The organism is Nocardioides marmoraquaticus (genome assembly GCF_054777915.1).
In genome coordinates this window covers 164859-209740 of sequence record NZ_BAAHAA010000005.1, presented here as the reverse complement: position 1 = coordinate 209740, position 44882 = coordinate 164859, and the positions used below count along the sequence as shown (strand labels likewise).

General features: G+C 73.7%; 28 protein-coding genes (1 of these 28 only partly in view). 13 read left to right on the top strand and 15 right to left on the bottom strand.

The window, feature by feature from the left end; translation table 11 throughout:
* Positions 1-158 (top strand): integrase core domain-containing protein (locus ACYU8I_RS05970; RefSeq protein ID WP_460838503.1); only part of this gene is annotated, 158 nt, incomplete at its 5' end.
* A gap of 4 nt (positions 159-162) precedes the next feature.
* On the opposite strand, the gene map is transcribed toward ACYU8I_RS05970, so the two are convergent.
* Positions 163-930 (bottom strand): type I methionyl aminopeptidase, encoded by a 768-nt coding sequence (gene map / locus ACYU8I_RS05965; RefSeq protein WP_460838490.1) that lies wholly within the window; start codon positions 928-930, stop codon positions 163-165.
* Between the two features lie 338 nt (positions 931-1268).
* On the opposite strand from map, the gene ACYU8I_RS05960 reads away from it, so the two are divergent.
* Positions 1269-2060 (top strand): hypothetical protein, encoded by a 792-nt coding sequence (locus tag ACYU8I_RS05960; RefSeq protein ID WP_460838489.1) that lies wholly within the window; start codon positions 1269-1271, stop codon positions 2058-2060.
* A gap of 154 nt (positions 2061-2214) precedes the next feature.
* Here the strand turns inward: ACYU8I_RS05960 and glgP are convergent, their stop codons facing one another.
* A complete protein-coding gene (glgP, locus tag ACYU8I_RS05955) occupies positions 2215-4842 on the bottom strand; it encodes an alpha-glucan family phosphorylase (protein WP_460838487.1) in 2628 nt (875 codons plus the stop codon).
* Positions 4843-4966: 124 nt separating this feature from the next.
* On the opposite strand from glgP, the gene ACYU8I_RS05950 reads away from it, so the two are divergent.
* Genes ACYU8I_RS05950 through ACYU8I_RS05925 form a run of 6 tightly spaced genes read left to right on the top strand, consistent with a single transcriptional unit; the run spans position 4967 to position 12452 of the window.
* The gene (locus tag ACYU8I_RS05950) at positions 4967-6958 is read left to right on the top strand and encodes an alpha-1,4-glucan--maltose-1-phosphate maltosyltransferase (RefSeq protein ID WP_460838485.1); all 1992 of its coding nucleotides are present in this window, start codon (positions 4967-4969) and stop codon (positions 6956-6958) included.
* Positions 6955-8340, top strand: a complete 1386-nt coding sequence (locus tag ACYU8I_RS05945) for a maltokinase N-terminal cap-like domain-containing protein (protein WP_460838483.1) — start codon at positions 6955-6957, stop codon at positions 8338-8340. Before ACYU8I_RS05950 ends, ACYU8I_RS05945 begins: the two co-directional genes overlap by 4 nt.
* Positions 8340-10229, top strand: a complete 1890-nt coding sequence (gene glgB, locus ACYU8I_RS05940) for a 1,4-alpha-glucan branching protein GlgB (RefSeq protein WP_460838482.1) — start codon at positions 8340-8342, stop codon at positions 10227-10229. Before ACYU8I_RS05945 ends, glgB begins: the two co-directional genes overlap by 1 nt.
* Positions 10230-10233: 4 nt before the next feature.
* On the top strand, positions 10234-11310 hold the full coding sequence (locus tag ACYU8I_RS05935; RefSeq protein WP_460838479.1) for an ArsB/NhaD family transporter: 1077 nt from the start codon (positions 10234-10236) through the stop codon (positions 11308-11310).
* A 21-nt stretch (positions 11311-11331) separates the two neighbouring features.
* Positions 11332-12117 (top strand): NUDIX domain-containing protein, encoded by a 786-nt coding sequence (locus ACYU8I_RS05930; protein ID WP_460838477.1) that lies wholly within the window; start codon positions 11332-11334, stop codon positions 12115-12117.
* Entirely contained in the window at positions 12114-12452 is a 339-nt protein-coding gene (locus tag ACYU8I_RS05925) for a hypothetical protein (RefSeq protein ID WP_460838475.1), read from the top strand. The genes ACYU8I_RS05930 and ACYU8I_RS05925 overlap by 4 nt, the downstream gene beginning before the upstream one ends.
* Before the next feature lie 7 nt (positions 12453-12459).
* Here the strand turns inward: ACYU8I_RS05925 and ACYU8I_RS05920 are convergent, their stop codons facing one another.
* Both ACYU8I_RS05920 and ACYU8I_RS05915 read right to left on the bottom strand, forming a co-directional pair.
* The gene (locus ACYU8I_RS05920) at positions 12460-12960 is read right to left on the bottom strand and encodes a universal stress protein (protein WP_460838473.1); all 501 of its coding nucleotides are present in this window, start codon (positions 12958-12960) and stop codon (positions 12460-12462) included.
* Between the two features lie 39 nt (positions 12961-12999).
* Positions 13000-13959, bottom strand: coding sequence for a co-chaperone YbbN (locus tag ACYU8I_RS05915; protein WP_460838469.1), 960 nt, complete (start codon positions 13957-13959; stop codon positions 13000-13002).
* A gap of 142 nt (positions 13960-14101) precedes the next feature.
* Between ACYU8I_RS05915 and ACYU8I_RS05910 the strand changes: the two genes are divergently transcribed.
* Positions 14102-14998 carry an alpha/beta hydrolase gene (locus ACYU8I_RS05910; protein ID WP_460838467.1) on the top strand — a complete coding sequence of 299 codons (897 nt, stop codon included), beginning with the start codon at positions 14102-14104 and terminating at the stop codon, positions 14996-14998.
* A gap of 4 nt (positions 14999-15002) precedes the next feature.
* Here the strand turns inward: ACYU8I_RS05910 and ACYU8I_RS05905 are convergent, their stop codons facing one another.
* Positions 15003-16727 (bottom strand): acyl-CoA mutase large subunit family protein, encoded by a 1725-nt coding sequence (locus ACYU8I_RS05905; protein WP_460838464.1) that lies wholly within the window; start codon positions 16725-16727, stop codon positions 15003-15005.
* Positions 16728-16828: 101 nt separating this feature from the next.
* Here ACYU8I_RS05905 and ACYU8I_RS05900 point away from each other — a divergent pair, with 101 nt between their 5' ends.
* The 4 genes from ACYU8I_RS05900 to acpS all read left to right on the top strand — a co-directional run bounded on the left by ACYU8I_RS05900 (position 16829) and on the right by acpS (position 31319).
* Positions 16829-18613 carry an acetyl/propionyl/methylcrotonyl-CoA carboxylase subunit alpha gene (locus ACYU8I_RS05900; RefSeq protein WP_460838460.1) on the top strand — a complete coding sequence of 595 codons (1785 nt, stop codon included), beginning with the start codon at positions 16829-16831 and terminating at the stop codon, positions 18611-18613.
* A 502-nt stretch (positions 18614-19115) separates the two neighbouring features.
* The gene (locus tag ACYU8I_RS05895) at positions 19116-21731 is read left to right on the top strand and encodes an FAD/NAD(P)-binding protein (protein ID WP_460838458.1); all 2616 of its coding nucleotides are present in this window, start codon (positions 19116-19118) and stop codon (positions 21729-21731) included.
* A gap of 134 nt (positions 21732-21865) precedes the next feature.
* Positions 21866-30907, top strand: coding sequence for a fatty acid synthase subunit beta domain-containing protein (locus ACYU8I_RS05890; protein ID WP_460838456.1), 9042 nt, complete (start codon positions 21866-21868; stop codon positions 30905-30907).
* Positions 30894-31319, top strand: a complete 426-nt coding sequence (gene acpS, locus ACYU8I_RS05885) for a holo-ACP synthase AcpS (RefSeq protein WP_460838454.1) — start codon at positions 30894-30896, stop codon at positions 31317-31319. Before ACYU8I_RS05890 ends, acpS begins: the two co-directional genes overlap by 14 nt.
* A gap of 170 nt (positions 31320-31489) precedes the next feature.
* Here the strand turns inward: acpS and ACYU8I_RS05880 are convergent, their stop codons facing one another.
* The 10 genes from ACYU8I_RS05880 to ACYU8I_RS05835 form a co-directional block, all read right to left on the bottom strand.
* The gene (locus ACYU8I_RS05880) at positions 31490-32431 is read right to left on the bottom strand and encodes a glycine betaine ABC transporter substrate-binding protein (protein WP_460838452.1); all 942 of its coding nucleotides are present in this window, start codon (positions 32429-32431) and stop codon (positions 31490-31492) included.
* Positions 32432-32593: 162 nt separating this feature from the next.
* On the bottom strand, positions 32594-33424 hold the full coding sequence (locus ACYU8I_RS05875) for an ABC transporter permease (RefSeq protein WP_460838450.1): 831 nt from the start codon (positions 33422-33424) through the stop codon (positions 32594-32596).
* The gene (locus tag ACYU8I_RS05870; RefSeq protein WP_460838448.1) at positions 33421-34572 is read right to left on the bottom strand and encodes an ABC transporter ATP-binding protein; all 1152 of its coding nucleotides are present in this window, start codon (positions 34570-34572) and stop codon (positions 33421-33423) included. Before ACYU8I_RS05870 ends, ACYU8I_RS05875 begins: the two co-directional genes overlap by 4 nt.
* A gap of 31 nt (positions 34573-34603) precedes the next feature.
* Positions 34604-35263, bottom strand: a complete 660-nt coding sequence (locus ACYU8I_RS05865; protein ID WP_460838447.1) for an ABC transporter permease — start codon at positions 35261-35263, stop codon at positions 34604-34606.
* 223 nt (positions 35264-35486) lie between these two features.
* Positions 35487-36626, bottom strand: coding sequence for a VOC family protein (locus ACYU8I_RS05860; RefSeq protein ID WP_460838445.1), 1140 nt, complete (start codon positions 36624-36626; stop codon positions 35487-35489).
* 39 nt (positions 36627-36665) lie between these two features.
* Positions 36666-37616: a class II glutamine amidotransferase gene (locus ACYU8I_RS05855; protein WP_460838443.1), complete on the bottom strand. Its 951-nt coding sequence runs from the start codon at positions 37614-37616 to the stop codon at positions 36666-36668.
* 59 nt (positions 37617-37675) lie between these two features.
* Entirely contained in the window at positions 37676-38230 is a 555-nt protein-coding gene (locus ACYU8I_RS05850) for a dihydrofolate reductase family protein (protein ID WP_460838442.1), read from the bottom strand.
* Between the two features lie 42 nt (positions 38231-38272).
* Positions 38273-43849 carry an ATP-binding protein gene (locus tag ACYU8I_RS05845; protein WP_460838440.1) on the bottom strand — a complete coding sequence of 1859 codons (5577 nt, stop codon included), beginning with the start codon at positions 43847-43849 and terminating at the stop codon, positions 38273-38275.
* 87 nt (positions 43850-43936) lie between these two features.
* Complete coding sequence (locus ACYU8I_RS05840; protein WP_460838501.1) at positions 43937-44584, bottom strand: TetR family transcriptional regulator; 648 nt, start codon at positions 44582-44584, stop codon at positions 43937-43939.
* 57 nt (positions 44585-44641) lie between these two features.
* Positions 44642-44882, bottom strand: the 3' portion of a protein-coding gene (locus ACYU8I_RS05835; protein ID WP_460838437.1) for a nucleoside deaminase. It continues 239 nt past the right edge of the window; the window shows 241 of its 480 coding nt (coding positions 240-480); its start codon lies beyond the right edge, outside the window — the gene reads right to left on this strand; it ends in the stop codon at positions 44642-44644.

The window sequence follows — 44882 nt, the reverse complement described above, 5'->3', positions numbered from 1 at the left end:
GCGAGTGGGCCTACGCCCAGATCTACCTGTCCGACCAGGCCCGATCAGCGACCTACGCCGACTGGGTCCACTTCTACAATCACCACCGACCCCACACTGGCATCGGAGGCCTCACCCCAGCCGACCGCGTTCACAACGTCACGAGGAACTACACCTAGCGCGTCACGGGCGGGCGGTCAGCACCACCGGGTCGCCGTCGGTGATGGCGATGGTGTGCTCGGAGTGCGCGCCCCGCGAGCCGTCGGCGCTGCGCAGCGTCCAGCCGTCGGGGTCGGTGCGCAGCTCGTCGGTCGTCTGCAGGAACCACGGCTCGATCGCGATCACCAGACCGGGCTGCAGCTTGAAGCCGCGCTTGGGGCGACCGTCGTTCGGCACGTGCGGCTCGCCGTGCATCGTGCGGCCGACCCCGTGGCCGCCGAACTGCAGGTTGATCGACAGGCCGTCGGCCCGGGCCACGTCGCCGATCGCGGCCCCGACGTCGCCCAGCCGCTGCCCCGGTCGGGCGACCTCGATCGCCGCGGCCAGCGCCCGCTCGGTGGTGTCGATCAGCGCCAGGTCGCGCGGGTCGGCGGTGCCGACGACGACGCTGCGGGCGGAGTCGGCCACCCACCCGTCGACGCTCGCCGCGAAGTCGACGCTGAGCAGGTCGCCGTCCTGGAGGGTGTAGTCGTGCGGCAGGCCGTGCAGCACCGCGTCGTTGACGCTGGTGCACAGCACCTTGCCGAACGGCATCGCCCCGAACGACGGGTGGTAGTCGATGTAGCACGACTCCGCCCCGCGCTCGGTGATCATGCGGTGCGCGAGCGCGTCGAGCTCGAGCAGGTTGACCCCCACGTCGGCGGCCTCGACCAGCGCCTGCAGGACGTCGGCGACGAACCGTCCCGCCGGCCGCATCTGCTCGATCTCCGCAGGACTCCTCAGCTCGATCACGCGGTCGAGCGTACGGATTACCCGCTCAGGCGGGTAATCCGCCGCTCGTCGTCAGGATCGGGTCGTCGACAGTGGGCGTCCACAGCCCGATCCTGACACCGAGTTGTCCACAGCCCACGCCGACGGAGGCCACGGACCCGCGATCCGCGCGAGGGTGCGCCATGCCCGAGCACTTCCGCCCCCGCGTCCCTCGCCCTGCCGGACTGGTGGTTCCCCTCGTGATCGACCCGGCCGGTGTCACAGGCCCCACGCCGGGACAGGCCCGCGGCCCTCGCTTCCGGCGTACGTCGCCCGGTCGCTGCGTCCCGGCGACGGTCGGGCACCGACCGCAGCAACGGGTGCTCGAACAGGCTCAGCGGCTGCCCCCCGGCGGCGCGGTCGGGGGCTGGGCCAGCCTGCTGATGCACGGCGCGGCGTACTTCGACGGACACGGGCTCGGCGGCGCCGACCTGCCCGTGCCGCTCGTGCTGCCGCCGGGACGCACGCTCCACCCCGCGACACAGGTGCGGGTCGTCCGGCCGGCGAGGGCCCCGGATGTCGTCGTCGTCCACGGCGTGCCGTGCGTCGAGCCGTACGCCGCGCTGCTCTGGGAGCTGAGCCGCGCGCCCGACGACGTCGCTGCGCTGGTGGCCGTCGACATGGCGCTCGCAGCCGGGGTCGTCGACCTCGCGCGCCTGCGGGCGCTCGACCGGCACGACCTCCCGCGGTGCGGCAGGACCCGCGTGACCGGCGCCCTGAGCGCGGCGGACGTCCGCAGCCTCTCCCCACGCGAGACGTGGCTGCGGCACGTCTGGACGGAGGTCGCCGGGCTGCAGGCTCCACGGTGCAACTGGATGGTGCTGGGTCCCGACGGACGACCGGTCGGGTCGCCGGACCTCCTCGACCCGGAGGCCGGGGTCGCCGCCGACTACGACGGCGCTGCTCATCGCAGCGCTGCTCGTCACCGTCGGGACGAGCGGCGACGCGAGGCGATGGCGCGGCTCGGCCTCGAGCACGTGGTCGTCGTGGGGCAGGGGCCGGGGGACGAGGACGAGGTGGCGTCGCGGCTGGTGGCGGCGTACGGCCGAGCCGGGCGCAACCACGACCCGCGACTGTGGACGGCCGAGCCCGGTCGGCTGCAGTCCTGGTGATCTCGATGTCAGGTCTGGGTCGTCACGAGGGGTCGCGAGCGACCCGGACCTGACATCGAGCTGCGGATTACCCGCTCAGGCGGGTAATCCGCAGCCGAGTCACAGGCACGGGTCGGCGGGAGCAACCACCGCCGACCCGTGCCGGTCAGGGGGGTCAGGCCAGGGCGACGAGGCCGAGCTCTGCGGGGGTGGCCAGGCCGGGGTGGGCCGGGAGGACGCGGACGGTGTAGCCGAAGGCGCCGGCGCGGTCGAGGGTGAGGTGGCCGTCGAAGCGGTGGCGACCGCCCTCGTAGGTCTCCCCCAGCGACAGCGCCTGCGCGCCGGTGTCGGTGAGCCGGTCGTCGGCGCCGACGCGGCCGTGCACGACCTCGACCACGACGTCGGCGGGGTCGAGCCCGCCGAGCGAGACGTAGGCGTGGACGTCGAGGCCCACCCCGATCTCGGGCACGTCGGGCAGGCCCTCGCTCTCGACGTGCTCGACGCGGACGTCGGACCAGCCGTCGGTGACCCGCGACCGGAAGGCGGCGAGCTCACGGGCGCCGTCGTAGGAGTCGTTCATCGACCGGGAGGCCACGGCCGCCGGCGAGTAGAGCTCCGCGACGTAGTCCTTGAGCATCCGGGTCGAGAGGACCTTGGGGCCGAGCGACTTCAGCGTGTGCCGCACCATCTCGATCCAGCGCACCGGCAGGCCGTCGGCGTCGAGGTCGTAGAAGCGCTGCGTGACGTCCTTCTCGAGCAGGTCGTAGAGCGCGCCGGCCTCGATGTCGTCACGCCGGCCGTTGTCGAGCTCGGCACCGGCACCGCTGCCGTCGTCGGCCGACGGGATCGCCCAGCCGTTGCTGCCGTCGTACCACTCGTCCCACCAGCCGTCGAGGATGGAGAGGTTGAGGCCGCCGTTGAGCGCGGCCTTCATGCCGGAGGTGCCGCAGGCCTCGTAGGGGCGCAGCGGGTTGTTGAGCCAGACGTCGCAGCCGGGGTAGAGCGGCTGGGCCATCGCGATGTCGTAGTTGGGCAGGAACGCGATCCGGTGACGCACCTCCGGGTCGTCGGCGAAGCGCACGATCTGCTGGATCAGCTGCTTGCCGCCGTCGTCGGCGGGGTGGCTCTTGCCGGCGATGATGAGCTGCACCGGGCGCTCGGGGTCGAGCAGGAGGCGCTTGAGGCGCTCGGGGTCGCGCAGCATCAGCGTGAGCCGCTTGTACGACGGCACCCGTCGCGCGAAGCCGATGGTGAGCACGTCGGGGTCGAGCGCGGAGTCGATCCAGCCGAGCTCGGCCGGGGCGGCACCCCGCTGCTCCCACGACTTGCGGAGCCGGCGCCGGGCGTCCTCGATGAGCTTGGCGCGCAGCGCCCGCTTGGTCGACCACAGGTCCTTGCCGGGCACCTGGTCGACGACGTCCCACAGCTCGTCGCCGGCGGCGTCGACGTCGACGCCCTGCGCCGCGGCGAGCTCGAAGACCTCGCGGCCGACCCAGGTGGGGGCGTGGACGCCGTTGGTGATCGAGCTGATCGGCACCTCGGCCTCGTCGAAGGCGGGCCACAGGCCGTTGAACATGCCGCGGCTGACCTCGCCGTGCAGCTCGGAGACGCCGTTGGCGCGCTGGGCGAGGCGGAATCCCATCACGGCCATGTTGAAGACCCCGCCGTCACCACCGGCGTAGTCCTCGGCGCCCAGCGCCAGGATCCGGTCGACGGGCACGCCGGGCACGGGGCTCTGCGGGCCGAAGTACTGCTCGACCAGCGAGCGCGGGAAGCGGTCGATGCCGGCCGGCACCGGGGTGTGGGTCGTGAAGACGGTGCCGGCGCGGGTGACGGCGAGGGCGGTGTCGAAGTCGAGCTGCGGGCCCGCCTCGGTGACCGTGAGCTCGCGGATCCGCTCGACGCCGAGGAAGCCGGCGTGGCCCTCGTTGCAGTGGAAGACCTCGGGGGCGGGGTGGCCGGTGATGCGGCAGTAGGCCCGCACCGCGCGCACGCCGCCGATGCCGAGGAGCAGCTCCTGGCGCAGCCGGTGCTCGGCGGTGCCGCCGTAGAGCCGGTCGGTGACCTCGCGCAGGTGCTGCGGGTTGTCCTCGACGTCGGTGTCGAGCAGCAGCAGCGGCACGCGGCCGACCTGCGCGACGAAGACGCGGGCGACCAGCTCGTGGTCGCCGGGCACGGCGAGGCGCACCACGCACTGGGTGCCGTCGGCCTCGCGCAGCGCGGTGATGGGCAGCCCGTCGGGGTCGAGCACGGGGTAGCTCTCCTGCTGCCAGCCCTCGCGCGAGAGCGACTGGCGGAAGTAGCCCATCTGGTAGAGCAGGCCGACGCCGATCAGCGGGATGCCGAGGTCGCTGGCGGTCTTGAGGTGGTCGCCGGCGAGGATGCCGAGGCCGCCGGAGTACTGCGGGAGCACCGAGGTGATGCCGTACTCGGAGCTGAAGTAGGCGATCGCGCGCGGCAGGTCGGTGCGGCCCTCCCGGCCACCCCTGCCCTTCGTGCCGGCGACCTGCTTCTGGAACCAGCGGTCGGAGGTCAGGTAGTCCTGCAGCCCCGCGTGCGCCGCGGCGAGCTGCTTGCCGAAGGCCTTGTCCTTGGCCAGCTCCTCGAGCCGCGAGGTCGGCAGGGCGCCGAGCGTCTTGACGGGGTCGTGCCCGCTGGAGCGCCACAGCTCGGGGTCGAGGGCGGCGAAGACGTCCTGCGTCTCGGGGCTCCACGACCAGCGCAGGTTGGTGGCCAGGTCGGAGAGGGCCGAGAGCTTCTCGGGCAGGACCGGGCGGACGGTGAATCGACGGATGGCTCGCACGGGAGGGACTGTAGGCGAGAATCCTTGGAACGATCCAACAACGGTCGGAAACCGGTCCGGAACCCGCCTCCTGGTCTAGCGGCACCCGTTTGCGTCGCGGGCCCGCGGCCGGTTGAGTGGACGCATGGTCGGACGCATCCCCGTCATGGACGTCACCCCGGTCGTCGAGCACGGCCGCAACCCCGCCAAGGCCACCGAGGGCGAGAGCTTCGAGGTGACCGCGCTGGTCTTCCGCGAGGGGCACGACCAGCTCGGCGCCGAGGTGGTCCTCACCGACCCGAGCGGCGTACGGCGCGACCCGGTCACGATGGCGCCGGTCGAGGGCGAGGTCTCGCGGATGGCCGCGACCGTGCGTCCCGACACCGTGGGGCCGTGGACCTTCGAGGTGCAGGCGTGGGGCGACCCGCTCGGCACCTGGCTGCACGACGGCCCGATCAAGATCCGCGCGGGGGTCGACGTCGAGGTGATGTTCACCGAGCTCGGGCTGCTGCTGAGGCGCGTCGAGGCAGACCACGACCTCTCCCCCGCCGAGACCGAGCTGCTCACGACGACCCTGAGCACGACCGCCGACGCCGCGCGACCGGTCGAGGTGCGCCTGGCCGCCGCCGAGGACCCCCGGCTGGCCGAGCTGCTCGCCGCCCACCCGCTGCGCGAGCTGCTGACCACCGAGGGCCCCTACCCGTTCTTCGCCGACCGCGAGCGGGCGCTCTACTCCAGCTGGTACGAGTTCTTCCCGCGCTCCGAGGGCGCCCACGTCGACGAGGCCACCGGGAAGACCGTCAGCGGCACCTTCCGCACGGCGCTGCGACGGCTGCGGGCCGTGGCCGACATGGGCTTCCACGTGATCTACCTGCCGCCCATCCACCCGATCGGCGAGGTCAACCGCAAGGGCGCCAACAACACGCTGACCCCCACGCCCGACGACGTGGGCTCGCCGTGGGCGATCGGCAGCAGGCACGGCGGCCACGACGCGGTGCACCCCGATCTCGGCACCCTCGACGACTTCGACGCCTTCGTCGCCGAGGCCCGCCGCCTCGGCCTCGAGGTCGCGCTCGACTACGCCCTGCAGGCCGCCCCCGACCACCCGTGGGCGCAGGAGCACCCCGAGTGGTTCACCGTGCGCTCCGACGGCACCATCGCCTACGCCGAGAACCCGCCCAAGAAGTACCAGGACATCTACCCGATCAACTTCGACCGCGACCGCGACGGCATCTACGCCGAGTGCGAGCGGGTGCTGCGGTTCTGGATGGACCGAGGCGTGCGGATCTTCCGCGTCGACAACCCGCACACCAAGCCGGTCGACTTCTGGGAGTGGCTGCTCGGCCGGGTCCGGGCGACCGACCCCGACGTGCTGTTCCTGTCCGAGGCCTTCACCAAGCCGCCGATGATGCGCGGCCTGGCGACCGTCGGCTTCCACCAGAGCTACACCTACTTCACCTGGCGCAACGCCCGCTGGGAGATCGCGGAGTACCTCCGCGAGGTCTCGCACGAGACCTCCGAGGTGCTGCGCCCCAACTTCTTCGTCAACACCCCCGACATCCTCCCGGCCTTCCTGCAGTACGGCGGCCCGCCGGCCTACAAGATCCGGGCGACGCTCGCGGCCACGAGCTCGCCGAGCTGGGGCGTGTACGCCGGCTTCGAGCTCTACGAGCACGTGGCGCTGCGGCCCGGCACCGAGGACTACCTCGACTCCGAGAAGTTCCAGCTCAGGGTCCGTGACTGGGACGGCGCGGCCGAGCGCGGCGAGACGCTGGCGCCGTACCTGACCCGGCTCAACGAGGTCCGCGAGGCGCACCCCGCCCTGCAGCGGCTGCGCAACGTCACGATCCACTCGGCCGACGACGACGCGGTGCTGGTCTTCAGCAAGACCGAGGGCGAGGGCCCGGAGCAGGACACGGTGATCGTGGTGCTCAACGTCGACCCGTACGCCGCCCACACCACGACGGTGCACCTCGACATGCCCGCACTGGGCATGGACTGGCACGACCGGTTCACCGTCACCGACGAGATCACCGGCCAGGTCTGGGAGTGGGGCGAGCACGACTACGTGCACCTCGACCCGTTCGTCGAGCCGGCGCACGTGCTGTCCGTGCGTCGTGCGGGGGGCGCCGCGTGAGGCACCCGCAGATGACGGCCTACCTCGACCGCTCGCGGTGGTTCGCCGGCAAGGGCCGCGGCCACGAGGTCGTCGACGTCGACCGCATCGCGACGCTGCCGGGCGAGGGCGCCGGTGCGGCGCTGGTGACGCTCGAGCTGCTCACCGTGCAGTACGACGACGGTGGCGAGCCCGAGGTCTACCAGATGCCGCTGGTGCACCACCGCGAGGAGCAGCCCGGCCTGACCGGCTCGCTGCTGGGCCGCCACGAGGGCGCCTGGACCTACGACGCGGTGCACGACGCCGACGCCATGGCGCGGTTCCTGCGGCTCTTCGCCGACACCGAGCCCGGCGGTGCCACGCCGGTCGGCGGGGCGTCGTTCCACCGGGTCGAGCCCTCCGAGGCCGTCGGCCCGGTGCTCGACCCCGGGCTGCCGGCCACCGTGCTCACCGGCGAGCAGAGCAACACCTCGGTGCGCTTCGGCACCGAGGTCCTGCTCAAGCTCTTCCGCAAGGTGACGCCGGGCCGCAACCCCGACATCGAGGTGCACGACGCGCTCACCCGCGCCGGCACGCCGTACGTCGCCCCGCTGCACGGCTGGGCGCAGGCCGGCACCGGTGACGACCTGGTCGACCTCGCCATGCTCCAGACGTTCCTCCCCGGCGCCTCTGACGGCTGGGAGCTGGCGCTGGCCAGCGCGGCCACCGGGTCGCCCGACGGCTTCGTCGACGACGCGCACGCCCTGGGCGTCGCGGTCGCCGACGTGCACGCCGCGCTGCGCGAGCAGTTCGGCACCGGCACCGTCGAGGGCGCCTCCGTGGCCGCGCGCATGCGCACCCGCCTCGAGGCCGCCCTGGTCGGCCTCCCCGACCTCGCACCCAGCGCCGCCGGGCTGCACCGCGTGCTCGACGCCCTGGCCGACCTCGACGCCCAGCAGGTGCAGCGCGTCCACGGCGACCTGCACCTCGGCCAGACGCTGCGGCAGGCGGCCGAGGGCGGCGCCGTCTGGCGCATCGTCGACTTCGAGGGCGAGCCCGCCAAGGAGCTCGAGGAGCGGCGCCTGCCCGACTCGCCGTGGCGCGACGTCGCGGGCATGCTGCGCTCCTTCGACTACGCCGCCCGCTCGGTGGTCAAGGAGCGCGCGATGGACCCGGCGGTCGCCGACGCCTGGCTCGCACGCTCCCGTGCGGCCTTCCTCGAGGGCTACCTCGCCCGCCGGGCCCAGGAGAGGTCCGCGGGCTCGGCCGACCTCGGCGAGGTCGAGCGCTCGCTCGTCGACGCCTACGAGGCCGACAAGGCCGTCTACGAGGTGGGCTACGAGGCACGCAACCGCCCTGGTTGGGTAGACATCCCCCTGACGGCGGTACGCCGCATCGCAGCAAATCCCGGAGGAACACCCTGATGAGCCACCCGATCGGCGAGATCGACCTGCACCTGATCAACGAGGGGCGCCACGAGCGGCTGTGGGAGGCGCTCGGTGCCCACGTGGTCGACGGGGGCACCGTCTTCCGCGTCTGGGCCCCCGCCGCCGAGGAGGTCCAGGTGCGGGGTGGCTTCAACGGCTGGGACGGCTCGCGCGCCCCGATGTCGCCGGCCGGCTCCTCCGGCGTGTGGGAGTGCTTCGTGCCCGGCGTGGGGTCGGGCGAGGCCTACAAGTTCCACGTCCGCGGGGCCGACGGCCACTGGCGCGACAAGGCCGACCCGATGGCCTTCCACACCGAGGTGCCGCCGCACACCGCCTCGGTCACCTTCCGCAGCGACCACACCTGGGGCGACGACGAGTGGATGACCGCCCGCGCCGAGGTCGAGCGCCCCGACCAGCAGCCGATGTCGGTCTACGAGGTCCACCTCGGCTCCTGGCGCCACCACCCCGGCAGCGGCTCCTACACCTACGACGACCTGGCCGAGAGCCTGGTCGAGTACGTCGTCGAGATGGGCTTCACCCACGTGGAGCTCCTGCCCGTGATGGAGCACCCGTTCGGCGGCTCCTGGGGCTACCAGGTCACCTCCTACTACGCGCCCACGTCGCGCTTCGGCGACCCCGACGGCTTCCGCCGGCTCGTGGACGCGCTGCACCAGGCCGGCATCGGCGTCATCGTCGACTGGGTGCCCGCGCACTTCCCCAAGGACGAGTGGGCGCTGGCCCGCTTCGACGGCACCCCGCTCTACGAGGACCCCAACCCCAGCCGCGGCGAGCACCCCGACTGGGGCACCTACGTCTTCAACTTCGGGCGCCGCGAGATCCGCAACTTCCTCGTCGCCAACGCCCTGTACTGGCTGCAGGAGTTCCACGTCGACGGCCTGCGGGTCGACGCCGTGGCCTCGATGCTCTACCTCGACTACTCGCGCAACGACGGCGAGTGGCAGCCCAACGTGCACGGCGGCCGCGAGAACCTCGAGGCGGTGCAGTTCCTGCAGGAGCTCAACGCCACCGTCTACAAGAACGTCCCCGGCGCGGTGACCATCGCCGAGGAGTCCACCTCCTGGCCGGGCGTCACGCGGCCCACCAGCAGCGACGGCCTCGGCTTCGGCCTGAAGTGGAACATGGGCTGGATGCACGACTCGCTGCAGTACGTCGCCCGCGACCCCATCCACCGCGGCTACCACCACCACGAGGCGACGTTCTCGATGGTCTACGCCTACTCCGAGAACTTCGTGCTGCCGATCAGCCACGACGAGGTCGTGCACGGCAAGGGCTCGCTGCTGCGCAAGATGCCCGGCGACCGGTGGCAGCAGCTGGCGGGCCTGCGCGCCTACCTGTCGTGGATGTGGGCGCACCCCGGCAAGCAGCTGTTGTTCATGGGCCAGGAGTTCGGCCAGTACCAGGAGTGGGCCGAGCAGCGCGAGCTCGACTGGTGGCTGCTGTCCGACCGCGACCACGAGGGCGTACGACGCCTGGTCGCCGACCTCAACGCCACCTACGCCTCGTCGGCGGCGCTGTGGTCGCTGGACACCAGCCCCGACGGGTTCACCTGGCTCGACGCCGACGACGCCGCCGGCAACACCGTCGCCTTCGTGCGGTGGGGCCTCGACGGCAGCGCGCTGGTCAACATCACCAACTTCTCCGGGGGGCCGCGGGAGTCCTACCGCATCGGCCTGCCCTGGGCCGGTGAGTGGAGCGAGGTCGTCAACACCGACGCCGAGGTGTACGGCGGCTCGGGCGTCGGCAACCTCGGCACGGTGACCGCCCACGCGCTGGGCGACGGCGAGCAGCACCAGGGGCAGCCCGCCGCCGCCTCGGTGCGGGTGCCTCCCCTCGGCTCGATCTGGCTCGCCTCCGGCCCACGCTGAGCGAGTGCTCGAGGCGCTCGGTGACCGGGTCTGGCCGGTCCTGCTGTTCCTGGCGCTCATCCAGCTCCTCGCCGACCTGAGCGACGACGCCGGCCTGTTCGACGCCGCCGCCGGCACCACGGCGCGGCTGGCGAACGGGCGCACCGTCGTGCTGTTCGTGCTGTTCTGCGGGCTGGCGACGCTCACGACGTTCCTGCTCAGCATCGACACGACCGCGGTGCTGCTGGCGCCGATCGGGCTGACGCTGGCCGACCGGCTCGGGGTCGAGGCGATGCCCTTCGCCTTCGCCTCGGTGTGGCTGGCCAGCACGGCCTCGCTGCTGCTGCCGGTCAGCAACCTGACCAACCTGCTGGCCCTGGAGCGGCTCGACCTCGGGGCCGTCGACTTCGTGCGCGCCACGTGGGCGCCGCAGCTCGCGGTGCTGGTGGTGGTGATGGCGGTGCTGCTGCTGCGCCACCGTCGGGCGCTGCGGGGGCGCTACGAGGTGCCCGAGGGCCGGCCCGTCGACGACCGGGTGCTGGTCGCGACCGCCGGCGTCTCGGTCGTCGCGCTGGCACCGGCCGTGCTGCTGGGCGTCGCCCCGTGGCTGGCGGCTTCCGGCTCGCTGCTGCTGCTGGTCGCGGGGTTCGCGTGGCGCCGCCCCGCTGCGGTGGCCCCGCGGCGGCTGCTCGCCCTGGTGCCCTGGTCGGTGCTGGTGCTCGCGACGGTCCTCTTCGTCGTCATGGGCGCGGTCGGCACCGTGCTGGAGCCGTGGCTGGCGCGCGTGCTCGGATCGGGCGAGTCGGCCGTCGAGCTCACGGCCCTGGCCGGCACGACCTCGGTGCTCGCCAACGTCGTCAACAACCTGCCGGCCTACCTGCTGATGGAGCCGGTCGCCGAGGCCGGCGACCGGTTGCTGGTCGTGCTGGTCTCCGTCGACGTCGCTCCCCTGCTGCTCACGTGGGGCGCGCTGGCCAACCTGCTGTGGTTGCGCAGCTGCCGACGGCGCGGCCTGCGCGTCGGGGCGTGGGAGTTCTTCCGCGAGGGGCTGCTCGTGGTGCCGCTGGCGGTGGCGGCCGGCGTGCTCGCCGTGGCCCTCTGAGCGCGATCTAGGGTGGGGCGCGTGCCCGTCGAGCTGATCCCCGTCGCGGCGGGCGTGGTGCGCCTGTCGTGGCCGGCGGGCGCGGGCGCGTCCGACGTGCGCGCGGTGGTCGCCGCCGCGTTCGCCGACGGCTCCACCCGGGTCGAGGCCCACGTGCACCCCGACGACCGCGACGCCCAGCGGGTCGCGACCTTCTCCGGGCTGCTGCGCGAGGGCGTGGCCCGGGGCGTCGGGGGCGCCGGGGCCGCCGGGGGCGCCGGGGGCGCCGGGGATGGTGATCGCGTCGTCTACGCCCGGTTGGTCGACGACACCCCCGTCGAGGAGCCGGAGGGGTTCCGGCGCCTGCTGAACTCGTTCCTGCCGCGCAAGCGCGCCATCGCGCAGCTGCTGGTGCGCGACCACGACGACCGGGTGCTGCTGTGCCAGCTGACCTACAAGCGCGACCACGACCTGCCCGGCGGAGTCGTCGAGGTGGGCGAGTCGCCGCACCTCGCGGTGGCCCGCGAGGTGCGCGAGGAGCTGGCCCTCGACCTCTCCCCGGGAGCGTTGCTGCTGACCGACTGGCTGCCGCCGTGGAGCGGCTGGGACGACGCCGTGTGCCTGGTCTTCGACGGGGGCGCCCACGACCCGTCGGTTCTCGACGCCGTGGTCCACGAGGAGCGTGAGATCCGCGACGCCGCCTTCCGCACCGTCGAGGAGGTCCGCACGCTGTGCGCCGACTTCACCGCGCGGCGGGTCGAGGCCGCCCTGGCGCAGGTAGGCGCGGGCGCGGCGGCGTACGCCGAGAGCGGACGGGTGCTGCGGTGACCGGGGCACGGCCCACCGACGACGCGCCCGGTCTGTCGGCGCCGGCGCAGACCTACGTCGCGGTCGTCGCCCTGTGCGCCGCTCTGACCCAGCTCGTCGAGTCGCAGGCGGCGTGGGCCGCCCTCGTGGTGCTCGCGCTGCCACTCAGCCTGGTGGCGACGTGGGTCGCGTTCTACGCCGGTCTCGCCGTCGGGCTGCTGACGGGCACCGCCCACCAGGAGCCGTCGTGGCCGGTGCTGGTGGTCTGGGTCGCGGTGTGGACCGCCACCGCCTGGGTCAACGCGCGGCTGCTGGAGAAGCTGCTGCGGCGCGGCTGGGACGCCCTGCGCACCTAGCCGCGCCTCACTCCGTCGCCGCTGCGTCGACCGGGTCCGGCCCGTCGTCGGCCTCGACCGGCACGACCACCACCGGGCAGTGGGCGTTGCGCACCACCTGGTCGGCGGTCGAGCCCATCCGCAGGCCCAGGAAGCCGCCACCGCCGCGGTTGCCGACCACGATCGCCGAGGCCCGCGCGGAGGCCTCGACCATGCGGCGGCCCGCGGACCCGTGCACGGTGTGCAGCGTGACCTCGGAACGGGGGCGGAGGGCGTCGACGTCGCGCCGCAGCTCGTCGAGCACCGCCGCCTCGAAGTCGGTCATCGGCGGCACGTAGCCGACGGTGGCGCTGCCCGGTCGCGGCGCCGTGGACAGCACCCACGACCGCACCACGTGCAGCGGCTCACCGAGCCGGTGCGCCAGCCGGTCAGCCCAGCGCACCGCCTCCAGCGAGGCCCGCGAGCCGTCGCACCCCACCACCATCTGCCCGTCGACGTCCAGGGACGTCCGCACCTCTGCCATCGCCATCACCACATCGTGGCAGGAGAGGTGCGCGGTGTCATGGCACTAGAACAGCGCGCTCGCCAGCTCGCGGCGCGAGCGCTGCACCCGGGGGTCGTCGTTGCCGACGGCGCCGAAGAGCGTGATCAGGTGGGTGCGGGCCTTGTCGCGGTCGGCGCTGCGGTCGGGGTCGGTGGTGCGGCGCACGAAGTCGACGAGCCGGGCGAAGGCGTCGTCGACGTGCCCGCCGAGGAGGTCGAGGTCGGCGACCATGGTCTGGGCGTCGACGTCGTCGGGGTCGGCGGCGGCCGCGGCGCGCGCGGCCTGCAGGTCGGCGCCCTCGGTGCGCTGCAGCAGCCGGGCCATCGCGAGGCCGTTGGCGGCCTCGGCGTCGGCCGGGTTGGCGTCGACGAGCTTCTGGTACTCCGCGACCGCGGCCGCGACGTCACCGCGCTCGAGCGCGTCCTGGGCCGGGGCGTAGCGCGGGTCGAGCTGCTCCTCGCCCGAGTCGGGGTCGACCGCACCGCCCGAGCGGGGCTGGTGGCGACCGGTCATGCCGCCGGCGGTGAGCTGCTGCAGCACCTGGGTGAGCGCCTGGCGCAGCTCCTCGATCGGGGCGGCCTCCTGCAGCAGCGGCATCGGGCGGCCCTGCGCGACCAGCACCACGAGCGGGATGCTCGGGATCTGCATCGCCTGGGCGATCTGGGGCGAGGCGTCGACGTCGACGCGGCCCAGCAGCAGCCGGCCGTCGAGCTCGCCGGAGATGGTCTCGAGGTCGGCGCCGAGGCCGACGGTCTCGGGCGAGCGGGTCGCGCTCTCGAAGTTCAGCAGCACCGGCGCGGTGCGCGAGGCCTCGAGGACCTCCTGGAAGTTGGCCTCGGTGACGCTCACGGCGTACGGCGCGGACGCGGCGCCCGGAGCGCCACCGGCGGGAACACCGGGGACGGCACCGCCCTGCGGGGCCCCGGTGGCCTGCAGCCCGGAGAGGTCGACGGCGCCGGGGCGGGAGAAGGACTGCTCGCTCATGGGTCCATTGTCCCCAACGCCGATCACGGCTGCGAACCGGACGTGTGACCGACGCCGCCGCGTCGTGGAGGCACCGGACCGACCGGTCCAGGACGGCCGCACGCGCGACCATCCGGCCGTCCCACCGCGACGAACCCTTCTCGTGCCCCCGTCCCGGCTCGACCTGCTGCGCGCGGACGCGCGGGCGTGGCTGATGCAGCAGGCCGCGCCGCTGACCGTGCGCTACGGCCGCGAGCTCGTCGTCGCTGGTGCCGGGCTGCCGGGGCCGAGCCGGGTGGCGGTGCCGACGCGGCACGGCCAGGTGCGGTGCGAGGTGTGGCGCCCGCCGGAGACCGACGGCGCGCTGCTGCCGGCGTACGTCCACCTGCACGGGGGCGCCTTCGTGATGCGCCACCCGCGCATGGACGAGTTCGTCGCGCGCCACCTCGTCGCGCGCCTCGGCATCGCGGTGGTCGCGGTCGACTACGCCGTCGCGCCGCAGGTGCGCTACCCCGTCGCGCAGGAGCAGGTGCACGACGTGCTGACCCACCTCGCGGCCCACGGTGCCGAGCACGACCTCGACGGCACCCGGCTGGCGGTCGGCGGCTTCAGCGCCGGCGGCAACCTCGCCGCGGCGGCCTGCCTCATGGCCCGCGACCTCGGCAGCCCGCTGCCGCGGCTGCAGGTGCTGGGCGTGCCGTCGCTCGACGTCGCCGAGGAGTACGCCGACAAGCGTCCGGTCGGCACGCCCATGCTCGGCCCGGAGGTCCTGGCGCTGGTGCGGGCGACGTACTTCCGCGACGCCGCGCGCCGCGCCGAGGCCTACGCCTCGCCCCTGCGCGCACCCGACCTGGCCGGCCTGCCGCCGGCCCTCGTGGTCACCGGCGAGGTCGACCTGCTGCGCCGCGAGGGTGACGCGTACGCCGCCAGGCTCGCCGAGGCGGGCGTGCCCGTCGAGCACCACGTGGTGCGCGGGGCCGACCACTACTTTCTCTCCCCCGCCAACGCCGAGCCCGAGCTCGACCGGATCGCGCGCGCCCTGGAGCGCCGGCTGCAGTAGCCGCTCAGAAGCGGGCGGGCTCCCGGTACTCGCCCCACTCGGCCCGCAGCGCGTCGCAGATCTCACCGAGCGTGGCCTCGAGCCGGCAGGCCTGCAGCATCGGCTCGATCATGTCGGTGTCGTCGCGTGCGGCCTGCACCATCGCGTCGAGCGCCTGCCGGACCGCAGCGTCGTCGCGGGCGGCCTTGCGCTCGGCGAGCGCGCGCACCTGCTCGCGCTCGACCTCGTGCGAGACCCGCAGGATCTCGAGGTCGGCGGTCACCGACTCGCGCAGGCAGTTGACCCCCACCACGCGCTTGTCGTGCTTCTCCAGCGCGGTCTGGTAGACGAAGGCCGCCTCGGCGATCTCGGAGGTGAACCAGCCCTCCTCGATCCCCCGCAGCAGACCCTGCGTGACCGGGTCGTCGCCCGCCCGGGTGGCGGCCGCGAGGCCCTCGACGTCGTCGTGCCGCAGCTCGGAGCCGCCGAGCTCGAGGATGCGGTCGAAGATCGCGTTGGCCTGCGCCTCGATGCGGTCGGTGAGCGCCTCGACGTACCAGCTGCCGCCGAGCGGGTCGGCGACGTTGGTCACGCCGGTCTCCTCCATGATCACCTGCTGCGTGCGCAGGGCGAGCTCGGCCGCCTGCTCGCTGGGCAGCGCGAGGGTCTCGTCGAGGGCGTTGGTGTGCAGGCTGTTGGTGCCGCCGAGCACCGCCGCGAGCGCCTCGACGCCGGTGCGCACGACGTTGTTGTAGGGCTGCTGCGCGGTCAGGCTGACGCCCGCGGTCTGGGTGTGGAACCGCAGCCACTGCGCCTTCTCTGTCCTCGCGCCGTAGACGTCGCGCAGCCAGCGCGCCCAGATGCGGCGGGCGGCGCGGAACTTGGCGATCTCCTCGAAGAAGTCGACGTGGCTGTCGAAGAAGAAGCTCAGACCGGGCGCGAAGACGTCGACGTCGAGGCCGCGCGAGAGGCCGAGCTCGACGTAGCCGAAGCCGTCGGCGAGGGTGAAGGCGAGCTCCTGCGCGGCCGTCGAGCCGGCCTCGCGGATGTGGTAGCCCGAGACGCTGAGCGGCTTGTAGGCGGGGATCTTCTCGGCGCAGTGCACCATCAGGTCGCCGATGAGCTTGAGGTGCGGCTCGGGGTCGAAGAGCCACTCCTTCTGGGCGATGTACTCCTTGAAGATGTCGGTCTGCAGCGTGCCGTTGAGCCTGCCCAGGTCGGCGCCCTGCCGCTCGGCGGCGACGAGCATCATGCAGAAGACCGGCACCGCCGGGCCGCTGATCGTCATCGAGGTGGTGACCTCGTCGAGCCGGATGCCGTCGAAGAGCACGTCCATGTCGGCCGCGGAGTCGATCGCGACGCCGCAGTGGCCCACCTCGCCGAGGCTCCTGGGGTCGTCGGAGTCGCGGCCCATCAGCGTCGGCATGTCGAAGGCGACGCTGAGGCCGCCGCCGCCGCGCGCCAGGATCATCTGGTAGCGCTCGTTGGTCTGCTGGGCGTTGCCGAAGCCCGCGAACTGCCGGATCGTCCACTGCCGGCCGCGGTAGCCGGTGGCGTAGAGCCCCCGGGTGAAGGGGAACTCGCCGGGCCACTCCGAGTCGTCGGTGCCGTACGCCGGCTCGACCTCGTCACCCGACAGCGTGGTGAAGTCGGCGTCGCGCACCTTGCCGGCCGCGAACGCCGCGTCGTACCGCTCCTGCCACCGCTGCCGCGCCGTGCCCCCGGAAGTGTCCTGCGTCACGTCACCCATGCGGCGAGGGTAGTGCGCCGACGTGAATGGTCGCTAACTCCGGGTCGTGGGTGACGGGAACCACGACCCACCCCACGACTACCAACCAGTAGTCTCCGAGCGTGACTGAGGTGAAGCCGCTGCAGAAGGTCCTGGTCGCCAACCGGGGCGAGATCGCCGTCCGCGTCATCCGCGCCTGCAAGGACGCCGGCATCGGCTCGGTGGCCGTCTACGCCGACCCCGACCGCGACGCCCTCCACGTCCGTGTCGCCGACGAGGCCCACAGCCTCGGCGGGGCCACCCCGGCCGACTCCTACCTGTCGATCGAGAAGATCGTCGAGGTCGCCAAGGCCTCCGGCGCCGACTCGGTGCACCCCGGCTACGGCTTCCTGGCCGAGAACGCCGACTTCGCCCAGGCGGTCATCGACGCCGGGCTGACCTGGATCGGCCCCTCCCCCGAGGCCATCGACGCCCTCGGCGACAAGGCCAAGGCCAAGCACATCGCCGAGCGGGCGAACGCGCCGCTGGCCCCCGGCACCAAGGACCCCGTCGCCGACGCCGACGAGATCGTCGCCTTCGCGCAGGAGCACGGGCTGCCGGTCGCCATCAAGGCCGTCTACGGCGGCGGCGGCCGCGGCCTCAAGGTCGCCCGCACCATCGAGGAGATCCCCGACGCCTTCGAGGCGGCGGTGCGCGAGGCCGTCGGCGCCTTCGGCCGCGGCGAGTGCCTCGTCGAGAAGTTCCTCGACCAGCCCCGCCACGTCGAGACCCAGTGCCTGGCCGACAAGCACGGCAACGTCGTGGTCGTCTCCACCCGCGACTGCTCGCTGCAGCGCCGCAACCAGAAGCTCGTCGAGGAGGCGCCCGCGCCGTTCCTCACCGACGCCCAGGTCGAGGAGCTCTACACCTCGTCCAAGGCGATCCTGCGCGAGGCGGGCTACGTCGGCGCCGGCACCTGCGAGTTCCTCGTCGCCGCCGACGGCACCATCTCCTTCCTCGAGGTCAACACCCGGCTTCAGGTCGAGCACTGCGTCTCCGAGGAGGTCACCGGCCTCGACCTGGTGCGCGAGATGTTCCGCATCGCGGCGGGCGAGGAGCTCGGCTACGACGACCCCGAGATCATCGGCCACTCCATCGAGTTCCGCGTCAACGCCGAGGACGGCGGCACCAACTTCATGCCCGCCCCCGGCACGCTGACCCGCTGGTCGCCGCCGAGCGGCCCCGGCGTCCGCCTCGACGGCGGCTACGAGGAGGGCGAGACCATCCCGGGCGCCTTCGACTCGCTCATCGCCAAGCTCATCGTCACCGGCCGCGACCGCACCCAGGCGCTCGAGCGGTCGAGGCGCGCCCTCGACGAGTTCGTGGTCGACGGCATGCCGACCGTGATCCCGTTCCACGCCTCCGTGGTGCGCGACCCGGCCTTCGTGGGTGACGGCTCGTCGTTCGACGTCTACACGCAGTGGATCGAGACCGACTACGACAACCAGATCACGCCGTACGCCGGCCCCTCGGCCGAGGCGCCGGAGGCCGACGAGCGCCAGCGCGTCACCGTCGAGGTCGGCGGCCGCCGTCTCGAGGTCGTGCTCCCCGGCGGCCTCGCCGCCCTCGGTGGCGGCGCGGGCGGTGCGGGTGGCGCCGCGAAGAAGCCGAAGCGCCGCTCCGGCGGCGGCTCCGGCGGTGCCGTCTCGGGCGACGCCGTCGCCTCGCCCATGCAGGGCACCATCGTCAAGGTCGCGGTCGAGGAGGGCCAGCAGGTCTCCACCGGCGACACCATCGTCGTGCTCGAGGCGATGAAGATGGAGCAGCCCCTCAAGGCCCACAAGGACGGCGTGGTCACCGGCCTCACGGCCGAGGTCGGCTCCGGCGTCACCAACGGCGCCGTGATCTGCGAGCTCAAGGACGCCTGAGGCTGACCGCGAGCATGCCCGGGCCGGCTCCCGTCCGGATCCTGCTGGAGCAGGTCCGGACGAAGGACCAGCTCGGAGGCCGGAGCCGCGGCCGTCGGGTCGACCCGCACGGTCAGCCGCGACGACGTCGTCACGTTCGTCCTCACCTGCCGCCCGGCCGACGACGTGGTACCGGGTGGGTTCCGGGGCACCTGGTGCCCCGGGACCCACCCGCTCGTCGTCGCCCTGTTGTCACCGCCGTCAAGCGCTCGGTCTCACTTGTCCACCGACACGCTCCCGACACGCCGGGCCCTCTGGTGCGGTTCGGTCGAAAACCGTGGCCGCTGGTGCTTTTCGAACGAAAAGTCCCGCCACCGCCACCACGCGTCCGGCACAGATCGGAGCGCGCTCGCGTGATCCCGCGGCCCGGGCACCGCCTCTGCTACTTTTGTCGCCTGACTAAGTCGACTTAAGGGGAGACGCGCAGGTGGCTGGTGGCGAAGGGGACTGTTGCGTCGTCGTCGTGGGGGCGGGGGCGGGAGGGGCGCTCGCGGCGACCCACCTGGTGACCGCGTTGTCGCCGCGCCACCGGGTCGTGCTGGTCGACCCGGGCGAGACCACCGGGCGCGGGGCGGCGTACTCGACGACCGACGAGCGGCACCTGCTCAACGTCCCCGCCAGCGGCATGACCGCGTTCCCCCGCGACCCGGAGCACTTCTTCCGGTGGGTGCGGCGGCACAGGGACCCCGAGGCGCAGCCGCAGCACTTCGTGCCGCGTCGTTGGTACGGCGACTACGTGGAGGGCCTGCTCGAGACGGCGGCGGAATACCCCGGCAACGCCGGGCTCGAGCGCCGGCGGGCGCGCGTCACCGACGTCGCCCGGCGCGGGACGCGCTTCGTGGTGCGCGACGACCAGGGCGGCCTCACCGTCGCCCGGGCCGTGGTCCTCGCCGGCGGCACCCCGAGCGGGAGCACCTGGGCGCCCGACGAGCTGCGCGGCAGCGCGCGGTTCGTCAGCGACCCGTGGACACAGCCGCTGCCCGACGGCGACCTGCTGCTCGTCGGCACCGGCCTGACCATGGTCGACGTGGCCGTCAGCGCCGACCGGCCCGGCCGGACGCTGCACACGGTCTCGCGCCACGACGTGCTCCCCCGCGTGCACCGGGTGCCCACCACGCCCCCGGTGCCGCCGCCGCCCGGCATCACCCGGCTGGGCTCGCTCGCGGAGCTGCGCGAGGCCGTGGCCACGCACGTCGAGCGCACCGTCGCCGCCACCGGCGACTGGCGTCCGGCCATCGACGGGCTGCGGCCCGTGACGGCGCAGCTGTGGTCGGGGCTCAGCGAGGACGAGAAGCAGGTCTTCGTCAGCGAGCACGCCCGTGCCTGGGACGTGCACCGGCACCGGATGTCGCCCGAGGTCGCGGCGCGGCTGCGCGAGATCACCGAGGCCGGCCGGCTCGAGCGCCACGCCGGCACGGTGACCGGGGTGCGCGAGGTCGAGGGCGGTCTCGAGGTCGACCTGAGCGACGGCGCGACCGTCACCGTCGCGGGGGTCGTCTCCTGCACCGGCCCCGTCGGCACCATCGCCCACGACCCGCTCCTGACCACCCTGGCGCGGGAGGGCGTCGTACGACCCGGGCCGCTCGGCATCGGCGTCGACGTCGCCGACGACGGCCGCGTCCGAGGTGTGCTGCCGAGCACGATGCCGATCTACGCGCTCGGCTCGCTGCGCCGCGGCAGCCTGTGGGAGACCACGGCGATGCCCGAGATCCGCGAGCAGGCCTACAACGTCGCCCAGCGCGTCGTCCGGGCGCTGCACGGCGAGACCCGCCGCCGCCCCACCGACGTCTACGGCCTGTGCCTGACCACCACCGGCACCGCCGCCCGCTCCTACAACGACGCGCTGGGCCGGCTGCTGCGGCTGCAGGACGGCGCCGAGCGCGGGCTGCGCGAGGCCGTCCAGCACGACCCCGACTTCGTGCAGGCCCAGGCCGCGATCGCGCTGCTCGGCCACGAGTGGGGCACCTCGAGCGACTGGGGGCGCGCGCTCGACCGGGCTCACGCCGCGGCCGCCCGCCGCTCCATCGACGACCGCGAGGTCAGCTTCCTGCGGGCCGTGACCACGCGGCTGCGCAGCGACGAGGCCACCGGCGCCGCGGCCCTGCTGCGGCACGTGCGGCTGTTCCCGCGCGACGCGCTCGCCGTCAGCGTCGCCGTGCCGACGGTCGCCTTCGGCGGGCTCACCTCGGGCACCCAGACCGCGGCGCTGGTCGAGAGCCTGGGCCGGAGCTACGGCGACGACTGGTGGTACGCCGGCCAGCTCGCCTTCGTGCGCCAGGACCAGGCGCGCTGGGAGGAGGCCGAGGAGCTGGCGGCGTACGCCCTGTCGGTCGAGCCCTCCTCGGGCCACGCCGTGCACGCCCGCACCCACGTCTTCTACGAGACCGGCCGGCACGCCGACGGGCTGCGCTGGCTCGACGGCTGGATCGACGGCTGCGGCCGCCAGGCCAACCACCGCTCGCACTTCTCCTGGCACGCCGCGCTGCACGAGCTGATGCAGGACGACGTCGACGCGGTGCGGCGCCGCTACGCCCGCCAGCTCGCACCGCCCGGCGTCAGCGGCTCGCGGGCCCTCGTCGACAGCGGCGCGCTGCTGTGGCGCTGCCACGTCACCGGCACCTGGGACGACGACCTGCCGGCGCGCGAGGTCAGCGCCGCCGCCCCGACCGGGTGGCTGACCGGCCCACCCACGCCCTTCGCCGCCATGCACGCCGCGCTGACGCTGGCCGCCGAGGGCGACGAGACCGGCCTGGCGATGCTGCGCACCACGGCCTCGGCCCACCTCGACCCGGTCTTCCGCGACGTCGTGGCGCCGCTGTGCGGGGCGCTCGCCGACGTCGTCGAGGGCCGGTACGCCGCTGCGGGCGCCGGGCCGCGCGCCCTGCTCCCCCGGGCCGGCGCGCTCGGCGGCAGCGCCGCGCAGCGCGAGGTGCTGGAGGACACCCTGGTGCACGCCCTGGCCCGCTCCGGCGACACCGCGGCCGCGGCCGTGGTCCTGGAGCGCCGGCTCGACCGGCGCGCCTCGCCGCTCGACGCCCGGCGCCGGGCGGCCCTGGCGGGAGTGCGTCAGGAGGCCTGAGCACGGAGACCACCCGGGGGACGCCAGGACGCCCCGACGGGGGTACTCCGCGGTAGCCAGGAACGTGACGCTCTTCTCGGAAAAAACGTGAGGGAGGTTTCGCGTTAGGGCGACGAACATGACAGACTCCTCACATGACTTCGGTACCTCCGCGCACCCTGTCCTCCGACCACGCCACCCCCGACCGCGGCCACTCGCTGGCCGACCGCTTCGCCGGTGGCGAGGAGTTCGCCGTGACGTTCGGCGGCCAGGGCGCTGACTGGTTCGCGACCCTGAGCGACCTGCTCGAGGAGGGCGCCGGCCACGACCGCGTGGCCGCGCTGGTCGCCGAGTCGACCGAGCTGCTGCGCCCCGTCGCCGGCGAGGTCGCCGCGGCGCTCCCCCGCCCCTTCGCGCCGCAGGCGTGGCTCGACGAGCAGCCCGGCACCGACGAGACCCTGGCCATCGGCCTGGCGATCCCCGGCGTGCTGCTGAGCCAGGTCGTCGCGCTCGACCTGCTCGCCGCCGAGGGCCTCGACCTCACCCGCGTGGCCCCCGTCGCGGCCACCGGCCACTCCCAGGGCATCCTCGGCGTCGCCGCGTTCGCCGGCCGCAAGGAGGGCGCCGCCGACAGCGACGCCCAGCTGCTCGCCCTCGCGCGCCTCATCGGCGCCGCCTCCGCCATCGTCGGCCGCCGCGCGGGCCTGGTCGGCCACGGCGACGAGCACCCCATGCTGTCGGTCGCGGGCGCCTCGACGGCGGAGGTCGAGGAGCTGCTGGCCGAGGTCTCCACCGACGGCGACCGCGCCGTAGTCGCCGCCGTCAACGGCCCGCGCCGCGTGGTCGTCAGCGGCTCCCCCAGCGTGCTGACCCGCCTCCGCTCCGCCGTCGCCGCCCGCGCCGCGCGCGAGGCCGCCGAGGTCGAGTCCAAGTCGCGCGGCGGTCGCGCCTTCGCCCCCGTGCTCGAGTCGGTGCCGGTCGGCGTCGGCTTCCACCACCCCGCCCTCGCCCCGGCCGTCGACCTGGTCCGCGACTGGGCCGAGCGCTGCGACCTCGACAGCGGCCTGGCCGAGAACCTCGCCCACGCCATCTGCGTCGAGACCGTCGACTGGCCGCGCGAGCTGCGCGACGCGGTCGGCGGCGCCACCCGCTACGTCGTCGACCTCGGTCCCGCCGAGCTGTCGGCCAACCTCACGGCCCGCGCCCTGCGCGGTCGCGGCGTGACCGTCGTGCCCGCTGCCACCGCCGCCGGCCGCGACCTGCTGCTGACCCCCGGCGCGGAGGTGCGGCACGCGGCCGACTGGTCGGCGTACGCCCCCCGCCTGGTCGACCGCGGCGACGGCACCCCCGTCGTCGACACCGCATTCACCCGCCTGACCGGCAAGTCGCCGATCCTGCTCGCGGGCATGACCCCCACCACCGTCGACCCGGCGATCGTCGCCGCGGCGGCCAACGCCGGCCACTGGGCCGAGCTGGCCGGTGGCGGCCAGGTCACCGAGCAGATCTTCGCCGACAACGTCGCCCGCCTCGGCGAGCTGCTCGACGAGGGCGCGACCGCCCAGTTCAACACCCTCTTCCTCGACCCCTACCTGTGGAAGATGCAGGTCGGCGGCCAGCGCCTCGTGCAGAAGGCCCGCCAGGCCGGCGCCCCGCTCGACGGACTGGTCATCAGCGCCGGCGTGCCCGAGACCGACGAGGCGCTCGCGATCATCGACGACCTGCGTGCCTCCGGCATCAGCCACGTCGTGTTCAAGCCCGGCACCGTGAAGCAGATCCGCCAGGTGCTCGCCATCGCCCGCGAGACCGACGTGCCCGTCATCGCCCACGTCGAGGGCGGCGTCGCCGGCGGCCACCACTCGTGGGAGGACCTCGACGAGCTGCTGCTCGCGACCTACCCCGAGATGCGCGCGGTCGACAACCTCGTCCTGTGCGTCGGCGGCGGCATCGGCACCCCCGACCGCGCGGTCGACTACCTCCGCGGCACCTGGGCCCTCGCCCACGGCGAGGCCGCGATGCCGGTCGACGGCGTCCTCCTCGGCACCGCCGCGATGGCGGTCAAGGAGGCCACCACCACCGACGCCGTCAAGGACCTCCTCGTCGCCACCCCCGGCGTCCCCCTCTCCGACAACGGCGGCTGGGTCGGTGCCGGCCGCAGCGCCGGCGACGTCACCTCCGGCCGCAGCCAGCTCGGCGCCGACATCCACGAGATCGACAACGCGGCGTCGCGCTGCGGCGCCCTGCTCGACCAGGTCGCCGGCGACGCCGAGGCCGCGGCCGCCCGCAAGGACGAGCTCGTCGCCGCCATGGCGCCGACCGCCAAGCCCTACTTCGGCGACGTCGCCGAGATGACCTACGAGCAGCTGCTGCGCCGCTACCTCGAGCTCGCCGGCCCGAGCGACGACGCCGCCTGGCTCGACGTCACCCTGCGCACCCGCTTCGAGGAGCTGCTCGACCGCGCCCTCGCCCGCGTCGTGCCCGAGACCTCCGGCGAGGTGGAGCGCCCCTACGACCTGGCCCAGGTCGCGACCGACCCCGCCGCCGCCCTCGAGGCGCTGGTCGCCGCCCACCCGCAGGCCACCTCCTGCGTGCTGCACCCGGCCGACGTGGCGTTCTTCGCCGAGGTCTGCCGCCGTCCCGGCAAGCCCGTCACCTTCGTGCCGGTCATCGACGCCGACGTGCGTCGCTGGTGGCGCTCCGACTCGCTGTGGCAGGCCCACGACGCGGCGTACGGCGCCGACCAGGTCATCGTCATCCCCGGCCCGGTCGCCGTCGCCGGCATCACCGAGAAGGACGAGCCGGTCGCCGACCTGCTCGACCGCTTCGAGGCCGCCGTCGTCGCCGACCTGCGCGACGCCGAGGCGCCCGTGCTGCGCGGCGTCGCCCGCACCACCGTCGGCGACGAGGTCTCCCTGCTCGACGCCGCTCGCGACGCCCGCGACGTCGTGTGGGCCGGCCGCGTGGTCGACAACCCGCTGCGTCGCCTGGTCGGCACCGAGGCCGCCCTCGAGGCGGGAGACACGGCGAGCACCGCCGTGCTGCGCGTCCCGCTGACCCACGGCGAGCTCGCCCTCGTCGTCGACCTGTCGCACGTCGCCACCGGCGGCCTCCCCGTCATCAGCGAGGACGCCGTCACGGCCGCGATGACCGAGCTGCTCACCGTGACCGCGGGCGGCACGCTGCCGGAGGTCGAGGGCGACACCGCCACCACCACGGCCACCTGGACCCGTGACCTCGTCGCCGACCACGTCGGCGTCACCGACCCCGCCCGCCGTCGCCGCGGCGACAGCGAGCCCGACCCGCAGGCCGGCGCCGTCCCCGACGCGCTGGTCGGCCTGGCCTGGCCCGCCGTCTTCGCCTGCATCGGCCCCGTCGAGGGCCTGCTGGACCTGGTCCACCTCGACCACCGGATCACCGTGCTCCGCCCGCTGGCCGGCCTGGCCGACGGCACCGCGCTGACCGTGACCGCCACCCGCGCCGGGGTGGTCGACTCCGTCGCCGGCCAGGTCGTCTCGGTCGACGTCACGATCGCCGACGAGACCGGCGCCGTGGCCGAGCTGGCCGAGCGCTTCATGGTGCGCGGCCGCACCGGCTCCGAGGAGCTCGAGGCGCCGGCGCCGCTGGCGCCCGAGGCCGACGACCGGCCGCGCGCCCGGCTCGACCGCTTCACGACCACCGCGCCGCGCCACATGGGCGCCTTCGCGGCCGTCAGCGGCGACCACAACCCGCTGCACACCGACCTGCCCGCCGCCCGCCTGGCCGGCTTCGACGGCCCGATCGTGCACGGCATGTGGACCTCCGCGGTCGCCCAGCGCGCCGCGGCGTCCGCCGGCGCCACCCACCACCCGCGCCAGGTGCGCTCGTGGCTGACCCGCTGGGTCGCCCCGGTGATGCCGGGTGCCGAGGTCGAGGTCTCGGTCGAGCGCACCGGTGTGCTCGCCGGTGACACCGTGCTCGAGGTCAGCGTCCGGGCCGACGGCGAGCTCGCCATGGTCGCCCAGGCCGTCGTGGCAGCGCCCCGCACGGCGTACGCCTTCCCCGGCCAGGGCATCCAGAGCCCCGGCATGGGCCTCGACGCCCGCAGCCGCTCCGCCGCCGCCCGCGAGGTCTGGGACCGCGCCGACGCCCACACCCGCGAGGCCCTCGGCTTCTCGATCCTGGCCGTCGTGCGCGACAACCCGACCGAGCTGTGGGCCGATGGCGAGCTGCACCGCCACCCCGACGGCGTGCTCTTCCTGACCCAGTTCACCCAGGTCGCCATGGCCACGCTTGCCGTGGCGCAGGTCGCCGAGATGCGCGAGTCCGGCGTGTTCGTCGAGGGCGCCATCACCTGTGGCCACTCGGTCGGCGAGTACAACGCGCTGGCCGCCGTCACCGGCATCCTCCCGCTCGAGGCGCTGCTCGAGATCGTGTTCCGCCGCGGCATGGCGATGCACCACCTGGTGCCCCGTGACGCCCAGGGCCGCTCCGACTACCGCCTCGCCGCGATCCGCCCCTCGCAGATCAGGCTCGACGACGACGAGGTGGCCGACTGGGTCGCCGGCATCGCCGAGCGCACCGGCGAGTTCATCCAGATCGTCAACTACAACCTGCGCGGCTCGCAGTACGCCGTCGCGGGCACGGTCGCCGGTCTCGAGGCCCTCGAGGAGGAGGTCGCCGAGCGGCGCGCCCGCTTCGGCGGCAAGGCCGCCTTCATCCTGGTGCCCGGCATCGACGTGCCGTTCCACTCCTCCGAGCTGCACGCCGGCGTGCCCGACTTCCGGGCCACGCTCGACTCCCTGCTGCCCGAGACGATCGACCCGTCGCTGCTGGTCGGCCGCTACATCCCCAACCTGGTGCCGCGGCTGTTCTCCCTCGACAAGGCCTTCGTCGAGGAGGTCGCGGCGTACGTCGACTCCCCGCTGCTGAAGCCGGCCCTGGCCGACTGGGACACCTGGAGCGCCGACCCGAGCCGTCTCGGCCGCGCACTGCTGATCGAGCTGCTGGCCTGGCAGTTCGCCAGCCCGGTGCGCTGGATCGAGACCCAGGACCTGCTGTTCGCCCGCCCGGAGGCCGACGGCCTGGGCATCGAGCAGTTCGTCGAGGTCGGCGTCGCCAACGCGCCCACCATCGCCAACCTGGCCGCGCAGACCACCAAGCTGCCGTCGTACGACGGCGAGGCCCCGCGGATCCTCAACTCCTCGCGTGACGGCGCGGTCGTCTTCGCGACCGACACCCCGGTCGTCGACGACGAGGAGGACGCGTCGGTCGAGCCTGTCGAGACCACCGCCGAGGCGGCCGAGCCCGTCGAGACCAAGGCCGCTCCCGCCGCCCCGGTCGCGGCGGCCGGCGCCGAGCGCCCGGCCGACCTGGGCTACACCGCCGCCGACGCGACCACCACCCTGGCCGCGCTCCGGACCAAGGTGCGGCCCGAGCAGATCGGCACTGCCGACACGATCGAGGCGCTGTGCGACGGCGTCTCCTCGCGCCGCAACCAGCTCCTCGTCGACCTCGGCGCCGAGCTGGGGCTGGGTGCGATCGACGGCGCCGCCGAGGCCCCGTGGACCGCGCTGGGCGGCAACGTCAGCAAGCTGGCCCGCAGCTACTCCGCCTTCGGCCCGGTGCTGACCGAGGCCGTCGGCGACACGCTGCGCAAGTTCGCCGGCTCCGTCGGCGCCAAGCCCGCCGCGATCGTCGACCGCGTCACCGACACCTGGCAGCTCGGCCCCGGCTGGGTCTCCCACGTCCAGGCGACGCTGGCCTGCGGCCTGCGTGACGGCTCCTCGACCCGCGGCGGCTCGCTCGGCTTCGACTCGCAGCCCGGCGACCTCGCCTCCGCCGTCGACCAGGCCGTGCAGGCCGTCGGCGCCGCGCAGGGCGTGGCCGTCTCGATGCCCGCGGGCGGCGAGGCCGGTGGCGGCACCGTCGACTCGGCCGCGCTCGACGAGCTGGCCGAGACCATCACCGGTCCCTCCGGCGTGCTCGCCACCACCGCCCGCCAGCTGCTCGCGCAGCTCGGGCTGGCCGACCAGGGCGTCGCGCTCGAGTCCGACGACGACCTCGACGCCGAGCTGGTCGCGCTGGTCGAGTCCGAGCTCGGCTCCGACTGGGCCAAGAAGGTCGCCCCGGGCTTCGACGCCAAGCGCGCCGTGCTGCTCGACGACCGCTGGGCGTCGGTCCGCGAGGACCTCGCCCGCGCCTGGGCCGGCGACGAGTCGGTGCTCGCGCGCAGCTTCACCGCGCTCGACGCCAACGCGCTCTCGCAGGCGCAGTGGTGGCTCGACCGGGCCCGTACCGAGGGTCGCTCCGACCTGGTGGGCTTCTACGAGTCGGCCGTCGAGGCGGCCGCGACCACCCCGTCGTACGCCGGTGAGGTCGCCGTCGTCACCGGCGCGGCCCCCGGCTCCATCGCGGGCTCGGTCGTCGCCGACCTGCTCCGCGGCGGCGCCTCCGTGGTGGCCACCACCTCGCGGCTGTCGAAGGAGCGGCTCGCCTACTTCCGCGGCCTCTACCGCGACCACGCGTCGACCGGTGCCGCCCTGTGGGTGCTGCCGGCCAACCTGGCGTCGTACGCCGACGTCGACGCGCTCGTCGAATGGATCTCCTCGCCCGTGGTCGAGGAGGCCGGCGGCCAGCGCACCGAGCTGCGCCCCGCGCTCTCGCCGACGCTGGTCTTCCCCTTCGCCGCCCCGTCCGTGCAGGGCACCGCGGCCGACGCCGGCCCGCGCGCCGAGGTCGAGTTCCGCGTGTTGGTGTGGGGCGTCGAGCGCCTCGTGACCGGCCTGGCGTCGCAGGGCGCCGAGCACAAGCTCGGCCAGCGCGTCCACGTGGTGCTGCCCGGCTCGCCCAACCGTGGCCGCTTCGGCGGCGACGGGGCGTACGGCGAGGCCAAGGCGGCGTTCGACGCCTTCGTCACCCGCTGGCACGCCGAGCAGGCCTGGTCGGCCCGCGTCTCGCTGGCCCACGCCCACATCGGGTGGGTCCGCGGCACCGGCCTCATGGGCGGCAACGACCCGCTGGTCGAGGCCGTCGAGGCCGCGGGCGTCCGCACCTGGAGCCCCGTCGAGATGACCGCCGAGCTGCTCGCGCTGTGCACCCCCGAGGTGCGCGCCGAGGCGGCGACGCAGCCGGTCGTGAGGGACCTGACCGGCGGTCTCGGCGAGGCCGACCTCGACCTGGCGGCGCTGGCCCGCGAGGCGCGCGACGCGATGGTCTCGACAGGCTCGTCCAGCGACGCCGTCGAGGGTGACACCGTCACCGCGCTCACCCACCCGGCCGGCTGGGCCGTCTCGCAGCCGACGATGGACTGGGCCGACATCGACGCCGCCCCCGAGGACCTCGTCGTCATCGTCGGCACCGGTGAGGTCGGCCCGGTCGGCTCGACCCGCACCCGCTTCGAGATGGAGGTCGAGGACCACCTCTCCCCCGCGGGCGTGCTCGAGCTGGCGTGGACGACCGGCCGCATCGTCTGGGAGCACCAGCCCAAGGCGGGCTGGCACGACGCCACGACCGGTGACCCGCTCACCGAGTCCGAGGTCGTGGAGCGCTTCGGCGAGGAGCTCGAGGCCAGCGTCGGCATCCGGCGCTTCCGCGACGACAACCAGCTCGTCGACGGCACCGCTCCGCTGATGGTGTCGGTCTACCTCGACGAGGACACCTCGTTCGTGGTCCGCACCGAGGACGAGGCGCGGGCCTTCGCCGAGGCCGACCCGCAGCACACCCGGATCGCGCCCGGCGAGGACGGCGACTGGGTCGTCACCCGTCTGGCCGGCGGCCAGATGCGCGTGCCGCGGCGCTTCAAGCTGACCCGCTTCGTCGGCGCACAGGTGCCCGACGGCTTCGACCCCGCGGTCTGGGGCCTGGGCTCGATGGTGGAGTCGGTCGACCGGCTCGCCGCGTGGAACCTCGTCGCCACCGTCGACGCGTTCGTCTCCAGCGGCGTCACGCCGGCCGAGCTGCTGCGCTGGGTGCACCCCACGCAGTTCGCCAACACCCAGGGCACCGGCATCGGCGGCATGCAGTCGACCCGCCGCATGTACGTCGACGCGCTGCTCGGCGAGGAGCCGCCCAACGACGTCCTCCAGGAGGCGCTGCCCAACGTCGTGGCCGCGCACACCGTGCAGTCCTACCTCGGCGGCTATGGCGCGATGGTCCACCCCGTCGCCGCCTGCGCCACCGCGGCCGTCTCGGTCGAGGAGGGCGTCGACAAGATCAAGCTGGGCAAGGCCAGCGTGGTCGTGGCCGGCGGCTTCGACGACCTCGGCATCGAGGGCATCCTCGGCTTCGGCAACATGAGCGCCACCGCCGACACCGCCCAGATGCTCGGCAAGGGCATCGAGGAGCGGCACGTCTGCCGTCCCAACGACCGCCGCCGCGGCGGCTTCGTGGAGGCCCAGGGCGGCGGCACCGTCGTGCTGGCCCGCGGCGACGTCGCGGCCGACCTCGGCCTGCCGGTGCTCGGTGTCGTGGCGTACGCCGCCTCGTTCGCCGACGGCATCCACACCTCCATCCCGGCGCCCGGCATCGGTGCGCTCGGGGCGGGCGTGGGTGGCACCCGCTCGCCGCTGGCCCGGTCGCTCGCGACCCTCGGCCTCGGCGCGGACGACCTGGCCGTGGTGAGCAAGCACGACACCTCGACCGCCGCCAACGACCCGAACGAGTCGCAGCTGCACGAGAAGCTCGCCGCCGCGCTCGGCCGCACCACCGGCTCCCCGCTGTTCGTCGTGTCGCAGAAGTCGCTGACGGGTCACTCCAAGGGTGGCGCCGCGTCGTTCCAGCTCAACGGCCTGTGCCAGATGCTGGCCAGCGGCGTGGTCCCGCCCAACCGCGGCCTCGACTGCGTCGACGACCAGCTCGCCGTCAACGCCCACCTGGTGTGGCTGCGCGAGACCCTGGCGGCCGGCCCGCTCAAGGCCGGTGTGCTGACCAGCCTCGGCTTCGGCCACGTCTCGGCGATGATCGTGGTGGCGCACCCCGGTGCGTTCGTCGCGGCGCTGCCGTCGGACCGTCGCGAGTCGTGGCTCGAGGAGGCGACCGCCCGCCTGGTCGCGGGCGAGACCCGTCGCCTCGACGCCATGCACGGCGGCGCGCCGCTGTTCGAGAAGGCCGAGAAGCGTCGCTTCGCCTCCTCCGACCTGGCGGAGACCAAGGCCGACGAGAGCGCGATGCTCGTCGACCCGGAGGCGCGCCTGGGCGAGGACGGGGTGTATGCCCGAGCCTGATCCCGCGGTCCCGCTCTCGTTGACGGGCGCGGCGGGGGTGGGGGTCGACGTCGTCGGCATCTCCGCCTTCGCCGCGCAGCTCGACGAGCCGGGCACCCGCTTCGCCCGCGTGTTCACGCCGGGCGAGCGGCGTACGACGGGTGGCGAGCCGCAGCGGCTCGCCGCCCGCTGGGCGGCCAAGGAGGCCGTCATCAAGGCGTGGTCGAGCACGTACGTCGGCCCCGACCCGATCTCGCGCGACCACGTCGACCTGCGCGAGATCGAGGTCCGCACCGACGCCTCCGGCCGCCCCTCGATCCGCCTCCACGGTGAGGTCGCCCGGCTGATGACCGGCTACGACGTCCTGGTCTCCCTCACCCACGACCCCGCCGCGGACACCGCCGCCGCGTTCGTGGTGCTGGTGCGCGCCTGAACCGGCGCCGCGAAGGATGGTCCACGTCTCGCACGCTCGAGGGCCGCTCGAGCATGCGAGACGTGGACCAGACCTGACCCGGCGGTGAGGACCCGGGCACAGCACGAGGCCGGCGCCTCGCTGGTGCGAGACGCCGGCCCCGTGAGGATCACGACCGTGGGGTCACCAGGTCACTTCAGGCCGATCTCCTCGAGGTACTGCTGGGCGACCTGCTCGACCGGCTGGCCCTGGACGTCGACGAGAGCGTTCAGCTCGGCCATCTTGTCCTCGTCGAGCTCGGCGTAGATCGTGTCGGCCAGCTCGTCGTAGACCTCGGCGTTCTCCTGGTAGACGGCGTCCTGCCAGGTGAAGGAGAGGTTGTAGAGGATCATGACGCCCGGGTCCTCCACCAGCTCGAGGTTGAGCTCGGTGATGCGGCCGTCGGTGGTGAAGACCTCACCGAAGTCGCAGTTGCCGTCGCTGGTCTCGGTGTAGATCAGGCCGGTGTCGAGGATCTGGATCTGCGACTGCGGGATCTCGTAGCCGGTCGCCTCCTCCCACAGCACGAGGCCGTCGGGACGGTCGGGGAACTCGGTCTCCATGCAGACCGTGGCGTCCGGGTTGTCCTTCAGGTACGCCGCCATGGAGTCGAAGTCGAACGGGCCGTCGGACTCGGCGAGGTCGCCGTTGGCCGCGAAGCCGTAGGTGTCGTTGAACGGCGAGCGCCCGACCCACTTGATCTGGTTGTCGGCGAGGTCCTGGTCGGAGACGACCTTGAAGAGCTCCTCGGGGTCCTGGCTCGGGTCCTCGTTGCCGAGGTGGACCGTCCAGGCGGTGCCGGTGTACTCGGGGTAGACGTCGATCTCCTTGCTCAGGAGCGCGTCGCGGGCGACCGAGGTGCCGCCGAGGTTGGTCTGGCTGGTGACGCTGGCGCCCTCGTTCTCGAGCGCCTGCACCAGCATCTCGCCGACGAGGATGTTCTCGGTGAAGTCCTTCGACCCCACGGTGAGGCTGACGCCGTCGAGACGGTCACCACCGCCACCACCGCCGCTCCCCCCGCCGCCGCAGCCGGCCAGCGTCGCGGCCACGGCGAGGCTCAGTGACGTGGCGATCAGTTTTCTGTGAGTGCGCATCGCTTGACCCTTCTCCACAGGTGTCAGGCCCACCGAGGCAGTGGGCGAGTTCAACGTAGGGCGCAATCGGCGTTCCGCCCGGGATTGCGGGCACTGCTTGACAACGATTGGGTCTCGGTCGCCGACCCGAGGCCCGGATTGGTTCGGTAGTACCGGATTGCGCTACAGCCCCCGCGGCTTGAGGGTGCGCTCGGCGAGGGCGCCGAGCCAGTCGAAGGTCAGCGCCACCAGGGCGACCAGCCAGGCACCGGCGATGAGGATCGGGTCCTGGTTGAGCTTCAGCCCGGTCTGGATGGTGATGCCGAGACCACCGCCGCCGACGAGGAAGGCCAGGGTCGCCATGCCGATGTTGAGGATCATCGCGGTCCGGACGCCCGCGACGATGATCGGCACCGCCAGCGGCATCTCGATGCGGAGCAGCGCCTGCATCTTGGTCATGCCCATGCCGCGGCCCGCCTCGATCACCGCGCGGTCGACCCCGTCGAGGCCGACCATGGTGTTGCGCAGCACGGGCAGCAGGGCGAACAACGACAGCGCCACGATCACCGTGAGGCTGCCCTGGCCCATGATGCCCAGGAAGATCACGAGCAGGCCGTACGCCGGCAGCGCCTGGCCGGAGTTGGCGATGCCGAGGATGACCGGGCTGATGCGGCGCACGCCGGCGCGGGTGAGCAGCACGCCGAGCGGCACCGCGACCAGGATGACGATGACCGTCGACCAGAAGGCGATGTAGACGATCCGGATCGTCTGGGGCTGGAGCTTGTCGCTCCACTCCAGGGCCGAGACGACCGTGCTGGTGCCGCTGGCCTGCAGGCTGCGGTAGTAGAAGAAGAACGCCAGCGAGAGCAGCGCGATCACCACCGGCGCGAGCCACAGGCCGGCCGTCTGCACCAGCCGGGCGCCACGGGTCGGGCGTACGCCGCTCCCGCCCGCCGCGGCCGGGACCTCGGCACTGGGCGCCGCGGGCGGCGCCATCATGACGGCGTCGCTCATGCGCGGGCCTCCAGCTCCTCGTAGTGGCGGCGGGCCTCGTACTGCGCCCGGCGGATCGCCTTGGCCAGGTCGACCATGCGGACGACGCCGGCGAAGGCACCGCTGTCGTCGACCACCACGGTCTCGCCCGATGCGCTCTGCACCATCAGCTCGAGGGCGTGGAAGAGGGTGTCGCCGGAGTGCAGGGTCTCGCCGACCGGCTCCCCCGCGCCCTCGCCGCCGGCGAGCTGGTCCTGGTGCACCCAGCGCACGGGGGCGCCTGCCTGGTCGAGCTCGACCAGCCACTCGCTGCCGGCACTCTGCAGCGTCGCCCGGCCCGTCTCGGCCGGGTCGCCCGCCGTCATCGTGGGGTAGTCGGTGAGGGCGAGGGAGCTGACCTGGAGGAAGTTCAGGCCCTTGATGGTCGAGCCGTTGCCGATGAAGTCGTCGACGAAGTCGTCGACCGGGTAGGCCAGGATGCGCTCGGGGGTGTCGATCTGACGGATCGTGCTGCGCTCACCGAGAATCGCGATCTTGTCGCCCATCTTGATCGCCTCGTCGATGTCGTGGGTGACGAAGACGATCGTCTTGCGCAGCTCGGCCTGCAGCCGGAGGAACTCGTTCTGCAGCCGCTCCCGGGTGATCGGGTCGATGGCGCCGAACGGCTCGTCCATCAGCATGATGTCGGGGTCGGCGCCGAGCGCCCGGGCCACGCCGACGCGCTGGGCCTGGCCGCCGGAGAGCTCCTTGGGGTAGCGGTCGCGGTACTGCTCGGGGTCGAGGCCGACCATGCCGAGCAGCTCCTCGGCCCGCGCCTTGGTCTTGTCCTTGTCCCACCCGAGCATCCGCGGGACGGTGGCGATGTTCTGCACCAGGGTCTGGTGGGGGAACAGGCCGATCTGCTGGATGACGTAGCCGATGCGGCGACGCAGCTTGTCGGGGTTGACCTTGGTGACGTCCTCGCCGTCGAGCAGGATGCGCCCGCCGCTCGGCTCGATCATCCGGTTGATCAGTCGCAGCGTGGTGCTCTTGCCGCAGCCCGAGGGGCCGACGAGCACGAGGATCTCGCCCTCCTCGATGTCGAGGGTCAGCTCCTCGACCGCGGGCACCTTGGTGCCCGGGTAGGTCTTGCCCACCTTCTCGAGGCGGATCTTCGGCATGTCGCTCATGGGATTCCGATCTCTGCTGGGTGGTGGGCGGTCAGACGCGGAGACCGCGCGGGGTGGTGAAGCGCTGGAAGACGGCGAAGGCGATGTCGAGCACGAGCCCGAGCAGGACGGTGAACACGACGCCCGCCCACACGGAGTTCTCGGAGTTGGGCAGGCCGAAGCGGGTCAGGCCGCCCTGGATGTAGCTGCCGAGGCCGTCGCCGCCGACCAGGATCGCGATGGCGGCGATGCCGACGGTCATCAGCGTGGAGATCCGGACGCCGGCCATGATCACGGGCCACGCGAGGGGCAGCCGCACCCGGAGCAGCTGCTGGGTGGTGCTCATGCCCATGCCCTTGGCGGACTCGACGACCGCGGGGCTGACCGAGTCGAGCCCGGTGACCGTGTTGCGGAGGATCGGCATCAGTGCGTAGAGGTAGAGCGCGAGCATCGCCGGCGGGTTGCCGATGCCGACGACGGGGATGAAGAGCGCGAACAGCGCCAGCGACGGGATCGTCAGCACGATCCCGGACAGCGCGAGCACGACGGCGCGTGCGACCGGTCGGCGCTGGATGACGGTGCCGAGCAGCACCGAGGTGACGGTGGCCGCCGCGATGACGATCAGCACGATCCGGGCGTGGTTGACGGTCTCCTCGAGGATGAACTCGAGGTTGAGGTTCACGTAGGCGAACCAGTCGGCGATGTTGTCCACAGGTGTCGGCTCCCCAGGCTCGCGTAGGTGGGGGACACCATACGCACGCGGGCGCGCCGCACCGCGGCATCGCGCCGGGAGAGGTCCGACCCTCTTCGCGCGGTCCTGACCCGCAGCGTTGCCCACCGACCGGTCCGGCAGCGCCTCGATCCCGGGCAGAACCTGGGGGCGAGGACGCGAGCGGCCGGTTGCCCACGACCGGTCGGCGACGACGTCAGGTGGTCTAGATCCCCACCTGCGGCGAGGCGACCACCACCAGCTCGTTGCCCTCGGGGTCGGTCACGGTGGTCCGGCCGGTCACCTCCTGCACCACCCGTCCCCCGGCGTCGACCGCCGCTCCCACCCGCGCTGCGACCGCGTCGGCCGGGAGCGCCAGCTCGAGGTGGATCCGGTTGCGCTGGCGCCGGCGGTCGACCTCGTCGACGTCGATGTCCTGCAGCATCAGCACGGGGTCGAGCCGGCGTGGGTCGACGAGGTCGGTGAGGCCGGTACGGCGGTCGGGGACGCGACCGAGCGCGGCCGCCCAGAACGCCCGCACGCCGGCGACGTCGGCGGCGTCGAGGCCGAGCTGCACGAACCGCGGCAGCGCCGGGTCGGCCACCGCGCCGAGCGCGCGCGCCCCTGACTGCAGGTCGGCGGCGAGCGAGCCGACGTCGAGGTCGAGGCCGTGGGCGTCGGGGTCGGCCTGGTCCTTGCCGGTCTCGAGCACGACGAGTCCGGGGCGCACCCCGACCAGCAGCGGGAACCCCGCGGCGTCCGCCGTGGCGGCCGCCGTCGCCACCAGCTCCGGCTGGGCCGCCGGGTCGACGCGGTAGCAGGCCGTGGTCGAGAAGACGGCGACCCAGTCCGACGCACCGTCCGCGAGCGGGTCGCCCGGCACGAGGTCGACCTCGTTGCCGTCGGGGTCGCCGTGCCGCACGCCGTACGGCCCGCCGGCCGGCCCCGGTGCCACCTCGGCGACCACGTCACCGGGCCGGACGACGTCGACGTGCCAGCGGTCCCGGAGCGGACGGGGGTCGGAGAGCGGCACGAAGGTCAGCGGCGGCTCCACGAGGCCCGGCACCTCCCCGAGCACCCGCCGCCACCACGGCGCCGTCGTGGCCGGGTCGGGACTGGCGACCACCACGCCGACCTGCTGCAGGGCCGACGGGTCAGGGGCGAGGCCGAGGTCGCGGGCGGCAGCCGAGGCCGCTGCAGCTGCGGTGGGGGTGCCGGCCCGCACCCGCGCCCCGGTCGCGCGGAGGTCGAGCACGACGTCCTCCCCCGACAGCCGCGTCGCCAGCGCCGCACCCGCCGTCAGCGAGGGGGCGTCGTACCACGCGGTCGCGACTCCTCCGATGGTCCGCCAGCCGTCGTCCGCCATCTCGGCACCCTAGGCCCGTCGCCGGGCCGCCGCGACGGCTCAGACGCGGAGCGTGCGGACCTCGCGCGTGATCCGGCCGTCGACGCGACGCAGGAAGACCATCTCGCCGAACTCCAACGTCGACCAGTCGTCGGCGTCCTCGGTCAGCGGCTCGGAGGCGAAGATCGCGGCGGTCGCCTCGTCGGCGCTGCAGGTCTCGAAGCCGTACGTCGCCTCCTGCTGCTCGAAGTCGCGCCCGACCAGCAGGTACATCGGCTCCAGGAGCATGCCGAGCGCGAAGTCGTCGGTGCCGGGCTCGGCCTGGCGCAGCTCGCGCCAGTCACCGGCCGGATCGGTCTCCCCCTCGTGACCGGTGCCGGCGTTGACGCCGATGATGCGGTCCGGCGAGACCAGGGCCATCTTGAGCTTGGCCAGCCCCGCGCGGTCGAGGGTGCGCATCGCCTTCGCGACCAGCCCGACGAGCTCCTCGAAGGCGCGCTGCACGTCGTCGTCGGTGTCGCCCTGCAGCAGCGAGAGCAGCAGCACGTAGAGGAACTCGGTGTCGGTGGTCCCCGTCATCTGCTCGAGGTAGCGGTCGTCGCAGTGGGGCAGCAGCTCGCGCTGCAGCACCTTCCAGTGCGGCAGGTTGCCGTTCTGCGCGACGATCCAGGGCGTGTGCTCGTAGGCGAAGGGGTGGCAGTTCTCGTCGGCCAGGACCGCGCCGGCGTCGTAGTCGGCGGCCCGCACGTGGGCGAGCATCGTGCTGGCGCGCAGGCTCGGCACGACGCCCTCGACGTTGTCGTCGTAGAACGCCGCCGAGGGCCGGCGGTAGACCAGCGGCCGCTCCGGCCGGTGCTGCTGCTCGCTCCACGTCGCGAAGCCCCACCCGGCCAGCTGCAGCTGGGGGTGCAGCTCGGGGTCCAGGGTCTGGTTGACCAGGCTGTTCTCGGGCTTGAGCAGCAGGTCCTCGAGCGGGATCTCCGGCCCGACGTAGGCGAGCACGCGGCACATGCGGTTCCTCCTGGGCGGGCGACGTCACGAACCCCAGCAGGCTAGTGGCAGCCGCGGCGTCAGGACCCGGCGGCGGGCACGTAGCGCCGGGCCACGATGCCGAGGCCGAGCTCCTCGGTGGCGACCAGACGCAGGTCGAGCGCGGCGGGCAGCCCGTCGAGCAGCCTCGGGCCGTGACCCACCACGACGGGGTGCTCGACCAGCTCGTACTCGTCGACCAGGCCCAGGGCGGCCAACGCCGAGGGCAGACGGACGCCACCGGTCAGCAGGCCGGTGCCCGGCTGCTCCTTGAGGCGGGTCACCGCGGCCGCGAGGTCGCCCTCGACCACGGTGGCGTTCCAGTCCGCGCGCTCGAGCGTGCTCGTGACGACGTGCTTCGGCATCGCGTGGAGGGCGGCGACGAACGGGTCGTCGGACGCGCCCGACTCGGCCTCGGCACGGAACCCGGCCTCCATCATCTGGTACGTCACCCGGCCGAGCAGCAGGCCGTCGTGACGGGCGAAGGTCGCCGCCGAGTGCCGGTGCAGCACCTCGGCCGAGACTCCCCCGCCGAACGCCGCGTGGTCGACGCAGCCGTCGAGCGAGACGTTGACGGAGTAGCGGAGCGGGCGCACCGTCCCAGCATGGCCCGGCGCGCACCCGATGTCAGCCGGGTGTCAGCCCAGGTGGGCCTCGATCGCCGCGACGATCTCGGGCCGGATCCGCGCGGCCGGGATGACCGCGTCGACCGAGCCGACCTCCACCGCCCGGTGGATGTCGTGGATGCCGTCGAACTCGGCGGCGACCTCGGAGATCTTCTCGGCGCGGATCGCCGTGCGCAGCTGCGCCCGCTCGGCCTGCAGCCTGATCCGTTCGGCACCGCGAGATCCGGCGATCCGGTCGTCGAGCGCCGTCATCGCGGGCGACGCGGCGGTGCGCTTGTCGACCTCGCCGGTGAACACGACGGCCGCGGCCGGGGCGCCACCGATGACCGAGGCGAACGAGCCCTCGACGGCGAGCACCGTCATGCGGGGGTTCAGCGCCTTGGAGAACACCACGAACGCGCCACCGTGGTAGCGGGAGATCACGGTGAAGACGATCGGGCCGTCGAAGTTGACGATCGCGCGGCCGATCTCGGCGCCGTACTCCAGCTGCAGGTTGCGCATCGACTCGGGCGAGCCGTCGAAGCCCGAGAGGTTGGCGAGCACGACGAGCGGGCGGTTGCCGCTCGCGGCGTTGATCGCGCGCGCCGCCTTCTTCGACGACCGCGGGAACAGCGTGCCGGCGGTGTAGGTGTCGGGGCCGTCGGTGGGCGGGAAGCCGGCGCGTCGCACCGACTGGCTCTCGATGCCGAGCAGGCAGACGGGGTAGCCGCCGACGTGGGCGTCCTGCACGACCGCGGTGTCGGCGTCGGCCATGCCGGCCCACCGCTCGAGCACCTCGTGGTCCTGGTCGGCGACCGCCCGCATCACGGTGCGGATGTCGAAGGCCTTCTTGCGGTCGGGGTTGTGCTCCGGCGAGAAGATCTCGCCGACGCTCGCGAAGTCGCTGCCCTCGATCCGGTGGGGGTAGGTCGACACGTCGCGCTCGACCGGGTCGGACGACGGGGCCCGCCGCGGACCGGACTCGCCGGGCACCACGTAGGTGTGCTCGTAGTGCGCCATCAGCACGCCGAACGCGCCGACGAGGTCCGGCGCCCAGTACTGCGCCTGGCCGTTGGGGCCCATGACGCGGTCGTAGCCGCCGATGCCGTAGTTGTCCTCGGCCGAGACCCCGCCGGAGAAGTCGAGCGACTGCTTGCCGGTGAGCACCATCGCGCTCTCGGGTGTCATCACGAGGATGCCCTTGGTGTGCATCAGCATCGTCGCCTCGGCGTTCCAGTAGGGCTGGGCGCCGACGTTGATGCCCGCGACGACGACGTTGACCTCGCCGCCGTCCTGGGTGAACTCCACGATGCGGCGCAGCGCCTTGGCCACCCAGTCCATGTTCTCGGTGCCGGACTCCATCGAGATCCGGGCGCCGGCCGACAGCGCGAACCACTCGACGGGCACCTGCATCTGCTCGGCGAGGTCGAGGGCGGCGATGACGCGCAGGCACTCCTGCTCGGCGACAGAGCCGAGCGACTTCGTGGGGTCGCCGCACAGCACGACCCGGGTGACGCCCTCGGGGTGCAGCGGCGTGGGGGTGGTGACGACGGCGCAGAGAATGCCCGCCGTGTTGAGGCCGAAGGGGCGGTCGACCGGCACCAGCACGCCGCGGTCGTCGAGGTCGTGCTCGACGAGCGACCCGCCGGCTCCGGCGAGCACGCCGGCCAGCTCGTAGGGGTAGACCAGGCCGCGGCGGCGCGAGCGCACCACCTTGGAGGCGTAGTCGTCGAGCGGGGCGAGCAGCTCGCTCGGCGGCTCCTGCACCGACATCTGCACTCCGGAGCCGGGCTGCGCGGCGAAGCGCACCGCCATCGGCAGGGGCTCGCCGCCGGGGTCGGCGAGGCGGCCCTGGGCAAGGACCTCCTCGACCCCGGCGCCGTCCGTCAGCGGGCTGATCTTGGTGCCGAGCGCGCCGAGGGCGTCGAGGTCGAGGTCGACGACCGGCCACACCGTGACCCAGACGTGGTTCATGTCGAGCCTGGCGCCGGCCGCGCCGCGGGCGACCCGCTCGCGACGGATGGCCTCGAGGCAGTTCTCCACCGCGCGCTCGGCGTGCGGCAGGGCCGTCACGGTGCCGTCGTCGTCGCGGACGACCGACATCTGGCGCACCTGCGCGAGTGCCACGAGGCGGCGGTCGGCGGGGTTCTCGCGGGCGACGCAGTCGTAGAGCAGCACGTCCTCGGGCGCGTCGACGCGGGTGATGTCGAAGTTGCGCAGCCGCCACAGGTCGAGGCGACGGCCCACCATCGGGTGCACCCCGCGGGTGAGGTCGTCCTCCTCGAAGGAGCCCGACGCGGTCGGGCGGAAGGCGAAGTAGCCGACGTTGCGGTCGCCCGCGCCGGAGCAGACCGCGACGCTGAGGCGGCGTACGTCGCCCGCGAGCGGCAGGTCGGCGATCCGGGCGCGCAGCTGCTCGCTCGCCTCGTCGGGCGAGTCGGGCGCGTCGGGCCAGTAGAGGTACAGGTCGACGACGGCGTCCTCGCCCGCGGCGCGGCTCGAGACGTACGACGACACGGTCGCGAGCAGGTCGGAGCCGGCGGCGAGCTCGACCACCGAGCCCACCGCCGAGACCAGGCGGGTCGCGCGGGCGTCGAGGGTGTAGCCGGCCGTCACGACGGGGCGGCCCGCGGTCGTGGCGTCGTACGACGCGACGTCGCGCAGGTCGTGGTCGCGGTAGTGGCGGCGGGCGAGCACCTCGAGCATCGGCTCGCGCTCGGGGATGCCGGCGGCGAGGCGGTCGCACAGGAAGCCGACCGTCTGCTCGGGGATCGCGGCGAGGGCCTCGATGCGACGGGTGCGCCCGGTCGGGTCGAGGTCGGCCCAGGTGGCGGCCAGCGCCTCCACCTCGTCGCGCACGCCGAGCAGCACGTCGGAGCGCTCGGCGTCGACGGCCGGCTGGTCGAACCAGCGGAACCGCACGCTGCGGGCCAGGTCGCCCACAGCGGGGTAGCGCGAGGTCGGCACCCGACCGAGGCGCTCCAGCACCTCGCGGGCACGACCGGCGAGCTCGCCGGTCGGGGCGGCCTCGCCGCTCCACGAGCCGAGCAGCGCCGAGACGAGGGCGACCTCGGGGGTGGTGCGCTGCGAGGCGAGGAAGATCCGGAAGACCGCGGCCTCGAGCTCGGGCGTGCGGTCGAGGTCGCCGACGCCGTAGTGGCGCAGCACCCGCTGCAGCCGGTCGCGGAACTGCTCGGGCAGGCCGCCGCGGTCGGGGTCGAGGCTCTGCAGGAAGGTGTGGAAGTGCTCGCGCGAGCTGTGCACGCGCAGCGCCGACTGCCGGTCCTCGTCGACGGGTCGGTTGCGCACCAGCTCGGCGAGGTCGGCGAAGGTCTCGAGCAGCCGCACCTCGTCGGCCAGGCCCGCCTCGCCGCCCTCGCGCACGGCGACGTACGCCGACAGCGCGGCGTCCTGGTCCTCCGGCGGCACGTCGTAGCCGAGCACGACGGCGCTCAGCGCGGCGAGGGCACGCGAGCGCGCGGTCGCGGTGTCGAGGGCGTCGGCGACGGGCAGGTCGAGCGCCGGCCCGGCGTCGGTCGTCTCCTCCTCGACCTCGCCGACGGGTTCGAGCTTGATCAGCGGGGCGCCGGTCTCGACCTGGCTGCCGGTGACGACGGGCAGCTCCTTGACGCGGGCGGCGTACGGCGCGTGCAGCGCCGTCTCCATCTTCATCGACTCGAGCACCACGACGGTCGCACCGGACTCGACCTCGTCACCGACGGCGACGGGGGTGGCCACGACCAGGGCGGGCGCGGGCGAGCGCAGCACGCCGCCCTCGTCGCGGCTGACGCGGTGGGCGACGCCGTCGACCTCGACCAGCGTGGTGGGTCCGTGGGTCGCGGTGACCACGCCGTAGCGGCGGCCTGCGACGACGAGGCGGCGGCGTACGTCGTCGACGTGCTCGAGCTGGGCGTCGACGGTCTGCGCGGTGTCGCCCGAGGCGACGGTGACGCGGAAGCGGCCGGGGCCGGTGCCGACCGTCGCGACCTGGTAGGGCACGCCGCGCAGCTTGAGCTCGACGGGTCGGCCGGCCTCGTGGGTGGCCGAGGGACGACCGCCGCGAGCGGTCTCGAGCAGCCGGGCGGTCTCGACGCCGAGACGGTCGAGGTAGGCCTCGATGCCGGCCGCGACGACCGCGACGCCGGCGTGCGCGTGGGCCACGAGCCGGCCCTCGGCGCGGACGCGGTCGATCCAGCCGGTGTCGGCCCACTGGACGCCTTCCTGGGGCGCGCCGGAGACGACCTCGGGCTGGGCGAGCAGGTCGAGCACGAAGCTCTTGTTGCAGGCACCGCCCTCGATGACGACGGTGGTCGAGGTCATGGCGCGGCGCAGCCGGGCGAGCGCCTCGTCGCGGGTGCGGCCGTAGGCGATGACCTTGGCGATCATCGAGTCGAAGTCGGGCGGGATGGTGTCGCCCTCGGCGACGCCGGTGTCGACGCGCACGCCGGGGCCCGAGGGCAGGTCGAGGTGCTCGATGCGGCCGGGCGCGGGGGCGAAGTCACGGTCGGGGTCCTCGGCGTTGAGCCTGGCCTCGATGGCGTGGCCGGTCTCGACGGGCTTCTCGCCCTCGAGGCGACCGCCCTGGGCGACGTGCAGCTGGGCCTTGACCAGGTCGACACCGGTGGTGAGCTCGGTGATCGAGTGCTCCACCTGCAGCCGGGTGTTGACCTCGAGGAAGGCGAAGCTGCGCTCTCCCGGGTGGTAGAGGAACTCCACGGTGCCGGCGCCGACGTAGCCGACCTCGACGGCGAGCCGCTCGGCGGCGGCCTTGAGCTCGTCGGCCTGCTCGGGGCTCAGCAGCGGCGAGGAGGACTCCTCGATGACCTTCTGGTTGCGGCGCTGCACCGAGCAGTCGCGGACGCCGAGCGCCCAGGCGGTGCCGTGGCTGTCGGCGATGAGCTGCACCTCGACGTGGCGGGCGCCGGTGACGAGCCGCTCGAGGAAGACGGTGCCGTTGCCGAACGCGCGCAGCGCCTCGTCGCTGGTGCGCTGGTAGGCGTCCTCGAGGTCGGCCGGCGAGGCGACCATACGGATCCCGCGGCCACCGCCGCCGGCGCTGGCCTTGAGCATGAGCGGGTAGCCGATGCTGCCCGCGGCCTCGAGCGCCGCCTCGAGGGTGTCGACGGCGCCGCGGCTCCACGGCGCCACCGGCACGCCGACCTCCTCGGCGATCAGCTTGGAGCCGATCTTGTCGCCGAGCCGGCGCATCGCCTCGGCGCTCGGGCCGACGAAGGTGATGCCGTGCTTGTCGCACAGGTCGACGAAGCTCGGGTCCTCCGCCACGAAGCCCCAGCCCGGCCACACAGCGTCGGCCTCGGTGGCCAGCAGCGCACGCTCCAGCGCGGCCAGGTCGACGTACGGCCGCGCGGACGCGGGCCCCAGGTCGTGGGACAGGTCGGCCTCGCGCACGAACATCGCGTTGGCCTCGCCCGAGGTGTGCAGCGCGACGGTCTGCAGGCGCTGCGTCGGGTCGTCGTACGACGCGTTGAGCTCGCGCACGGCGTGGAGCAGCCGCATGGCGGACTCGCCCCGGTTCACGATAGCGATGCGACGGAAAGACACGACGGACCCCTCAGGTTGGACGCTCAGAATGCGAGGCTGCTCTCGCATTGCGCCCTACCGTGACACGGCAGCGGGGTTACGGGCGAGTCACTTCCGCGACCCCGGGCGTGTCGGGGCCGGTGCGGAGATCGGGACCTACGACGCCTGGCGGCGCTTGGCCTCGGCCTCGGCGGCCAGCAGGTAGTGCGTGAGCATGCTCTTGAGCTGCACGACGGCGTCGGGGTGCGACTGGCCGTCGCGGATCGAGAAGTTGAGCATCGAGTAGGTGACGTGCACGATCACCTCGGCGAGCGTCTGCCGGTGGCCGGTCGAGGAGCCGGGCGTGAGGGGGGCGAGCACCCGCTGCACCTGCGAGGCGAGCTGTCGCTCGTGCTCGGCGGCGATGGCGCGGGTGGGCGGGGTGGCCTGCATCGCGAGCCACACTGCACGGCGCGACGGGTCGGTGCGCCACAGCGTGGCCAGGTGGTCGAGCAGCTTGTCGAGCAGCTGCGCCCAGTTCAGCGTCGGGATCTCCCCCGCGAACTCCTCCAGCGCCCTCTCGACGTTGGCGGTGTCGAGCCGGTCGAGCTCGCAGATGATGGCGTACTTGTTGCCGAAGAACTGGTAGAGCGAGCCGATCGGCACGCCGGCGCGCAGGGCGACCTGCTCGGCGGTGAACGCCTCGAAGCCCACCTCGACCAGCAGCGCCCGGGCCGCGCGCAGGATGTCGTCGAAGCGGCGGCGGCTGCGCTCCTGGGCGGGACGCCGGCGCGGTCGGAACTCCGCGGGGTCGGCGGGCTGCATGGTCACGCGCCCGACGATACGCGAGGGTAGCGTCACATGTCGGGCTCCTCCCCCGGGTCAGCGTGCCGCGTTGCGCCGCTGCAGCTCACGCATCTCGGCCTCCAGCTCGGGGGCCGGACCCTCGACGGGCAGCCCCGGGGCGACGTCGCCGATCGCGAGCGGGAGCACCGGCGAGGCGGGGGCGCCCCACTCCTCGCGCCAGGCGACGAGCTGCGCGGTGGAGGTGGCGTAGACGATGCGACCGAGACCCACCCACGCGTGCGCGGCCGCACACATCACGCAGTGCTCGCCGGAGGTG

Excerpts from the sequence above, each read along its gene's own strand:
- ACYU8I_RS05950 (WP_460838485.1), top strand. The coding sequence starts at position 4,967 with ATGGTCGGACGCATCCCCGTCATGGACGTCACCCCGGTCGTCGAGCAC.
- glgB (WP_460838482.1), top strand. The coding sequence starts at position 8,340 with ATGAGCCACCCGATCGGCGAGATCGACCTGCACCTGATCAACGAGGGG.
- ACYU8I_RS05920 (WP_460838473.1), bottom strand. The coding sequence starts at position 12,960 with ATGGCGATGGCAGAGGTGCGGACGTCCCTGGACGTCGACGGGCAGATG.
- ACYU8I_RS05915 (WP_460838469.1), bottom strand. The coding sequence starts at position 13,959 with ATGAGCGAGCAGTCCTTCTCCCGCCCCGGCGCCGTCGACCTCTCCGGG.
- ACYU8I_RS05905 (WP_460838464.1), bottom strand. The coding sequence starts at position 16,727 with ATGGGTGACGTGACGCAGGACACTTCCGGGGGCACGGCGCGGCAGCGG.
- ACYU8I_RS05890 (WP_460838456.1), top strand. The coding sequence starts at position 21,866 with ATGACTTCGGTACCTCCGCGCACCCTGTCCTCCGACCACGCCACCCCC.
- acpS (WP_460838454.1), top strand. The coding sequence starts at position 30,894 with ATGCCCGAGCCTGATCCCGCGGTCCCGCTCTCGTTGACGGGCGCGGCG.
- ACYU8I_RS05880 (WP_460838452.1), bottom strand. The coding sequence starts at position 32,431 with ATGCGCACTCACAGAAAACTGATCGCCACGTCACTGAGCCTCGCCGTG.
- ACYU8I_RS05875 (WP_460838450.1), bottom strand. The coding sequence starts at position 33,424 with ATGAGCGACGCCGTCATGATGGCGCCGCCCGCGGCGCCCAGTGCCGAG.
- ACYU8I_RS05870 (WP_460838448.1), bottom strand. The coding sequence starts at position 34,572 with ATGAGCGACATGCCGAAGATCCGCCTCGAGAAGGTGGGCAAGACCTAC.
- ACYU8I_RS05860 (WP_460838445.1), bottom strand. The coding sequence starts at position 36,626 with ATGGCGGACGACGGCTGGCGGACCATCGGAGGAGTCGCGACCGCGTGG.
- ACYU8I_RS05855 (WP_460838443.1), bottom strand. The coding sequence starts at position 37,616 with ATGTGCCGCGTGCTCGCCTACGTCGGGCCGGAGATCCCGCTCGAGGAC.
- ACYU8I_RS05845 (WP_460838440.1), bottom strand. The coding sequence starts at position 43,849 with ATGCGAGAGCAGCCTCGCATTCTGAGCGTCCAACCTGAGGGGTCCGTC.
- ACYU8I_RS05840 (WP_460838501.1), bottom strand. The coding sequence starts at position 44,584 with ATGCAGCCCGCCGACCCCGCGGAGTTCCGACCGCGCCGGCGTCCCGCC.